This is a genomic window from Nocardia sp. NPDC058705 (assembly GCF_042749305.1).
GTDB lineage: Bacteria > Actinomycetota > Actinomycetes > Mycobacteriales > Mycobacteriaceae > Nocardia.
The window spans coordinates 114,173-161,291 of record NZ_JBHYRN010000013.1; the positions used below are offsets into that span (position 1 = coordinate 114,173).

At 64.9% G+C, this 47,119-nt stretch carries 47 protein-coding genes and 1 tRNA gene (1 of these 48 only partly in view); 21 read left to right on the plus strand and 27 right to left on the minus strand.

Annotated features, from left to right (window positions below):
- The 5 genes from ACFW6D_RS17260 to ACFW6D_RS17280 form a co-directional block, all read right to left on the minus strand.
- On the minus strand, positions 1 to 535 hold the 5' portion of the coding sequence (locus ACFW6D_RS17260; RefSeq protein ID WP_379329289.1) for an alpha/beta hydrolase. The gene continues 398 nt to the left of window position 1, outside the view; 535 of the gene's 933 nt are visible here — the first part of the coding sequence; the start codon lies at positions 533 to 535; the stop codon falls past the left edge of the window.
- A gap of 160 nt (positions 536 to 695) precedes the next feature.
- Positions 696 to 1,118, minus strand: coding sequence for an HIT family protein (locus tag ACFW6D_RS17265; protein WP_379239221.1), 423 nt, complete (start codon positions 1,116 to 1,118; stop codon positions 696 to 698).
- A 106-nt stretch (positions 1,119 to 1,224) separates the two neighbouring features.
- Positions 1,225 to 2,646, minus strand: a complete 1,422-nt coding sequence (gene purB / locus ACFW6D_RS17270) for an adenylosuccinate lyase (protein WP_379329205.1) — start codon at positions 2,644 to 2,646, stop codon at positions 1,225 to 1,227.
- 6 nt (positions 2,647 to 2,652) lie between these two features.
- Positions 2,653 to 3,306, minus strand: coding sequence for a TetR/AcrR family transcriptional regulator (locus ACFW6D_RS17275; protein WP_379239223.1), 654 nt, complete (start codon positions 3,304 to 3,306; stop codon positions 2,653 to 2,655).
- Positions 3,307 to 3,463: 157 nt separating this feature from the next.
- Entirely contained in the window at positions 3,464 to 4,627 is a 1,164-nt protein-coding gene (locus ACFW6D_RS17280; RefSeq protein ID WP_379329207.1) for a pyridoxal phosphate-dependent aminotransferase, read from the minus strand.
- A 127-nt stretch (positions 4,628 to 4,754) separates the two neighbouring features.
- Here ACFW6D_RS17280 and ACFW6D_RS17285 point away from each other — a divergent pair, with 127 nt between their 5' ends.
- On the plus strand, positions 4,755 to 5,867 hold the full coding sequence (locus ACFW6D_RS17285; protein WP_379329209.1) for a M23 family metallopeptidase: 1,113 nt from the start codon (positions 4,755 to 4,757) through the stop codon (positions 5,865 to 5,867).
- Between the two features lie 83 nt (positions 5,868 to 5,950).
- On the plus strand, positions 5,951 to 6,133 hold the full coding sequence (locus tag ACFW6D_RS17290; protein WP_379329211.1) for a YegP family protein: 183 nt from the start codon (positions 5,951 to 5,953) through the stop codon (positions 6,131 to 6,133).
- 112 nt (positions 6,134 to 6,245) lie between these two features.
- Here the strand turns inward: ACFW6D_RS17290 and purD are convergent, their stop codons facing one another.
- A complete protein-coding gene (gene purD, locus ACFW6D_RS17295) occupies positions 6,246 to 7,529 on the minus strand; it encodes a phosphoribosylamine--glycine ligase (RefSeq protein ID WP_379329213.1) in 1,284 nt (427 codons plus the stop codon).
- Between the two features lie 294 nt (positions 7,530 to 7,823).
- Between purD and ACFW6D_RS17300 the strand changes: the two genes are divergently transcribed.
- The 9 genes from ACFW6D_RS17300 to ACFW6D_RS17340 all read left to right on the plus strand — a co-directional run bounded on the left by ACFW6D_RS17300 (position 7,824) and on the right by ACFW6D_RS17340 (position 17,997).
- Positions 7,824 to 8,201, plus strand: coding sequence for a PH domain-containing protein (locus ACFW6D_RS17300; RefSeq protein WP_379239228.1), 378 nt, complete (start codon positions 7,824 to 7,826; stop codon positions 8,199 to 8,201).
- A gap of 14 nt (positions 8,202 to 8,215) precedes the next feature.
- Complete coding sequence (locus ACFW6D_RS17305) at positions 8,216 to 8,641, plus strand: HIT family protein (RefSeq protein ID WP_379329215.1); 426 nt, start codon at positions 8,216 to 8,218, stop codon at positions 8,639 to 8,641.
- Between the two features lie 80 nt (positions 8,642 to 8,721).
- A complete protein-coding gene (locus tag ACFW6D_RS17310; protein ID WP_379329217.1) occupies positions 8,722 to 9,243 on the plus strand; it encodes a DUF3558 domain-containing protein in 522 nt (173 codons plus the stop codon).
- A 27-nt stretch (positions 9,244 to 9,270) separates the two neighbouring features.
- Complete coding sequence (locus tag ACFW6D_RS17315) at positions 9,271 to 9,660, plus strand: hypothetical protein (protein ID WP_379329218.1); 390 nt, start codon at positions 9,271 to 9,273, stop codon at positions 9,658 to 9,660.
- A 15-nt stretch (positions 9,661 to 9,675) separates the two neighbouring features.
- Entirely contained in the window at positions 9,676 to 11,061 is a 1,386-nt protein-coding gene (locus ACFW6D_RS17320) for a hypothetical protein (protein WP_379329220.1), read from the plus strand.
- Positions 11,058 to 11,813: an ESX secretion-associated protein EspG gene (locus tag ACFW6D_RS17325; RefSeq protein WP_379329222.1), complete on the plus strand. Its 756-nt coding sequence runs from the start codon at positions 11,058 to 11,060 to the stop codon at positions 11,811 to 11,813. The genes ACFW6D_RS17320 and ACFW6D_RS17325 overlap by 4 nt, the downstream gene beginning before the upstream one ends.
- Before the next feature lie 399 nt (positions 11,814 to 12,212).
- Positions 12,213 to 16,727: an RHS repeat-associated core domain-containing protein gene (locus ACFW6D_RS17330; RefSeq protein WP_379329224.1), complete on the plus strand. Its 4,515-nt coding sequence runs from the start codon at positions 12,213 to 12,215 to the stop codon at positions 16,725 to 16,727.
- Between the two features lie 317 nt (positions 16,728 to 17,044).
- On the plus strand, positions 17,045 to 17,614 hold the full coding sequence (locus tag ACFW6D_RS17335) for a hypothetical protein (protein ID WP_379329226.1): 570 nt from the start codon (positions 17,045 to 17,047) through the stop codon (positions 17,612 to 17,614).
- 167 nt (positions 17,615 to 17,781) lie between these two features.
- Positions 17,782 to 17,997, plus strand: coding sequence for a DUF6959 family protein (locus tag ACFW6D_RS17340; protein ID WP_379329291.1), 216 nt, complete (start codon positions 17,782 to 17,784; stop codon positions 17,995 to 17,997).
- Between the two features lie 111 nt (positions 17,998 to 18,108).
- Here ACFW6D_RS17340 and ACFW6D_RS17345 read toward each other — a convergent pair whose 3' ends face one another.
- From ACFW6D_RS17345 to ACFW6D_RS17355, 3 genes are all read right to left on the minus strand, one after another.
- Entirely contained in the window at positions 18,109 to 18,876 is a 768-nt protein-coding gene (locus tag ACFW6D_RS17345; protein ID WP_379329228.1) for an SDR family NAD(P)-dependent oxidoreductase, read from the minus strand.
- Between the two features lie 69 nt (positions 18,877 to 18,945).
- Positions 18,946 to 19,152, minus strand: coding sequence for a hypothetical protein (locus ACFW6D_RS17350; protein WP_379329230.1), 207 nt, complete (start codon positions 19,150 to 19,152; stop codon positions 18,946 to 18,948).
- Positions 19,153 to 19,287: 135 nt separating this feature from the next.
- Complete coding sequence (locus tag ACFW6D_RS17355; RefSeq protein ID WP_379329232.1) at positions 19,288 to 19,827, minus strand: hypothetical protein; 540 nt, start codon at positions 19,825 to 19,827, stop codon at positions 19,288 to 19,290.
- Positions 19,828 to 20,051: 224 nt separating this feature from the next.
- On the opposite strand from ACFW6D_RS17355, the gene ACFW6D_RS17360 reads away from it, so the two are divergent.
- Positions 20,052 to 20,684, plus strand: a complete 633-nt coding sequence (locus ACFW6D_RS17360; protein WP_379329234.1) for a Uma2 family endonuclease — start codon at positions 20,052 to 20,054, stop codon at positions 20,682 to 20,684.
- A gap of 34 nt (positions 20,685 to 20,718) precedes the next feature.
- On the opposite strand, the gene ACFW6D_RS17365 is transcribed toward ACFW6D_RS17360, so the two are convergent.
- The 4 genes from ACFW6D_RS17365 to ACFW6D_RS17380 form a co-directional block, all read right to left on the minus strand.
- Positions 20,719 to 21,996, minus strand: a complete 1,278-nt coding sequence (locus ACFW6D_RS17365; protein ID WP_379329292.1) for an ATP-binding protein — start codon at positions 21,994 to 21,996, stop codon at positions 20,719 to 20,721.
- Between the two features lie 414 nt (positions 21,997 to 22,410).
- Positions 22,411 to 22,485 (minus strand) — tRNA-Thr (locus ACFW6D_RS17370).
- Positions 22,486 to 22,561: 76 nt separating this feature from the next.
- On the minus strand, positions 22,562 to 22,798 hold the full coding sequence (locus ACFW6D_RS17375; protein WP_379239233.1) for an MbtH family protein: 237 nt from the start codon (positions 22,796 to 22,798) through the stop codon (positions 22,562 to 22,564).
- A 129-nt stretch (positions 22,799 to 22,927) separates the two neighbouring features.
- The gene (locus tag ACFW6D_RS17380) at positions 22,928 to 23,761 is read right to left on the minus strand and encodes an alpha/beta fold hydrolase (protein ID WP_379239234.1); all 834 of its coding nucleotides are present in this window, start codon (positions 23,759 to 23,761) and stop codon (positions 22,928 to 22,930) included.
- Between the two features lie 176 nt (positions 23,762 to 23,937).
- Here ACFW6D_RS17380 and ACFW6D_RS17385 point away from each other — a divergent pair, with 176 nt between their 5' ends.
- The 4 genes from ACFW6D_RS17385 to ACFW6D_RS17400 all read left to right on the plus strand — a co-directional run bounded on the left by ACFW6D_RS17385 (position 23,938) and on the right by ACFW6D_RS17400 (position 28,053).
- Entirely contained in the window at positions 23,938 to 24,096 is a 159-nt protein-coding gene (locus ACFW6D_RS17385) for a hypothetical protein (protein WP_165610244.1), read from the plus strand.
- Positions 24,097 to 24,141: 45 nt separating this feature from the next.
- Entirely contained in the window at positions 24,142 to 25,668 is a 1,527-nt protein-coding gene (locus ACFW6D_RS17390; protein ID WP_379329294.1) for a trehalose-6-phosphate synthase, read from the plus strand.
- A 220-nt stretch (positions 25,669 to 25,888) separates the two neighbouring features.
- Positions 25,889 to 26,590: a response regulator transcription factor gene (locus tag ACFW6D_RS17395; protein ID WP_379329236.1), complete on the plus strand. Its 702-nt coding sequence runs from the start codon at positions 25,889 to 25,891 to the stop codon at positions 26,588 to 26,590.
- Positions 26,587 to 28,053, plus strand: a complete 1,467-nt coding sequence (locus tag ACFW6D_RS17400) for a sensor histidine kinase (RefSeq protein WP_379329238.1) — start codon at positions 26,587 to 26,589, stop codon at positions 28,051 to 28,053. Before ACFW6D_RS17395 ends, ACFW6D_RS17400 begins: the two co-directional genes overlap by 4 nt.
- Positions 28,054 to 28,142: 89 nt before the next feature.
- On the opposite strand, the gene ACFW6D_RS17405 is transcribed toward ACFW6D_RS17400, so the two are convergent.
- From ACFW6D_RS17405 to ACFW6D_RS17460, 12 genes are all read right to left on the minus strand, one after another.
- Positions 28,143 to 28,628, minus strand: a complete 486-nt coding sequence (locus ACFW6D_RS17405; protein ID WP_379329240.1) for a h domain protein — start codon at positions 28,626 to 28,628, stop codon at positions 28,143 to 28,145.
- On the minus strand, positions 28,625 to 29,428 hold the full coding sequence (locus ACFW6D_RS17410; protein ID WP_379329242.1) for a hypothetical protein: 804 nt from the start codon (positions 29,426 to 29,428) through the stop codon (positions 28,625 to 28,627). The genes ACFW6D_RS17405 and ACFW6D_RS17410 overlap by 4 nt, the downstream gene beginning before the upstream one ends.
- Positions 29,425 to 30,828, minus strand: a complete 1,404-nt coding sequence (locus ACFW6D_RS17415) for an MCE family protein (RefSeq protein ID WP_379329244.1) — start codon at positions 30,826 to 30,828, stop codon at positions 29,425 to 29,427. Before ACFW6D_RS17415 ends, ACFW6D_RS17410 begins: the two co-directional genes overlap by 4 nt.
- Positions 30,825 to 32,027: an MCE family protein gene (locus tag ACFW6D_RS17420; RefSeq protein WP_379329246.1), complete on the minus strand. Its 1,203-nt coding sequence runs from the start codon at positions 32,025 to 32,027 to the stop codon at positions 30,825 to 30,827. Before ACFW6D_RS17420 ends, ACFW6D_RS17415 begins: the two co-directional genes overlap by 4 nt.
- Entirely contained in the window at positions 32,024 to 33,286 is a 1,263-nt protein-coding gene (locus ACFW6D_RS17425) for an MCE family protein (RefSeq protein WP_379329248.1), read from the minus strand. Before ACFW6D_RS17425 ends, ACFW6D_RS17420 begins: the two co-directional genes overlap by 4 nt.
- Positions 33,283 to 34,350: an MCE family protein gene (locus ACFW6D_RS17430; protein ID WP_379329250.1), complete on the minus strand. Its 1,068-nt coding sequence runs from the start codon at positions 34,348 to 34,350 to the stop codon at positions 33,283 to 33,285. Before ACFW6D_RS17430 ends, ACFW6D_RS17425 begins: the two co-directional genes overlap by 4 nt.
- On the minus strand, positions 34,343 to 35,371 hold the full coding sequence (locus ACFW6D_RS17435; RefSeq protein WP_379329252.1) for an MCE family protein: 1,029 nt from the start codon (positions 35,369 to 35,371) through the stop codon (positions 34,343 to 34,345). The genes ACFW6D_RS17430 and ACFW6D_RS17435 overlap by 8 nt, the downstream gene beginning before the upstream one ends.
- The gene (locus tag ACFW6D_RS17440; protein WP_379329254.1) at positions 35,368 to 36,570 is read right to left on the minus strand and encodes an MCE family protein; all 1,203 of its coding nucleotides are present in this window, start codon (positions 36,568 to 36,570) and stop codon (positions 35,368 to 35,370) included. Before ACFW6D_RS17440 ends, ACFW6D_RS17435 begins: the two co-directional genes overlap by 4 nt.
- A 4-nt stretch (positions 36,571 to 36,574) precedes the next feature.
- Entirely contained in the window at positions 36,575 to 37,426 is an 852-nt protein-coding gene (locus ACFW6D_RS17445; protein WP_379329256.1) for an MlaE family ABC transporter permease, read from the minus strand.
- Positions 37,426 to 38,190, minus strand: coding sequence for an MlaE family ABC transporter permease (locus tag ACFW6D_RS17450; protein WP_379329258.1), 765 nt, complete (start codon positions 38,188 to 38,190; stop codon positions 37,426 to 37,428). The genes ACFW6D_RS17445 and ACFW6D_RS17450 overlap by 1 nt, the downstream gene beginning before the upstream one ends.
- A gap of 325 nt (positions 38,191 to 38,515) precedes the next feature.
- Complete coding sequence (locus tag ACFW6D_RS17455) at positions 38,516 to 39,418, minus strand: 3-oxoacyl-ACP reductase (protein WP_379329260.1); 903 nt, start codon at positions 39,416 to 39,418, stop codon at positions 38,516 to 38,518.
- 43 nt (positions 39,419 to 39,461) lie between these two features.
- Positions 39,462 to 39,650 (minus strand): ferredoxin, encoded by a 189-nt coding sequence (locus tag ACFW6D_RS17460; protein WP_379329261.1) that lies wholly within the window; start codon positions 39,648 to 39,650, stop codon positions 39,462 to 39,464.
- A 186-nt stretch (positions 39,651 to 39,836) separates the two neighbouring features.
- Here ACFW6D_RS17460 and ACFW6D_RS17465 point away from each other — a divergent pair, with 186 nt between their 5' ends.
- The 3 genes from ACFW6D_RS17465 to ACFW6D_RS17475 all read left to right on the plus strand — a co-directional run bounded on the left by ACFW6D_RS17465 (position 39,837) and on the right by ACFW6D_RS17475 (position 42,482).
- Positions 39,837 to 41,030, plus strand: coding sequence for an acyl-CoA dehydrogenase family protein (locus ACFW6D_RS17465; protein WP_379329263.1), 1,194 nt, complete (start codon positions 39,837 to 39,839; stop codon positions 41,028 to 41,030).
- Positions 41,031 to 41,046: 16 nt separating this feature from the next.
- Positions 41,047 to 42,279: an acyl-CoA dehydrogenase family protein gene (locus ACFW6D_RS17470; RefSeq protein WP_379329265.1), complete on the plus strand. Its 1,233-nt coding sequence runs from the start codon at positions 41,047 to 41,049 to the stop codon at positions 42,277 to 42,279.
- Between the two features lie 68 nt (positions 42,280 to 42,347).
- The gene (locus ACFW6D_RS17475; RefSeq protein WP_379329267.1) at positions 42,348 to 42,482 is read left to right on the plus strand and encodes a hypothetical protein; all 135 of its coding nucleotides are present in this window, start codon (positions 42,348 to 42,350) and stop codon (positions 42,480 to 42,482) included.
- On the opposite strand, the gene ACFW6D_RS17480 is transcribed toward ACFW6D_RS17475, so the two are convergent.
- Positions 42,483 to 43,154, minus strand: coding sequence for a TetR/AcrR family transcriptional regulator (locus ACFW6D_RS17480; protein WP_379329269.1), 672 nt, complete (start codon positions 43,152 to 43,154; stop codon positions 42,483 to 42,485). It lies immediately after the preceding gene.
- 99 nt (positions 43,155 to 43,253) lie between these two features.
- On the opposite strand from ACFW6D_RS17480, the gene ACFW6D_RS17485 reads away from it, so the two are divergent.
- Positions 43,254 to 44,432: an FAD-dependent monooxygenase gene (locus ACFW6D_RS17485; protein ID WP_379329271.1), complete on the plus strand. Its 1,179-nt coding sequence runs from the start codon at positions 43,254 to 43,256 to the stop codon at positions 44,430 to 44,432.
- A gap of 56 nt (positions 44,433 to 44,488) precedes the next feature.
- Here the strand turns inward: ACFW6D_RS17485 and ACFW6D_RS17490 are convergent, their stop codons facing one another.
- On the minus strand, positions 44,489 to 46,132 hold the full coding sequence (locus ACFW6D_RS17490) for an acyl-CoA synthetase (protein ID WP_379329273.1): 1,644 nt from the start codon (positions 46,130 to 46,132) through the stop codon (positions 44,489 to 44,491).
- Between the two features lie 79 nt (positions 46,133 to 46,211).
- Here ACFW6D_RS17490 and ACFW6D_RS17495 point away from each other — a divergent pair, with 79 nt between their 5' ends.
- Positions 46,212 to 46,994, plus strand: coding sequence for a crotonase/enoyl-CoA hydratase family protein (locus ACFW6D_RS17495; RefSeq protein ID WP_379329275.1), 783 nt, complete (start codon positions 46,212 to 46,214; stop codon positions 46,992 to 46,994).
- Positions 46,995 to 47,119: the final 125 nt, after the last annotated feature.

Genomic DNA, 47,119 nt, shown 5'->3' on the forward strand with positions numbered 1-47,119 from the left:
TGTCCGGGCACGCGCTGTAACCGGCGACCGCGCGGTACAGACCGGGGTGGCGGGCGGCCAGGATATAGGCCGCGTTGCCGCCCATCGACAGTCCGCCGATGCCGTTCACGCCGTTGCCGTTGAAGTGGCCGTCGATCAGGCCGGGCAGTTCCTGGGTGAGGAACGTTTCCCACTTGTACCGGCCGAAGCGCGGATCGTCGGCGATCCAGTCGGTGTAGTAGCTGGCCTGGCCGCCCATCGGCAGCACCACGTTGACGTTCTTGCCCCGGAAGAAGGCTTCGGCGTCGGTGGCGTTGGTCCAGGTGCTCTGGCCGATGCCGGGGTCGAGCCCGTCGAGCAGGTAGTACGTACCGCGCGAGCCACCGCCCGCGGGGTGCAGCACCTGTAGATCGATATTTCGGCCCATCGCGGGCGAGGTGACCGTGATCGCGGTCCGGTGGGGAGTCATCTCGTGCACCCCGATGATCGCGGCGGCCGACGCCGTCGCCGTGTGCACCACCGCCGGTCCTATCAACGCGAGAGCAATAGCCAGCACTGAAGCAGCAACACCTGTACGACGCACGATCTACCCTCCATAACCGCATGCCAATGACAGTCCAAGGTAACCCACAGGTGAACGAACTGGAAGCATTCGGCGTTTCGGGCGTTTCTTCAGCAAACTTGCCGGTTTGCAATGCCCGCTTCGCCCGGAAATATCAGCGGGTGAGCGCGCCCCGGATCGAACCGGCCAGATAATCGAGGTCAGCACGCGCGGGCGAGGTGGGCCGGGCGCGCAGGCCGAAGCCGTCGCCGGGCGTGCGCGGGATCACGTGCAGGTGCACATGGAACACTTCCTGCCCGGCCGTAACCCCGTCGGCGAGAAAGAAGTTCACCCCGTCGGCCGCTACTTCACTGCTGCGCAGCGCGGCCGCGATCTGCTGGCCGACCTGAAAGAGCTTGCCGCCCAAGGCGGGATCGAGATCGGCGAGGCTCGGCGCGGGAACTTTGGGCACCACGAGCACGTGCCCGGGCGTCACAGGACGAATGTCCATGAAGGCCAAGACGTCGTCGTCCTCGTAAACCTTCGAGGAGGGAGCGGCCCCGGCGATGATGTCGGCGAAAATCGTGTACGGATTCACCCACGTACGGTAACCCCGGCGAAATCGCGCAATTCGACGAGTTCTAGTCAGAAAACCGATCAGAACGACGCGAAGTGCGTGATTACGCCGGTTCACCCGAGCTGAACTACAGAATCGGCGACGGCGAATACCGCGCAGCCTCCGGATTCGCCTCGACCAGCTTCTGCACCTGCGCAACTACCTCAGACACCTGATCCGAAGCCGCACCGATGAACGCGGCCTTGTCGGCCAGCGCCGCATCCAGCCCCGCACGATCCAGGGGCATCCGCTCGTCGGCAGCGAGACGATCCAGCAGATCGGGTTCGCGCCCCTGCTCACGCATGGCCAGCGCCACCGCCACCGCGTGCTCCTTGATGACCTCGTGCGCGGTCTCCCGGCCGACACCGGCGCGCACCGCCGCCATCAGGATGCGGGTGGTCGCCAGGAACGGCAGGTACCGGTCGAGCTCACGCGAGACCACCGCCGGGTAGGCGCCGAACTCGGCGAGCACGGTCAGGAAGGTCTCCATCTGCCCGTCGATGGCGAAGAACGCGTCGGGCAGCGCGACGCGGCGCACCACCGAACAGAACACGTCGCCCTCGTTCCACTGCGCGCCCGCCAGCTCGGCGGCCATCGAGCCGTAGCCGCGCAGGATCACCTGCAGGCCGTTCACCCGCTCACAGGAGCGCGTGTTCATCTTGTGCGGCATCGCCGACGACCCGACCTGGCCCGGCTGGAAACCCTCGGTGACCAGCTCGTGCCCGGCCATCAGCCGAATCGTGTGCGCGAACGACGACGGGCCAGCGCCCAGCTGCACCAGCGCGGACAGCACATCGTGATCCAGCGAACGCGGGTACACCTGACCCACGCTGGTGAACACATTCGCGAAGCCCAGGTGCGTGGCCACCTGCTGCTCGAGGGCGGCGAGTTTGTTCGCGTCACCGTCGAGCAGGTCGAGCATGTCCTGGGCGGTGCCCATCGGGCCCTTGATCCCGCGCAGCGGATAGCGCTGGATCAGTTCTTGCACACGGGTGAGCGCGACCAGCATCTCGTCGGCGGCGGAGGCGAAGCGCTTGCCCAGCGTGGTGGCCTGCGCGGCGACATTGTGCGAGCGCCCGGCCATCACCAGCGTCTGGTACTCGGCGGCCCGCTCGGCCAGCCGCGCCGCGATGGCGATGCCGTGCTTGTAGACGTGTTCGAGGGACAGTCGGATCTGCAGCTGCTCGACGTTCTCGGTGAGGTCGCGGCTGGTCATGCCCTTGTGCACGTGTTCGTGCCCGGCGAGGGCGTTGAATTCCTCGATCCGCGCCTTCACGTCGTGGCGGGTGACCCGCTCACGTTCGGCGATCGAAGCCAGGTCCACCTGGTCGATGACGCGTTCGTAATCGTCGACAACCCCTGCGGGGACATCGATTCCGAGTTCGGCCTGCGCGCGCAGCACCTCCAGCCACAGCCTGCGCTCGAGCACGATCTTGTTCTCGGGCGACCAGAGCGCGACGAGCTCCGGGCTGGCGTATCGGGTGGCGAGGACATTCGGGACGAGGCTCACGAGACCTCAGTCTAATTGCCGCACCCGTTCGGCCTGGGAGGGCATCATGTTCGGGACCACGGGCGGGGCGACGATATCGATCATTTCGAGCAAACCGGCGCGGGCGGGGCGGCGCGGTTCGGGGTGACCTTCGATCAGCGCGGCGACCACCGCGCCGTCCACTACGGCCACCAGCCTGCGTAACTGCTCGGGGCGCACCACGCGGTCGCAGCGGCGCAGCACGTCGGCGAGCAGTTCCTCGAGCTGCGTGCGTAGTCGGAGCTGGACCTCACGTAACTCGGGATGCCTAGCCGACGCCACCGAGCGCTCGTAGCGGGCGATGAGCTGGCCGCGGGCGTCGAGGTCGCCGTCGTCGGGGCCGACGAGCACGTCGAGCACGAGTTCGACCGTCGCCTCGGTGCCGCGCCTGCGATGGCTGACCTCACCGACCCGGCGGCGCATCGCGTCGAGCTCGATCGCGCCGCTGAACTCGACGGCGCGGGCGATCAGGTCCTCCAATGATTCGAAGTAGTAGGTGGTCGACGCGAGTGGGAGATCGGCTCGCGAGGCCACCGAGCGATGGCGTACGGCGTCGAAGCCGCCCTCGAGCAAAAGTTCGGCCGCCGCCGCCACCAGAGCCTGACGACGTCGTTCGCCTTTCGGAGTCGTTGCGGTGGTCACCGTGCAACAGTGCCAGTCATCATCAGTTCAACCGTGCGCAATCGTCATCGGGGAAACACTGGGAATTCGGGATAACTGAGTTTTACCGTATCCCAGCACAGATGTGTTCGTACTACGCAAAGTTGTTGTCGCACATCACTGTTGACACGACACCGGATCACCCCTTCATGAACCGTCCCAGACGCTCCAGAGCTGCGGCGATGTCGTCTGTAGCGCCTGCGAAGGAGAAACGGACCGTGTGGTTTCCATTGACGGTGTCGAAATCGAGTCCGGGCGCCAACGCGACGCCGGTTTCGGCCAGAACCTCGGCGCACCAGGCGCGAGAATTGTCGGTCAAATGACCAATATCGGCGTAGGCGTAGAAGGCGCCGTCGGCGGGCGCGAGATCGGTGATTCCGAGCGCGGGCAAACCCTCCAGTAGCAGCGACCGGTTGCGCGCGTACCGGCGCACGTGCCCGTCCAGTTCATCCTTGGCTTCCGGTCCGAAAGCGTGCACGGCCGCGTACTGGGAGATGGCGGGCGGGCACACCGTCATATTCGATGCCAGCCGCTGCAGCGCCGGGCGCAGGTCGGCCGGGGCCAGCATCCAGCCGAGCCGCCAGCCCGTCATCGAGAAGTATTTCGACACCGAACCGATCACCACCGACTCGCGGGAGAACTCCCACGCCGAGGAGGTCGGCGTGCTCGCGCCCGTGTAGGTGATGCCGTGGTAGATCTCGTCGGAGATCAGCAGCGTGCCGTGCTTGTCGCACCAGCGGGCCAGCGCGGCGAGTTCGGTGGGGTCGATCATGGTGCCGGTCGGGTTGGCCGGGCTGGCCACCACCAGACCCTTCGGCGGCTCGGGCAGGGCCTCCAGCATCGCCACGGTCGGCTGGAATCTGGTCTGTGGGCCGCAGTCCAGTTCGACGACCTCGCAGCCGAGGGCGGACAGGGTGTTGCGGTAGGCGGGATAGCCGGGGCGCGCCACCACCACGGTGTCCCCCGCGTCGAAGGCGGCGAGGAAGATCAGCGTGAACGCACCCGACGACCCGGTCGTCACCACCACCTCGTCCGGGTGCACGTCGTAGCCGTAGGTCTCGCTGTGATGGCCCGCGATCGCCTCGCGCAGCGGCAGAATGCCGAATGTCTCGGTATAGCCCAGCAATTCGTGATCGATGGCCGCCCTGGTCGCCCGCAGCACCGGCGCGGGCGCCTGCGTCGACGGCTGCCCCGCGGCGAGCACTAGCACATCGCCGTGCGACCTGGCGCGTTCCGCGGCCGCTTTCCATACATCCATGACGTAGAAAGGGGCAATGGCCGACCGGCGCGATTCTCTGGACACCCGAGAGACGGTAGAGCACCCGATTGCGGGCGTTCACCGATATGGTCGGCACAATGGCTCCGACAGCGAATACGCAGCCACCGTCGCGACCCCTCAGGTCACGTCGGGGCCGGGGCGCGGGGGCGAGATGAAGCGGACAGGGACGGATGTGGGCGCCGACATTCGCGCGTCCGACAGTTACACGGAATCGGCAGCAGCCGACGGTGCCGAAGGAACAGACGCGACACGATCGAGCACCGGCGCCGAGCGTAAGGGCCGGGCTGTCAGTGTCAATGGCCGGATCCTGCAGGCGAATTGGCGTGAGCAGCTGCCGACGAAGGTCGCGGCACGCGATCGGATGGCCGAGTGGGCCACGCGGTATCCGCTGGTCGGCGAGATCGCCGGCGAGCTGCGCAGCGGTGAGGTGCGCAAGGTCTTCTGGCGGCGGCCCAAGGCGCAGGTCGAGGGAATGTGGGCACGCAGGCCCAGTCGCGAGCGGGTGCGCCAGGTGCTGGTCGAGCGGCGCGTGCTCATCGCCGGAATGCTGGCGGTCGCGGTGTTCGTGGCGGCCGACGGACAGTTCGGCGCAACTGTCGACGGGCCCCCGCTCGCACCGGGCGAAGCGCTGCACGTGGCCATCGCCTATCCCCCGCAACTGCTCCCCAACCCCCAATCGAGCACCCGCATGCTCAATGCCATCGACGCAGGTGAGAAGCGTCGCGAGGGGCACGTGGTCGCCGCGGCGGCCCGCGCCACCCTCGAACGCGCGAAGGCCGAGGCGGCGGCCGCGGCGTCGGGTGAATGGCAGGACTGGATGGGCCAGCGCGCGCCGGTGGTCCCCGGCGCGATGGTGCCCGGTTCGACCCCGTCCGTCGGCGGGTTCAGCCTGCCCGCGAAGGGCGCGTTCACCTCCGGTTTCGGCTCCCGCTGGGGCACCCTGCACCGCGGCATCGACATCGCGGGCCCCATCGGCAGCCCCATCTACGCCGTGGCCGACGGCACCGTGGTGGAAGCCGGACCGGCACAGGGCTTCGGCCTGTGGGTCCGCATCCGCCACGACGACGGCACCATCAGCATCTACGGCCACATGTACGACTTCTTCGTCTCCCAGGGCGAGCGCGTCCCCGCCGGAATGCAGATCGCGCGCATCGGCAACCGCGGCGATTCGACCGGCCCGCACCTACATTTCGAAATCGTGCAAAACGGCCAACATGTGGATCCGCAGGCCTGGTTGGCAGTGCACGGATTGCGTCTCGATTGACATCACGCCGAGACCGCAGACATTACGTCACAGTTATTGTGGAGCCTGTCGAGCGTTTCCCTCCTAATCAAAGCGAGGCAACCATGGCAGGCAAGTTCGAAGTATTCAAGGACAAGGCCGACAAGTTCCACTTCCACCTCAAGGCCGGTAACGGTGAAATCGTCCTCGAGAGTCAGGGTTACGAAAGCAAGGAAGGCGCCAAGAAGGGCATCGCCTCGATTCAGACGAATGCACCCGGCGCCGAAGTCATCGACCTCACCGTCTGAAAAATGTCGGCGCGGCCGCGGTCGTCAGCGGATGCGACGTTACCGTTGACGGTCGTCGGCGGTACGCCTGGGTGATCAGCGGTTTCGCACCGCTGATCACCGATCGCACGAATTATCCCGCGACGCTATTGCGTTCCGGCACAACAACTTCAGTCGCGCCGATATCGGTCCGGAAATGGCCGCCGGGGAGCTTGATCCCCACGAGCCGCGCATAAGCCCGCTCCCGCGCCTGCGCGAGATCCGCACCCACACCGACCACATTCAGCACGCGACCACCCGCCGACACCAGCGCCTTGTCCTCGCGCTGCCCCGTACCCGCATGCAGCACAAGGGTTTCGCCCTCGAGCGCACTGTCGTCGGCACCGGTGATCACGTCGCCGGTGCGCGGGCGGGCCGGGTAGTTCTCGGCGGCCAGCACCACGGTGATCGCGGAGCCGTCCTTCCAGCGCGGCGCGTCGACCTCGGCCAGCCGCCCGGTCGCGGTGGCGTGCAGGAGTTCGGCGAAGGGGCTGTCGAGCAGCGCCAGCACCGCCTGGGTCTCGGGGTCGCCGAAACGGCAATTGAATTCGACGACAGCGGGGCCGTTGGTGCCGATCGCCAGACCCGCGTACAGCAGACCCGAGAACGAGCTGCCACGCGCGACCAGCTCAGCGGCAACCGGCTTCACCACGTCTTCGACGATCTCGTTCAACGTCTCGTCCGGCAGCCACGGCAGCGGCGTGTAGGCGCCCATGCCACCGGTGTTGGGGCCCGCATCACCGTTGCCGACGCGCTTGTGGTCCTGCGCGGGCAGCAGCGGGATCACGGTCTCGCCGTCGACCAGGCAGAACAGCGACACCTCCGGGCCGTCGAGGAACGATTCCAGCAGCACCGGGTGGCCCTGTTCGAGCAGTTCGGCGGCGTGGTCGCGGGCCGCGTGCCGGTCGGCGGTCACGACCACGCCCTTGCCCGCGGCGAGCCCGTCGTCCTTGACCACCCAGGTCGGGCCGAAGCGGTCCAGCGCCGCGTCCAGCTCGGCCGGACTGTCGACGATCTCGCTGTGTGCGGTCCGCACACCCGCCGCCGCCATCACATCTTTGGCGAACGCCTTGGACCCTTCGATCCGCGCCGCGTCGGCCGACGGGCCGAACACCGGGAACCCGGCCGCGCGCACAACGTCGGCGACCCCGAGCACCAGCGGCACCTCGGGACCGATCACCACCAGGTCAGCGGCCACCTCCGCGGCCAGCGCGGCGACGTCCTCGGCGGAGCAGGGGTCGACCGGGCGTAACTCGGCGTGCTGGCCGATGCCGGGATTTCCCGGGGCAGCGATCACCGCCGTCACGGACGGATCCCGGCGCAGCGCCAGGACGAGGGCATGTTCACGGGCTCCGGAACCGATGACGAGTACGCGCACGGCCTTAGATTAGTCGCGCATTGCGCGCGCAATGCGCACGCCCCATTCCGATACACGGTTTCGCTATCCGGTACCGATCCACGCGGGGAGTGCTACCTCCGTGCCCGACCTACCCACCGAAACCGACCCTCTGAATCACCCATCCGAGATCCTCGTCGTGCCGACAGTGGCCGCGCCCGACCGATCGGTGATCCGTGCGGGTCCACCCGGCTCAACCCTCGCAACTCGGGTTCGATTGCGCCACAATGGAACCAGGTGCGGTACAGCGGCCGCCACCGAAACGGGGAGCACACCATGGGCCTGCTCGACGGGATGATGGGCAACGCCGGTCGCATAGACCCGGCCGCCGCCCAGCAGGAATACGCCAAACTCTTCGGTCAGGGCGAGCAGGTGTACGCCGCGTTCATCCTGGTCCGCGACGCCATGCTGTTCACCAACCGCCGCCTGATCATGGTCGACAAACAGGGCGTCACCGGCCGCAAGGTCAGCTACCACAGCATCCCCTACCGCTCGATCAGCCACTTCGCCGTCGAAACCGCGGGCACCTTCGACCTCGACGCCGAGCTCTACATCTGGATCGGCAGCGGCAACGACCCGGTCAAACAACGTTTCAACCGCCAGGTCGACATCTACGAGGTCCAGGGCATCCTGTCCCATTTCGTCTCGATCTGATTAGGCTCGCGCGTATGGCATCCGTCTTCAGCGCGATCATCGCAGGTCAGATCCCCGGCCGTTTCGTCTGGGAGGACGACGAGTTCGTCGCCTTCCTCACCATCGCCCCCGTCACCCAGGGCCACACCCTCGTCGTCCCGCGCGCGGAGATCGACCAGTGGCAAGACGTGGATCCCGCCGTGATGGCCCGGCTGATGGGCCTCGCCCAGAAGATCGGCCAGGCTGTCCGAGTCGCTTTCGACGCCCCCCGCGCAGGCCTCCTCATCGCGGGCCTCGAGGTCCCCCACCTGCACACCCACGTCTTCCCCGCCTACTCGATGGGCGACTTCGACATCTCCGGTGCCACCACCGACCCCACCCCCGAATCCCTCGACGAAGCCCAAACCAAGATCAAGGCAGCCCTGCGCGACCTCGGCTACGGAGCAGGCGTCCCCGCCTGATTTTCGTTTCGATGGAACCGAACCACCCCACCGCGCGTCTAAGAAGTCGAGCGGTTGTTGTGCGCGAAAGAGGAGAGAAGATGCGACTGGTTGGCTTGGCTGCCGGGGTGTGCGCTGTCATGGCGCTCGCCGGATGCTCTGAAGCGGTCGACGGGCAGCCCGAGGCCAGTGGGGCTCCGCTGACCAAGGAGCAGTTGTTCGACCCGTGCACGGTGCCGGACAGTGTGTTGCAGGCTGCGGGTCTGGACCCGGCGTCGAAGGACGACAACCCGTTCTCGGTCCCGAGAGCTGAGTGGAAAGGTTGCGCATGGAGGGGAGGAGGCCACTTCATCAGCCTTATGTCGACAACTCACACAATGCAAGAAGTTAGAGCGAACGACTACCTCCACGACTTCAAAGACATAACCGTTGGCGACCGACCTGCTGTGCAATACCTTCTCGGCACAAGAACTCCTGTAAATCAGTGCGCAATAGCATTCGACACGAGCAAAGGTCGAGTATCAATTACGGCAACAAAATTCATCGACGACACGTCATCGATTGATCCTTGCGAGCTGGCGAACACCGCCGCGCCAAATTTCTTGGAAATCCTGCCCAAGTAAACCCGAAAGAATACCGAGGAGTTACGGATGGCACCGAACGAGCTTGCCACGACATTTCAAGGCTTGGCCGGCCAGGCTGCGGCAGGTCAATTGATCATTGAATTCGACGCCGCCGAGCGCTGTGCAAAATGGTGTGACGCATATATTACCGACCTTCGAGGCCTGGCCTTGCGCACCCAGAGCATGGTCCTTGTGGATTCATTCGGCGATCTCAATTCCGCTACCACCCTCGGTAAGAAGTTCGCCGACCTGGCGGAAGGTGGACCCGGTACCGGCTCGTACGCCGATGCTGTAACCAAGCACATCGAGATCCTCACCGCAATGGCCGACATGTACCGCAAAGCCGGTGCCGCATACAAGAACTGCGACGAAGCCACGCAGGCGACCATCAAACAGCAGACAAACAAGCTCGACTAATTTCAGGGGGACAACATGTCGTTCGGGGACTTCCTTGCCGGAATATCCAACACGAGCACTTTCGCCAGCACGATCACCAATCGCGTTGGCTCGCTGATCGATACGGATATCGAGCCGACGCAATCCGAGTTGGATGCACAATCGGACGGCAACAAGGAGCGTCAGAAAATCTATGGAGACAACCAGGCGCTAGCCTCCGGCTTCTCCGGCGAATATGCCGCTCAGGTCTTTCCGACGGCGATGGAATCCTTCGAAAGCATGGACCACTCCCGCATCATGCAGTTCGTCGAGTCGATCGACATCACTCAGATGAGCACGAGCATTGATGGCTGGAATGCCCTCGCGGACAACACGAGAGACAAGGCAACGGCCTTCCGTGACAACATCCGCAATGAAATGCAGCGAGGGTGGGCGGGTAGCGCCGCGAGTTCGGCCCTGTCCAGCACCAACAGCTACCTCGCCGAAATCAACAAGGTCGAGCAGGCAGCGCGGTTGATCGGCAACAAGATGGCCGAGGCGCGTTCCGGCTTGCAGCAGGTAAAGTACTCGGTCCCCCACGAGTCCGACAACCAGAACAGCACCGTAGCGGGAAAAGTCGTCAACGTCCTCGCTGGCGCGATCGTCCCCGGGCTCGGTACCGCAACAAGCTTTGTCATGGACAGCGCTAGCGCAGGCCGCGCCGAGGCCGCCCAGACCGCCGCTCGCGAAGTCATGAACACCGTTTACAAGCCGGTTGCCGTCCAGTCCGACACCCAAGTTCCGAAGGTCCCCACCCCGGCGAATCCTCAGTCCAACAAGCCGAACGGCGACACGCCCGGCAACAAGCCGCAGGGCACAACCACCCAACCCGGAGGCAGCAACGGCGGCACCCCCGGCACCCCCGGCACCAACCCCGCCACAACCACCCCCGAAACCCCCACCACCGAAGACCCGGGCACCACCACCGACGACGACACCACGGGTGACGACACCGGCGACGACACCACCACCCCCTCCTCCACCCCAGAAACCCCCGCGGCAACCACCCCGGCCGGCACGACCCCAGCCTCGACCACCCCTGCCGGCACCACTCCGAGCGGCCTCGGCACAGGCGGCGGAGGTGGCGGAGCAGGAGCAGGAGCAGGAGCTGGTGCCGGCGCAGGTGCGGGCGTCCCGGGCGCAGCAGTCCCCGGCACCGCAGGTCAGAAGCAGCCCGCAGGCGCGGGAGCAGGCGGAGCGGCAGGCGCATCGTCGGGCCGCGCGGGCATGTCCGGCATGGGCGGAATGGGCGCGCCCGGCCGCGGCGGCGGCAAGGACGACGAGAACGAGCACCAGGCCCCCGACTACCTGCGTGGCGTCCACGAAGAACTGCTCGGCCCCGACCGCCTGCACGTCCCGCCGGTGATCGGCGGCGACGCATGACCGACACCTGGGAGCTGACCCCGTTCGAATTCTGGGTCGCCTGGGAAACGCTCGGCCGCGACCGCATGCCGTGGCCCCTCACCTTCACCACAGGTGTCGAGACCCAGGTCGAATTCGACCAGGAATGCCGTCGCGCCGCCGATTCGCTGATCGTGAAAATCGGCAACGACGAATCCCTCTACCACGCCTTACACGCCCTCGCGCACCCCGACATCCGCGTCGAACTCTTCGGCCACCGCTTCGACGGCCGCACCCGCATGGTCCGCGCGTGCGCCGCCACCGAAGCAAGCAACGGCGTAGTCGCCGCCCAACTCCCCGGCCCCGAATACGGCCAGGGCGGCGACATCGTGATCTCCCTTCGCCCCGCCCACGCCATCACCACCCGCCTGATCGCCATCCTCCCCAAAACCCCCGCGGGCACCACCAACGGCTTCAACGTCCACCGCGACGACTTCACCACCACCCCCGACCCCTACGCCCGCCACCGCACCCCCGCCGAACAAGCCCTCAAATTCCTCCAACGCCCCTTCACCGCCTACGCCGAATTCCGCGTAGCCACCGGCCCAGCCCTAGACGGCTGGCAAGAAGGCGGCACCACCGTCCAACTGGTCGACTACACCAACGACGGCCGCTACCTGATCCAAGAAGCCGAACGAATAGAAGCCACCCCCACCACCCCCGACCGCCTCAACACCCACCTCCAACACCTGATCGACCAAGCCAAGGCCACCACCCGCCAATCAGCCTGGTAACCAACAGAACACCCCCAACAGCCACCCGCCCGAAGGAATTCCGGTACAGCCCACACCGATCTGTACCGGTTTCCGTATGCCACGACAACGTTTCTCGATGGCACCCTTAGACGCACCGAAATACCCAACGGTTCCATCGATTTCACCACAAACCCCAACCCGTCCTGATCCGCTACGCTCGGCCATTGGCACTGCGTGCCGCAGGTCTGATCTATCAGCGTCGGCCCTGTTCGATCACGTTCGACACCGCAGGTCGAGGGCAGGGAGTGCCCGCTGACCCGGGGTGGATTCAAGCAAGAGGGGGGTCACCATGACCAGCGCAGGCGGAGAACTCACCACCTCTCCGGACAAATTCAAATCCCGCGCCGCCGCGCTCGAGACCCAACAATCCGATCTGTCGTGACCAACCCCCTGATCGCGGCCAAGGAAGACACCACCGACTGGTCCACCGGCATCAGCCTGGTCAGCTCCGTCACCGACCTCTCCGACGCGATCTCCGGTGGTTCCTGGATCGAAGTAGGTCTCGGAGTCGTCGGTTTGGCCGCCGAAGCCGTCTCCCTCGTTGTCGACCCCCTCGGCACCCTCGCCGGCTACGGCGTCGGCTGGCTCATCGAACACTGCCAACCATTGCAAGACGCTTTGGACTGGATCGCCGGTGATCCCGCCCAGATCGAGGCTTACGCCAAAACCTGGGACAACGTCGCCACCCGCATCAGCGAAGTCGCCACCGCCCAGAACAAAGCCGTCTCCACCGATGTGACGGACTGGACCGGCCTCACCGCCACCGCCTACAAAAACGCAGCGTCGAACACCACGAACTTGCTCACCGCGGCCAACACCGCCGCGACTGCCGCGGCGTCAGCGATCCGGATGGCGGGTGGGATCGTGGCCGCGGTCCGCGAAACCGTGCGCGACCTCGTCGCTCAAACCGTGGGTCGTCTCGCGGTCTGGGCGGCGGAGTTGGTGTTCTCAGTCGGTCTCGCGACCCCGCTGGTCGCGATCCAAGCCACCGCCTACATCGCGAAAACCGTTTCCACGATCTCGAAGTTGTTCTCCAAGCTGTCCAAAACGATGGACAAGCTGAAACCGTTGTTGAAGCAGCTGAAGTCCGCGTTCGGTGATATCGCGAAGGCGTTCAAGAAGACCCCGTCGAAGGCAGGCAAGAACGGCGACGACACCACCCCGTCCAGCACCAAAAAGCCTGACAGCAAGGACGACGACACCAACCCTTCCAGCACCAAACCCGACACCGATTCATCTGCTTCGACACCTGACAGCACCAAGACTCCCCGAGACCCCTCCGACACCAACTCGACTGCCCCGACCTCAGCTCGCAACGGCGATCCCGCCAACACCCAGGACAAGGTCGGAACATGCGGTGGTCGAGAACCAGTCGACATGTCCACCGGCGAGTACTACGTCCCCATCGTCGACCTGGAACTCCCTGGCGTGTTACCGATCGAGTTGTGGCGACGCCACCGCTCCAATTATCGGTCGGGACGCTGGCTCGGGCCGTCATGGTCGAGTTTTCTCGATCTGCGGGTCATAGCCACGCCCGAGGGACTGACCTTCGTCGGCGAAGACGGGATGCTGCTTGCCTACCCCGATTCCGAGGCCAACGCGCCGGTTCTGCCCGCGTTCGGCGAACACCCATGGCCGCTTACCGCAACCGTTGACGGCTATCAGATCCATGACCCGGTTCGCGAAATTACCTGGTACTTCGCGGCATTGGACCCCGAGACCCAAGCCCAAGGCGACTTTCCAATCGCAGGAATCGTCGACCGGCACAGCAACTGGATTCGATACCACTACGACACCAATCGCCACCCGACGCACCTGAGTTCCTCGAGCGGATACCACGTTTCGTTCACGACCTCCCACGACCGGGTTACCTCGATCCGCGTCGACGGAACCAGCGCCACCACCGGCGTTCCGTTATCTACCCTGATCTGCGAATTCGCTTACACCGATGGTGATCTGACCACCGCCACCAACAGTTTCGGCGGCCAGACCCACTACACCTACGATCGCGTACACCGCATGCGCACCTGGCGCGACCCCGACGGCACCCATTTCACCAACACCTACGACGACCAGGGTCGCATCGTTCGGCAAGTCGGCACCGACTCCATCCTCAATTCCACCTTCTCCTACGAGACACTGCCCAATCGCCACACCCGCACTCACGTCACCAATTCCCTTGGTGTGCAGTGGTATTACGAGTTCGATCCCGGCAAGCGCCTCGTCGCACAAACCGATGGCTCCGGCGCACTCACCCGTACCGACTACGCCGAACCCGTCTCCCGACACCCGTTCCGGATTATCGGCCCCGACCTGGCCACAACCTACTACTACCGCGACGACAACGACGACATCATCCGCGTCCACCGCCCCGATGACTCCTCGGTCTACCTCACCTATCACGCCCGCAACCGGCCTGCCACGATCACCGATCCCGACGGCGCTGTCCTGCGATATGGCTACGATGACGCGGGCAACCTCACCTCGATCACCGATCCTGACGGCATCTCACGGCGATTTACCTTTCACACCAACGGATCACCCGCCACGATCATCGAATCGGACGGAAGTACAACCACTTTCGATACCGATGCTGCCGGTCAGCCCATTCGCGTTGTCGATGCCACCGACCAGATCACCTCGATCACACGCGACCACCTCGGCCTGGTCTCGGCTGTCACCGACGCCAACGGCGACACAACGAGCTACACCTGGACGCCGAACGGTCGCCCACTCACCCGCGTGGACCCTGACGGTCACCAACAAACCTGGACCTACAGCAGCAACGGCGACCTACTCACCCACACCGACCGCGCCGACCAAGTCCAGCGCTACAGCTACGGCCCCTTTGCCATGCTCGCCTCCCACACCAGGGTGGACGGCTCGACCACCAGCTACACCTGGGACACTGAGCAACAACTACTCACCGTCACCAATCCGCTCGACCAGGTCTGGTCCTACGAATACGACCCCGCCGGACGCGTCAGCGCCGAGACCGATTACAACGACGCCCAGATCAACTACCTGTATGAACCGACGGGTCAAGTCGCCACCGTCACCCCAGCATCCGGTATGCCCCGTCACCATTCCTATGACCGGCTCGGCCGGTTGACCGAGATCCGCGCGGAGTCGGGCGAGGCACTCACCTACGCCTACACCTCGGCCGGACACCTCAACACCGCGACCACACGCAGCCCCAACGGGGGCGGACACGTACTGCGATACCGACGATCCACCGCCGGACGACTCCTCGCTGAGCAACTCGACGACCGTCCACCGACCCAGCTCGGCTATGACTACCACGGGCGCGCGGTCACCCGAGTCACGCCCACCGGGAAGACCACCCAGTGGAGGTACGGGCCGGGCAATCGCGTGAACGCGATCATCGCCGATGCCCACCACATCGACCTCGACCACGATGCGCTCGGTCGGGTCAACGGCTGGCAAGTCGGCGCTGTGACCCACACCCGCGTCTTCGACTCCGTCGGACACCTCACCAACAGCACACTCACAGCCACCCAGCCGCTCCGTCACGACGAATACTCTTGGCGCGCAGACGGATATATCACGGCACAAACAACAACAACTGGCCACCGCACCCGCACCCGGTCCTACGAACTCGACCCCATCGGCCGAATCACCGCGCTCACCACCAACGCGGCAACCCAACGATTCACCTACGACGCACTCAGCAACATCACCGACGTCACCCCCACCAACGACGCCCCCGCCGACCTCACGGCCGCGCCGCAACCCCCAGCCGACCCATCCCGCGAATACCATCGCAATCTCCTCCTCCGCCGCGGCCGCACCCGCTACCACTACGACTCCGACGGCCGCCTCACCCGCAAACACACCACCCGAATCTCCCGCAAACCCGCCATCACCCACTACCGCTACAACGCCTTCGACCAACTCACCGACGTCTACACCCCCGACGGCCAATGGTGGCGCTACACCTACGACGCCTTCGGCCGCCGCACCACCAAACAACTACTCAGCCGCGAACAAGCCGTCCTCGAACGCCACGAATTCACCTGGGACAAAACTGACCTCATCGAACAGACCACCCCCACCGAAACAACATCCTGGGACTACCTCCCCGACAGCCCCACCCCAGTCGCCCAGTCCATCCGCACCACCACCGACCACGCCTTCCACGTCATCGCCACCGACATCGCAGGCACCCCCACCGCCCTGATCAACCCCACCACAACAACCACATCCACCGCGGAAACCGACCTCTGGGGCAAAACCATCTGGCGCGGCGAGGCCACGACCGCCCTCCGCTTCCCGGGCCAACAACACGACCCCGAAACCGGCCTCCACTACAACCACCACCGATACTACGACCCGGAGACAGGTAGGTTTCTCAGTCAAGATCCTTTGGGCCTGGCCCCAGCTCCAAACCCCAACGCCTACCCGCACAACCCTCTTACGTGGGTCGACCCGCTTGGCCTCGCCGCGTGCGATGCACGGAACCAACCAGGCACAGCACATGGCGGAGAAGGCCTCTCACGGGTCCAAGATGGAGCGCAGTGGCTTCGTGGTAGCCATGGCAATGCCGGACTGGTGCCAGGGCAAGTTGCGGACGCGCTTCGTGGACGAACGTTCGACAATTTCAATCAGTTTCGTCAGGCATTCTGGCGCGAGGTGTCGAACCATCCCGAACTGGCTACCCAGTTCAGCACGCAGAACCGAGAATTGATGGCAAACGGCAACGCACCCTTTGCCGCAGACAGCCAGGCGGTAGGCAACGCCGGCAGGTACAATCTGCACCATATCAACCCAATCCACAATGGAGGCGGCGTTTATGATATAGACAACTTGGCTGTCGTCACACCGCTATTCCATGCACAAATCCTCGACCCGACTTTTCACTACAACAGATGAGGCAAGTGATGTCATCATTGAGCAGAGAGCAATTGATCGAGATAGTAGCGAACCTTTACGAAGGACGTGGAACCGAAGTCGAACAAGACGAATGGGCAAATACACTTCGCGAGTCAGTATCTGACCCCAGGATCATTGATTACATATTCTGGGATGATTCAAACCCGCCACTCACACCCGAACAGATCGTCGATAAGGCTCTCGCATACAAGCCTTTTGCACTGTAATGCGTGCGCTGTAGAGTTGGTCGACAAGGCCATGACTTGTCGAATCTATAACAAGGTGTTGGGCTGGCTTCGAGACTACGGATGGAACGTGTGAGCACTAATGAGATATTTGACTCCCATCGGCACGATTTTTACAATCTCGCCAGAACGGAAGGTCTCAATACTTCAAGAGGAGAGACTTTTGTTAAACAAATTGACGAGCCGCCACTTTGGTCGTTTGTAAGTCAACTCGATTTCTTGAATCAATATGATATTGCCACGAGGAATCGAGTTTTGATACACGCAGCTGTTACAATCTTTATGGAAATGCGGAGTGCGCATTCGAACCGATCTGGCAACTACCTTCGAATGATCTCCATAGACAACTGGTGGGAATGGACCCCGGATCTTGGAAAAGTGATTGAAAATGACGGATCCAAATGGCTGTTGCAGCCTAGGTTCTGGGTCGGAAATCTTGACGACCCAGCGGTAGCAAGATTTCGAGTTTTCGAGGGTAAGTCTACTCCTTCACAGTTCACACGCTCGGCCCTTCCGGCCGGACTGCAAGACAGCGTTTACGAGTGGTACAGCCCGACCTACAATAATGACGATCCCCTGCTGGTTGAGCATGTATACATCAACCCTCCAGGAAACCCTGATATAGGACTAATTGAAACCTAAGAGCATGTCGCACGCCAAGAAAGCGCATAACGACCATAATTCGCCCAGGGTCAGCTTATGCTCTGCCGAGCAAGCACTTCTTGATTGTGTTCGGCTGCAATTTTTCGGATCGAGGGAATTATGAAAATTTCAGCAGAAATGATTGAGACCGAAGGGATTACTCCCTGATCAGATGGTTTGGGCGGAATTTCCCTGGCATTCTAGTTCAGGGCGATACCCTGAGCATCCTCAACGATATCCTGTCCGAAGCTAGGGAGCTACTAGAAGCCTGGGATACGATGGAAACAAGATTTGCTCTCGATACCCTAGCTGAACGACTAGGAATAATACAATCATCGTACGAGACAATGATGGAGGAGGCCGGAATAAATCTTCCGTATTAGAACGTATTCAGCACCGCGTTTATGAAGCCTAGAGGGACAGGTAGTTGTGGTGCGCTATGTAGTGAACGATTATGACTGGAGCACAGAATCGTTCGCCGTTGGATCCGTGTATCAGTATTTCTCCATTGCCAAATGCGCCGTGTAGCCACCATCCACCAGCTGGTAGCTCCCGGTGATGAACACCGACGCATCACTCGCCAGGAACAGGACCAGGTTCGCGACCTCCTCGGGCGTGCCCAAACGTCCGATCGGGTGTTTGTCTGCCAGGAATTTCGTCGTCTCCGCATCGTCGGAGAGCAGCGGGGTGTGAATGAATCCCGGACCCACTGCATTCACTCGGACCCCTTGTGTCGCATATTCGAGCGCCGCATTCTGCGTCAACCCGACCACGCCGTGTTTGGCCGCCACATATGCCGAGGACCCCGGAAAACCGACGCTTCCCAGAATCGACGCCATGTTGATGATCGACCCGCCGCCGTTGCCGACCATGACCGGCAACTGAGCGCGCAAGGCGTAGAACACCGAGTCCAGGTTTACCGACATCACCTTGCGCCAGCTCGCGATCGAGTAGTCCCCGATCGGGTTGGATTCTCCGGTGATGCCGGCGTTGTTCACCGCGATTCCCAGCGGCGCGAGCTTCTGTGCTGCGGCAACGCTTCGCTCCACCGTTTCGGGGTCGGCGGCGTCACCGTCGAAAGCGACTCCGATTCCGCCGGCGCTCACGATCTCGTCGGCTACCTTTTCTGCCGCGTCCCCATTCAGATCGAACACCAGTACCGAGGCTCCGTTGGCCGCCAGCTCGATTGCCACCGCCCGCCCGATCCCCGAGCCTGCTCCGCTGACGATCGCAGATCGGCCACCCACGTCGTAAACAGCCATGCGCTAATCCCCTATCTCAACGTTACCGCGGATAGACAATGACGAGATCAATTGCAGTGGCACGTAATTTCACCGCCAGGCAGGCTCCCGTTTCGCATAATCGTCATAGGCATGACAAAGCCCGCCGCACACTTCCGCCGTCGTCTCGAGCAGCGCCTGCGCTTTCGGGTCGGAAACGGTGCCGATATTGGTGCGGGCCGCCTTGATCACTTCGGTCAGCAGCGAGCGCACGTGCGCGGCCTGTTCGGCGGGAGACCATTCATTCTGTTCGCTCAACGTCGTTCCCTTCGATCGGTTTCGATGGGCTACTCGGTGTTACGAAGATCGAGTTCTGGCCAGGATACGGGCGAGCCCCCGCCGAACAAACCGCGAAACGCACTTCATGACCATGTGGTCGCGGGCGTCGCGCTCCTAGAGGTAGAGCCCCGTCAGCGGCTGGAGAGACATATCGAGCGGAGCCGTGTAGGTGGCGGTGCCGCTGGTCAAACTATGGCCCGGCATAACCTGCATCCGTACCCACCCGGAATCGGGTTCGTAAGGCAGATCGACTTCGATCGGTCGGCCGCCGTTCTGATCGGCTTCCAGCCGCAGTGCCCATTGCAGTATTACTGGAGCAAAGGGCACGGAACCGGTCGACGAGGCTACGGCCAACGACGTCGAACAATACTGCGGCGCAGGCAGACCTGGAATAGTAGACCGAACTCCCATTGGCTGAATATATCCGACCACCCGGTGCGGCTGCTGGGGATCGCGGGCGACCCATACGCTGTAATCGACGAAGCAGTTCAGAGTTTCGCCGATAAGGTAGCTGTTGACCGGCCCCTGGGGTCCATACATGGGAACCAGCGCTGCCGCTTGCGCGGCCGAACCGGCTCCAACCGATATGCCGAGTAGCGCGGCAGCCGAGGTCGCCACGGACAGAACAGTTTTGGTGATCGTCGAGATCGACAAGATTTCCCCCTCCATCTGAAAATACGAACGCGCCGAACCTTACCTGACATCAGATTCAGGGCAAGACTTCATGTTTCGGGCACGTTCACGACAACAGAATTCAGTGAAACTCACCAGGTTTAACGTATGCCCCTCTGATCACCGAACAGGTGGTCGCTTCGTCTCGTCAGGCTTGCCTCTCGCTTCCGCCACCGCCGCGACAACCGGACAGCTAGCCTTGCAGAGTGACCGCAGACCTCGGCAGCACCGGTGAGCTCCCCGAAACGCTCACGTGGGAAGAATTCCTGGCGCTGCCCGATGCCATCGCACAGTGTGTGGAAGGGCTCGACCGCGGTCGCGTCATCTGGGCGCGCACCGGGCCTCGCCGAAACCAACGAGCGGCCGTGCGCCTGCGCAACGCGCTGGAGTCCGCCTGGTCGGTAGTGCGGGCAGAACGCAACGAATGCTTCGAAGCCGACGTCGAGCAGCCGATCTTCTTCACGGCCAAGGACGACTTCCTGAAGCCCGATTTCATCCTGTACAGCTGCCTGCCGGACCAGGATCAGGATGTCCCCGCGTCAGCGGTGGTCATCGCGGGTGAGATCTTGTCACCGTCGAATTCCGTCCAGGACATGAACCGAAAGACCACCCGCTACGCCGAGGCTGGAATCCCGTGGTACTGGGAGGTCGATGCCGGAGAACAGTCGGTGACAATCCGGATCAATGCCCTGCTGCCCGCGCCGGAGCGCCGCCCGGTCGGCGTCACGCCACTGCGGGCCTTCCACTACGAGCCGGTCGCGCAGTGGGTCGGCGACGGCGATTTCGCCTACCACCTCCCGTTCCCCTTCACTATCCCGGCGGAAAGCCTCGCTTACTAGGACCACCCGGGTCCTTATCGCAAGGTCAACGCACTCACGTAGACCACGCCGAGATCAGATCCGCCGGACCATACGCACCGTCGAGCCCTGAGCAGTCGATCCCGCTGCGCGAAACTGCGACAACGGGCACCGGATCGGGAGTGAGCGCGGCCCGATGTCGAAGCAGGGCGGCGAGGTCGTGCCGATCGAACGGCGAGTTCTCCAACCACTTGACCGATCCGACGAACAACAACTCCTTGGCGATCGGCGCACGGTCCGCACCGATGATGTCGATCTCCACATCGTTGGTGCGAGTCCAATAGCCCCCGATGGCCGGTGCGGCGGGAAGGTTCGCATCGGGCAGCAGCCGTGCCAGCGCCTCACGTACCAGAGGTTCGACAGCCCTCCCACGCCAACTCGTCCAGCTTTCGCGGATGCGACTCAGCGTCAGGTCACCGCGACCTCGCTCGATCTCCGCCATCGCCGGATCCAAGAACTTCAACCAGAAACGGAGATAGGGATCCGCGACCCGATAGCGGCGATCCTTCGAGGGGTGCAACGACACCGGCAATTCCGCCACGATCACACGTTTGTCGGCAAGGATCTCCAGCGATCGTTGAAGTGGGGTCGCACCGATCCCGCCTGCAGCACGGGCAATGTTGGCAAACGTCCGCTCCCCGCTCCCGATCGCCGACAGAACGGAGCGAGCCTGGACCGACTGCGGAAACTCCGCAGCGAGCGAACGCTCCGCCGATACCAATAAGGCTGACACCGGATCGCTGAGCGCGGCGTGAAGGAAGTCCCACATTCCGGCACCGTGCGTCCATTCCGTACAGATCAAGGGCAGTCCACCAGTAATCAAGGCCGCGTCGAAGGCCGCTGCCGGATCGAGGCCTAGCATCTGACCTACCTCAGCCGGGTTGAGCGGCCCGAGCACCATCTCTCGTCCGCGCTGGTGGAACGGGCGCCCATAGTTGTTGAGCGCCTCCATCATCGACAGGTCGGAGCCGATGAGAACCAACAACACTGGCTTCGTTTCCAGCACTCGGTCCCACGCGCGCTGAAGCATGCCTTCGAAGGCACCTTCCCCATCCATCAAGTAAGGCACTTCGTCCATGACAACCACGCTCGCCCGGTCGTCTGGCAACGTTGCCGCCAGCACATCGAACGCGGCATCCCAGCTGGCCGGACGGGCCGCGGACAGCAGGTTCGCCAGCGGAAGACTTGACGACTGCGCGTCCCGGCTGAGCCGCTCGAGGTCCGCCGTCGGCGAGGCACCCGTGGCGGCATAGAAGAGGAACGGCGCACCGGACTTCTCAGCGAACCGCTCCACCAATCGGGACTTACCGACCCGGCGGCGCCCTCGAAGCATCATGCACCGCCCAGGCCGCTCCCCGCCGATGCCAGCCGTCACCTTGCCCAGCTCACGGTTCAACGTCTCGAGCTCATGCCGCCTGCCCACGAATTCCGCCATGCCGCCGCCTTCCGAGTGTCAGCCGAATAGCACTAACTTCGGTGTTAGTAACATGAATGTTAGCAACATTGGTAGGCGTCGACCATCCCAGAACCGCAAGCAGTGCTCGACCTGGGAGTCAGGGCGACGACGATTGCCCCTCCGCAGAAAGTGTTTACAGCCCATGGGTAGCTGTTGACGTTTTCCTACGAACCGGAAGAGTGGGAAGCGATCTCCTCATGGATGAGGCCACACAAATAAGGCTCTGACCAGGGCCAGAGCCTTATTTCGAGATGGAGCCCCCTGTCAGGATTGAACTGACGACCTTCGCTTTACAAGAGCGGTGCTCTACCACTGAGCTAAGGAGGCGGGTACTGCGGCGACCATCATAGCCGCGAACGCCTACCGCGCGACACTGGATATGTCGCGCGGTAGGCGTGGGAGGTCAGGACTTGGCGCGGGCTGCGTCGTCGGCTGCCATCGCGTCACGCAGGCTCTTGGGCCGCATGTCGGTCCAGTTCTTCTCGACGTACTCGACGCACGCTGCCCGGCTTTCTTCGCCGAACACGACACGCCAGCCCGCCGGGACCTCCGCGAACGCGGGCCACAGGGAGTGCTGCTCTTCATCGTTGACCAGAACGAAGAAGCGGCCGTCCTCGTCGTCGAAGGGGTTGGTGCTCATTTCACCTCACTGGGAATACTGGCGCTGTGTACAGGGTCACTGCGCGGCCGCTAAGCCACGAGCGTTAGGTCGACACTAGCAAGGCATACGTTACCGGTAGGCAGTTACCCGATGCTGCACGGTCGAGGATCAGGCTGCGAAGAAGTCCAGCAGGATCTTGTTGACCGCCTCGGGGCGTTCGAGGTAGCCGTAGTGGCCCGTATCTGGGATCTCCTGGTAGCGGGCGCCGGGGATGGCCTCGGCGACTTCGCGGGACAGGTACGGCGGGATCATCCGGTCGTCGGCGAACCCAATTGCCAAGCAGGGCACCGTAATCGAACGATACGCGGCGACGCGATCGAACTCGTGGTCCATCGCGCGCTGGGCGCGGACGCCGGGTGACGGGGTGCCGACGGTGAACTCGAACAGGTCGAGCCAGTCGCGCGCGGCGTTGGTGTCGGCCATCGTCGCCGGCGACAGGTTCATCACCGCCGACAGTGCCGCCTCGAATTTCGCGGGCAGTTTCACCGCCGACGCGTCGAGGTCCTGCTCACCGGCCGACAGTGTCTTCTGGAACTGGTCGAGCCTGCCGTGGCCGGCCATGAACACGGCCTTGCGGACCAGATCGGGCCGGGCCAGCGCGAGCTCCTGCGCCACCCGCGCGCCCATCGACGTCCCGGCGACCAGCGCTGGCCCCTCGTCGAGGAACTCGATCAGCGCGGCGGTGTCGGCGACCAGTTCCTCGATCCGCATCCCGCCCGCGGCCTCGAACGACGGCGCGATCCCGCGATTGTCGAACACGCAGACCCGATAACCGGCCGCGACCAGCGCGGGAACCTGGTGCAGCTCCCAGACGCGACCGGGCGAACCTGTCCCCATGATCAATACCACCAGCGGACCACCGCCCTTGACGTCGGTGCCCTTGGTACGGTCGCCCTTGACCTGATAATTCAGTGCGATGCCGTTCACCGTGGCCAGTGGCATGAAGAAAACCTCTCTGCGGGGGTCGATCGAGTGCTACCTCCACGGTAACGGGACCGCCACGACACGGCACCGGGGCGGGGTGTTGCGCGTCGCTAGTTCATCGGCCGTGCGCCGGCGCCCGATAGTATTGATCACTCGCAGGTAGAGCGCAGGGAAACCGGAGGGACGAACCCATTATGGCCGCGAAGAGCACCGCCAACGACATCGCCGACGACGAACTCGAGCCGCTTGCCGACGAAACCGCCCGCCAGGCACAGAAGGTCGTCGCGGCACACGCCGAAGACGCCGACGAGTGCCGCATGCTGCTGTCCATGCTCGGCATCGCCCCCGCCTGAGAACAGCGCACCCCTGCGACGCATAAGGATGCGTGAGTGGACCAAATGATCGATCAACCGTCCAACGACCGTCCGTCCGAAGAACCTCTCGTACCCGACGGATCGGGTTCGGGATTCGTTGTCGTCGCCAACCGGCTGCCGGTCGACCTCGAGCGCCTGCCCGACGGCACCACCAGGTGGAAGCGCAGCCCCGGTGGGCTGGTGACCGCGCTAGAACCGGTGTTGCGCACCAACAAGGGCGCGTGGGTCGGCTGGTGTGGTGTGCCCGATGTCGAGGTCGAACCGATCATCGAGGACGGCCTCGAGCTGTATCCGGTGCCGCTGACGGCGAACGAGGTGGAGGACTACTACGAGGGGTTCTCCAACGGCACGCTCTGGCCGCTGTATCACGACGTGATCGTGCGCCCGGTGTACGACCGGGACTGGTGGGCCGCCTATGTCGAGGTCAACCGGCGTTTCGCCGAGGAGACCGCGAAGGTGGCCGCCGAGGGTGCGACGGTCTGGGTGCAGGACTACCAGCTGCAGCTGGTGCCCAAGATGCTGCGCATGCTTCGCCCCGATCTGACCATCGGTTTCTTCCTGCACATCCCGTTCCCGCCGGTCGAGCTGTTCATGCAGATGCCGTGGCGGACCGAGATCGTCGAGGGCCTGCTCGGCGCCGACCTGATCGGTTTCCACCTGCCCGGCGGCGCGCAGAACTTCCTCTACCTGGCCCGTCGGCTGGCCGGTCAGCCCACCTCGCGCGGCACGATCGGTGTGCGTTCGAAACTGGGGGTGGTGCAGGTCGGGTTCCGCACGGTGCGGGTCGGCGCGTTCCCCATCTCGATCGATTCCGCCGAACTCGACGAGTCCTCGCGTCGCCGTTCGGTGCGCGAGCGTGCCGCGCAGATACGCGCTGAGCTGGGCAATCCCAAGAACATCATGCTCGGCGTCGACCGCCTCGACTACACCAAAGGCATCGACATCCGGCTCAACGCGCTCCAGGAACTCCTCGAGGAGGGCCGCATCGATCCATCCGAGACGGTGATGGTGCAGCTGGCGACGCCGAGCCGCGAACGCGTGCAGAGCTACATCAAGATGCGCGGCGACATCGAACGCCAGGTGGGCCGGATCAACGGCGAATTCGCCCGCGTCGGCTACCCGGTCGTGCACTACCTGCACCGCCCGATCCCCCGCGACGAACTCATCGCCTTCTTCATCGCCGCCGACGCCATGCTGGTCACGCCCCTGCGCGACGGCATGAACCTGGTCGCGAAGGAGTACGTGGCCTGCCACAGCGACCTCAACGGTGCCCTGGTGCTGAGCGAGTTCACCGGGGCGGCGGCCGAGCTGCGCCAGTCCTACCTGTGCAACCCGCACGACCTGGACAGCGTGAAGGACGCGATCATCGGTGCCCTCGACGACGATCGCGACACCAAGCGTCGTCGCATGCGGTCGCTGCGCCGTCAGGTACTCACTCACGATGTCGAACGCTGGGCGCGCGCCTTCCTCGACGCGCTCTCGCAGGGCAATGTCGCCGGATCGGCGCTGATGAGCGAGGAGCAGCAGACCTACCCCGCCGACCAGCGCTGAGGCGAAGCTCAGCCGCGAGTCGGCACCACTGGGCACACAGCGACCTCACAGCGTGGGTCCAGCCACTTCCCAGCGGGAAGGCGGAGCATGGTGGCATGAACGGTCAGCGTCTGGAAGCGGCAGCGAAGCGTGACCACGCCGGACGCCCGAGCCCGCCCGATAAAGGCCGCATACAGGCAGCTCTGATAACCACGCGGGGTGCCCGAATGGGGCAGGGCGGATGAGTCCTGAAGCGCGGGTTCTCGTCGTCGACGATGAACCGACGATCGTCGAACTGCTGGCGGTGAGCTTGCGCTACCAGGGGTTCGAGGTGGCGACGGCGGCCGACGGGGCCGAGGCGTTGGATCGGGCGCGCACGTTTCGTCCGCAGGCGCTGATCGTCGACGTGATGATGCCCGGCATGGACGGCTTCGGCCTGCTGCGCCGGTTGCGCGCCGACGGGATCGACGCGCCGGTGCTGTTCCTGACCGCGCGCGACGAGGTGGACGACAAGATCACCGGGCTCACCCTCGGCGCCGACGACTACGTCACCAAGCCGTTCAGCCTGGAGGAGGTAGTGGCGCGGCTGCGGGTGATCCTGCGCCGCGCGGGCCACGCCGAACCGGCGAAGACGAGCACCCGGTTGCGTTTCGCCGACATCGAACTCGACGACGACACCCATGAGGTATGGAAGGCGGGCGAGCCGGTTGCGTTGTCCCCCACCGAGTTCACGCTGCTGCGCTATTTCATGGTGAACGCGGGGAGCGTGCTGAGCAAACCCCGGATCCTGGATCACGTGTGGCGCTACGACTTCGGCGGCGAGGTGGGGGTGGTGGAAACGTACGTGTCCTACCTGCGCAAGAAGGTCGACACCGGCGAGCAGCGATTGATCCACACGCTGCGTGGAGTCGGGTATGTGATGCGGGAGTCGGCGAGCCGATGAGCACATCGTTGCGCATCCGGCTCGCCGCGATTCCGTTGCGGGTGACGCTGGTGGTCGTCCTGGTCGCGCTGGCCGGATTCGGTTTGGTCGCTTCGGGTTTCGTGGTTACGACGGCGATGAAGAACTCGCTGCAGGACCGCACCGACCAGCAGTTGCACGACGCCGCGCTCGAATGGGAGCGGCGGATCAGCATGCCGGCGCCCCCACCTCCGCCTTCCCACGAGACGCGGCAGTTGCCCAGCCAGTACTTCCTGCGGGCCGAAAGTGCCGACGGCAAACAAACTTTGGGGTTCGACAATGTCTTCGGGACCAGCGCGTCCCCAGCGCTCCCGGATCCGCCGTCCCCGCAGCCCGTCACGGTGGGATCAGCAGGCGACGACGACGTGCAGTGGCGGGTTCTGACGCTGCAAACCCCCGAGGCGAAGGCGACGGTCGCGCTGCCACTGACCGAGAACATCGAGACGGTGCGCAATCTCGTCGTGCTGCAATTGATCGTCGGCGCGATCGTGTTGACCGCCCTGGCCATCGCCGCCTACTTCGTCGTCCGCAGCAGCCTGCGACCGCTGCGCCGAGTCGAGGTGACCGCCGCCGCGATCGCCGAGGGCCAGCTGCACCGTCGAGTTCCGGTGCGCGGCAACGATACCGAGGTCGACAGGCTCTCCCGTTCGCTCAACAGCATGCTGTCCCAGATCCAGCGCGCCTTCGCCGCCACCGAAGCCTCCGAAACCGCCGCGCGCGCATCCGAGGCGAAGATGCGCCGTTTCGTCGCCGATGCCAGCCACGAACTGCGAACCCCCCTCACCACCATCCGCGGCTTCGCCGAGCTCTACCGCCAGGGCGCGACCACCGACCCCGCGATGTTCATGAACCGCATCGAACACGAGGCCCAGCGCATGGGCCTGCTGGTGGAAGACCTGCTGATGCTGGCCCGCCTCGACGCCCAACGCCCCGTCGAACTGGGCCCGGTGGACCTGCTGGCCGTGGCGGGAGACGCCGTCCACAGTGCCCGCGCGGTCGAGGCCGCCGACGGGGGTCATCGCCCGATCACCCTCGACATCGCCGAAGGTACAGGCACTTTGGAGGTACTCGGCGACGAACCCCGCCTCCGCCAGATCCTCACCAACCTCCTCGACAACGCCCGCACCCACACCCCCGACGACACCTCGATCACCGTCCGCCTCACCCCCACACCCGACGAAGTCCACCTCGAGGTCATCGACACCGGCCCCGGCCTGGAACGCGCGGAAGCCGACCAGGTCTTCGCCCGCTTCTACCGCACCGACAGCTCCCGCACCCGCAGCAGCGGCGGCACCGGCCTCGGCCTGTCCATCGTGCAAGCCCTGGCAACCGCCCACCACGGCACCGTCGAAGTCACCAGCACCCCGGGCACCGGAACAACCTTCACCGTCCACCTCCCCCGCAACCCCCCGCCGCCCCGCCGCGCCAACGGGTTGGACGGTTGATCACCATGTAATGGTGCAAGCATCGCCCGAGCGGAAACTGCACCATGGCATGGTGATCGACTGTCCAGTTGCGTGGGCGCTCTGTGGGGTCAGATCGGGGTGACTTGGGCGACCAGCCAGCGGTTGTCGGACTTGTCGAGGGTGACTCGGACGCGGCTGCCCGAGGTGGTGCCCTGGGGGGAATCCTTGCTGGTGGTCAGCTGGTTCAGGTACAGCAAGACGACGGCGTGCTCCGGCTCCGCGGAGACCACACCCTCGGCCTGGGTGGTGGCCTTGACGGTGAGTTGCTTTTCCTTGGCCCCTGGTGCGATGGCCTGCTGGATCAGCTTCAGGTACTCGGCCCGGAACTCCTCGGTGAGATTGTCGGCAGCCCTTGGCAATTCGGTGTCGACGGTGGCCGGCTCATAGGTGAACATCGCGCTCACCGTGCGACTGGCGGTGCTCATCGCGTCGGTGCGTGCCTGCTCGGTCTTGTCCTGCTGCCAGAGTCGAAAACCACTGATACCCAGCACGATCGCCGCGATCAGACCGGCCGCCGCGAGGGCGCTGAAGACAATCTTGATTCTCGTGCTCATCCGACGAACTCCACTTTCGACACGGTCATCCCGGAATCGCCCTTCGACACGGTGACCCGGAATCGGTACTGCCGCGACTGCGGTTCAGCCGAACCCGTATTGCTCACCGTCTGCTTCGCGGCGACCAGCACCTTCGCCGAGTTCTCGTCGACGGACTCGATCCCCGACTCGACGACCTCGCCGCTGGAGACCACCTTCGCCTGCTTCACCACATCCATGAACGGATCGACGCGACCGTCGAACTCGGTCTTGAACTCCCCCGAGGCCACCGACAGGATCCGGTCGATGTCCTCCTTGGCGGAGTCGGCGCGGATGGTGGTCAGGTTGATGACCGCCTGACGTGCGGTCTGCGTGTACTGCGCGCGCAGGTCCTCTTCCTGACCGGCCGAGCGGGCGGCGAGCGCGGTGAAGGTGGCGCCGACGACCAGCGCCAACACCAGCACCGCGGCGGCCGCGAGCCCGATGATCTGACCGAGCCGCGTCAGCTTCGCATCTTCTTCGTCGAGGTCCGAATCGTCGTCGTCCTCGTCCACCACTTCGGCCTTCGTCAGCTCCACAACAGCCGTGTCGACATCAGCACCCTTCGTCAGCCCCACGACAGCCGTGTCGACATCGGCGCTCTTCGTCAGTCCGACGACAACCGTCTCATCCTCTTTCGCCGCCACCGCGGACTTCCCCAGCTCGACCGAGACAGCGGACGGTACCGTCACTGTCGGCTCGACGACCACCCCATCCCCCACCGGCGGACCCGCCGACCGTGCTGCCCGCCGACGCGGCCGACGATTGCTGTTCTCACTCATCGTTGCTGCTCCTCCAACATCGCCTGCCAGCTGGCCGGGACAGTCCCCGAGCCGTCGGCGGCGATATCACCTTGGCGGTACATGCGTCCGTCCGGACCCAGATAGCTACCGGTGGACGGATCGTAGGGGCGCGCGGCGGCGGGGGTGACTCCGCCGGTGGACGCGCCGGTGGGGGCCGAGGCCGGGGCTACCGGCTGCGGCGCGCCGAACGGCGGGTTGGTGCCCTGCGGCACGTACCCGGTTCGGCACAGTTCGGGAGTGGGCGCCCGGACACCGGGATACTCCATGCACGGGGTGTTGCGGATGCCGCGCACTTCGATCGGAGAATCCTGAGCCACCTTGCAGTACAACCCTTCCGGGGTATCGATCGGGGTGAAATCGCTCGGCTCACGCCACTGGTCCGCGGGCAGGAAGCCGGTCGTGCAGGCGGGCGGGTCATTGACAACGGTCATGAAGTCGACCATGACGCCGTACTGGGTGGGCCCGCGAATGATGGTTTTCAACGCCGCGATCAACGGCGGGAAGACAACCAGAAGCTGTTCGATACCAGCGTGATACGTCACCCCGACCTGTCCGAGACCGACTAGGTTGCTCATCAGCAGCGGCAGGGTCGGGCGCAAACTCTGGAACTGCTCGTTCACCTTCTGCATCGCGGAAGGACTGTGGTGCAACAGGTTTCGCAGCGATGGATCGTGCGCGCGCAGTTGATCGGTGACGATGGCGAGATCTGCTGTCCAGGAACGGATGTCGGCTTCGGTCTGGATCTGCGTGTCCAGCAGTGGGCCGATCTGATCGAGCAGCTTCTTCGTCGGCTCCACATCGGTCTCGGCCTGCTGCACCAGCAGGGCCGCCGAGTCGATGAACCGCTGAAGGTCGGGGCCCGCGCCGTTGAACGCCTTGAAGGCCTCGTCGATCACCTGACGCAGCCGCGTATCGGCGACGGTGGAGAGCAGCTTGTCGGTCTGATCGAGCAGCGACCCGACATCCTGGGGCAGCTTGGTGCGCTGCACCGGAATCACCGACCCGTCGCGCAGATCGCCTGAGCTGGAACCATTTTCGGGCACCAGGTCGACGTACTGCTCACCGATCGCCGACACGCTGCGCACCCAGGCGGTCGAGTCCGACGGCACCTTGTAATCGCTGTCGATCGACAGATCCGCTTCGACCCCCGCCGCGGTGAGCCGCACCGCCTCGACTTTGCCGATATTGGTGCCGCGATAGGAGACGTTGGCGGTCGGGTACAGCCCGCCCGTGGCGGCGAGTTGCACCGTCACGTTGTAGCGACCGATCCCGAGCATCGCGGGGATCTGCACATACATCCCGCCCATCACGACCAGACCGATCACGGTGAGTACCGCGAAGATCGCGAGCTGAACGTGGACGAACCTCGTGAGTTTCATCGTCCCGCCCCTTCCTGGCCTGGCAGCGGCACGGTGATTCCGGGGATGGCGGGCAGGCCGGGAATCGACGGCAGCCCGGGTAGCGAGGGCGCCGGTGCCTCCGGAAGTTTGGTCGGGTCACCCGCATCGGTCGCCGTCGAAGGCGCGAAACTACCGATCACGCCCTCCACGCCGCCGAAGCGCCCGCCCAGTGGGGTGCCGGTGAGCCAGTTGCTGTCGAGGCGCTTGCCGGTCATGTCGACGGTGATGAACAGATTGAGGTAGTCACCCTTGATCGCGTTGCCGATGTTCTTGATCGGGAACGGGAAGGTCGGCAGGATCCGCAGCGAGTCGATGAGATTGGTGCCGGTGTTGGCCAGGGTTTCCAGCACCGGGCCGAGGCTGGCCAGGTTCGCCTTCAGGTCGGCGCCGCTGGTCTGGATGACCCGCTCGGTGACATCACCGAGCTCGCCGAGCGCGGTGACTGCCCTGGTGATGTTGGCGGTGCGGTCGGCGAGCGCGGTCAGCGCGGGGTGGATCTCCTCGATCGCGCGGGCCAGCACGTCCTGCTGGTCGGCGAGGTTGCCCGCGAGCCGGTCCAGGCCGTTCATCGCGGCGATGATGTCGCCGGTCTGCTTGTCCAGGCCGGTGGTGAGGGTGTTGAGCTGGGGCAGCAGGTCGGCGATTTCGGCCTCGCGTCCGTTGAGCGCCGCGTTCATCTCCCTGGTGATGGTCTCGAGCTGGGCGATACCACCACCGTTGAGCACGACCGACAGCGAGGACAGCACCTGCTCGGTGGTCGGATACGCCCCGGCCCGCTCGAGCGGGATCACGTCGTTGTCGCGCAGCTGCCCCTGGGCGGCTGTGGTGGTCGGTGCGGACAGTTCGATGTGATTGCTACCGAGCAGGCTGGTCTGGCCGATCTTGGCGATCGCGTTGGCGGGCAGCTTCACCTCGGGATTCAGCGACACCGTGACCAGCGCGTGCCAGCCCTCGACATCGATCCCGGTGACATTGCCGACCTCGACGTCATCCACTCGCACCGGCGAATTGCGCGTCAGCGTAGTGACATTCGGCATTTGAATCCGCACCGTGTACGAACCCGGCGCAGTGCCTTCGGAGCCCGGCATGGGTAGCGAGTTCAGTCCGTCCCATTGACAGCCGGTCGCGCCGAGCGTCACCGCGACGCCCACCGCCAGCCCGGAGAATATCCGCTTCACCGCTGTCCTCCTGGAACCGTAAGCCCGGCAAGACCATTCGGCACAGTGATCGGAGCCACCACAGGCGGCGCATCCGGTTCTGCCTGCCCGGCCAAGCTCGGCGGGCTGTAGGTCAACTGGTCGGGGAAGGCCGTCACACTACTGGCCGGGTTGAGCATGATCGGCGCGTAGTTCATCGCCAGCGAACTGATCACCGGGGCAAGGAATTCCGCGCACAGGTCCGCCGACCGGTCCGAGTCGTTGTGTTCGAGCGCCCGGATGGAACCGCAGAGGAAGCTCAGCGGGTTGGCCGTATTGTTCAGCGACACAGCGCCGGTGAGCGAACCCTGGGCGGGCTTGTAGATCTGGTAGAAGTTCACCAGCGCGGTCGGCGCGGAATGCAGCACCCGTTCGATTTCCGGCCGCTTGTCGACCAGGGTCTGGGTGACGTCGGCAAGCTTCTCGACACCGACGGTGAGTTCGGCGCCGCTGCCATCGAGGAAGCGTTTCACATCCGCGAGCGCTACATCCAGGCTGTCGAGGCCCGCACCGAGTTCCTCCGAAGCACCGGCGAGTACCGAGGCCACCGAGGCCAACCGGCCGCCGAACTGCACGATCTGCTCGTTGCTCGCCGAGAGCACCTCGACGAACTTCTGTAGGTTGCGGATGGTGCCGAACAGGTCGGTTCGCCCGTCGGACAACGTATTCAGCGTCGCCGACAGTTCGCGCAAGGTGTCACGGAACTTCTGGCCGTTGCCGTCGAGGTTGTTCGCGGCGGTGTCGACGAAGCGGCCGAAGGACCCCTGCGGGTCGTCGCCGACCGGGCCGAGAGCCGTTGCGAGGTTGGACAATTCGGCTTTGATGTCGTCCCACTCCACCGGCACGGCGGTGCGCTCGATCGGGATCTGCGCGCCGTCGGCCAGTTTCGGGCCACCGGTGTAGGCGGGCGCGAGCTGGATGAACCGGGCAGACACGAGCGAGGGGGCGATCAGCACAGCACGCGCGTCGGCGGGCAGGTCGACGCCGCGATCGACGGTCATCCGCACCTGCACCCGACCCTCACCGGGCTCGATCGCATCGATCGTGCCGATCCGCACACCGAGCATCCGCACCTCGTCACCCGCGTAGAGACCGGTGGTCGAGGCGAAAGCGGCGGTGACCTTGGTCTTGCCGATGCCGAGGCCGGTATAGATCCCGACCGCGACCAGCGCGGCGATCACCACCGCGGCGACAGCCATGATCCAGCGCGGCACGCCACGCACTTTCGAGGCAAGGTTCATCGCGGCGGATCTTCCTCGGAAGGCACGATGGCCGGCGGCGCCGGATGCGTGAAGACGTCGATCAGGTCCTGCGGCAGGTGCTCGGGCCAGACCAGCGCGTCCACCAGCAGTCGCAGCTCGGTGCTCGTCGCGTTCACCACGTAGGCGTTGAACCACGGGCCGTTGCCGACCTGCTCGCCCAGCGCCGAGGCGTAGGGGCCGAGGTTCTCGAGCGCGCTCGACAGGTTCTCCTTGTTGCGCTGCAACAGGGCGAGGACCGAATTGAGCCGGTCCAGCGTCGGTTTCAGCTGCGCCTCGTTGTCGGCGACCAGCCCGGACAGCTGTTTGGCGACCGAGTCGACGTAGACGATCAGCTGGTTGATCGCGGCGCGCCGGTTGTCGAGTTCGCCGAGCAGATTGTTGCCGTCCAGCAACAGGGCGTTGAGCTGCGAACTCCGGTCGGCCAGAATCTTGGTGACGTTCTGCGCCCGGCCGAGCAGATCGGTCAGCGCCTGGTCACGGGTATTGATGCTGCGCGAGAGCGCGGTGACACCGTCGAGGGCGTTGCGCAGCGGGCCCGGTGTGTCGGCGAAGGCGACCGAGAGCGTGTCCAGGGTCTGATCGACCTGGTCCATGTCCAGGTCGCGCACGGTCGCGCCGAGGTCGGACAGCGCCTCGTTGAGCGAGTACGGCGAGGTGGTCCGGTCGAGCGGGATGGTGTCGGAGGTACGCAGCGCGCCCTGTCCGGTCGGCACCACGTCAAGGGACTTGCGGCCGAGCACCGTGTTGGTCTTGATCGCGGCAGATGTCTTCTCGCCCAGCACAATCGACTCGTCGAGAGTGAACTTCACCAGCACCTTGGGACCGTCGAGCGACACCTGGTCCACCTCGCCGGAGCGCACACCCGCGACGTGCACCGGGTCGCCCGGCACCAGCCCACCCGCGTCGACGAAATGCGCGGTGAAGGTCGCGCCGGAGCGGATGAACGGCAGCTTGGTGTACTGCAGCGTGGCAAGGGAGATCGTCACCACCAGCACGATCCCGACGATGCCGATGGTGGCGGCCGAGGACTTCTTCTCACTCATTGGGCGTACACCTTCCGGTCGCCTGCAGGCCCGGCATCTTGACTTCCATCGGCTGGCCGTTCGGGCCGTCGATCAGGAAGTTGGTGCCACAGATGTAGAGCTGCAGGAACGAGCCGTAGGCGCCGATCCGGACGAGCTGCTTGTAGGTTTCGGGCAGCTTGCCGAGCACCCATTCGATGTCGTCGGAGCCGTTGTCGAGGTTGGTGGCGAGCCTGCCGGTCTGCTCGATGGTGTTGCGCAGATCGGGGCGCGCGGTGGTGAGCAGATCGTTGAGTTCCTGTGTGGCACCGGCGATTCGCGGCAGTGCGGCGCCGATCGGATCGCGTTCGGCGGCCAATCCGCTGACCAGGCGTTGCAATTCGTCGATCGTGGTGGTGAATTGTTCGTCGCGATCGTCGATGGTGGCCAGCACCGTGTTCAGGTTGTCGATCACGCTGCCGATCAGGGCGTCCCGATCGGCCAGGGTCTTGGCGAAACTGCCACCACTGTTGAGCAGTGAGACCAGTGTGCCGCCCTGGCCCTGGAAGATCTGCAGCAGCGCCGAGGTCAGGTCGTTGACCTGTCCCGGATCGAGGCCACGCAGCAGCGGCTTGAAACCACCGAGGAGCAGGTCGAGATCCAGCGCGGGCGAGGTCTGCTCCTTGCCGATGGTGGAGCCCTCGGGTAGCTCGCGCGCCGAGCCGGGGCCTTCCTTCAGCTCCAGATACCGGTCGCCGACCAGGTTTTCGTACTTGATCGCCAGGCGGGTGCTCGAAAGCACGGAGTACTTGGTGTCCACGTCGAATTCGACATGCGCGAGATCGTCGTCGCCGACTTTCACCGAGGTCACCGAGCCGACCGGCACACCCGCGATCCGCACCTTCGACCCCGGCAGCATGCCAGAGGAGTTGGTGAACACCGCCTTGTAGCCGTTCTCACTGGAGAACCGTGCCTGACTGAGCACGATCGCCAGGCCCGCGAATACCAGCGTCATCACCACGGTGAAGATCGCGAGTTTGACCGTCGTCGCCGTGTTCTTCACCGTGTCACTCCCGGCAGCCCTTCCAGCAAGAGCTGGAAAACCTTTGGTGCGCTGTTCAATTCGGGCGAACCGGTGCGCGGCGTGTACGGCGCGCCCTGATTGGTATCGGTCACCACGTAGTTCGCGTGGCTGTCGGGCACTCGGTCGAGGATGCCTTCGCAGTGCGGTCCGCCGGTGGCGTTCACCTTGGGTAGGTCGTCGGGATAGGTGTAAGGCTTGTCGCCGAACATGAAGTTCGTGTTCATGCCGACACCGGGCAGGCGACCGCCGAACATCTCCTCGGCCACCGGCATCAACGGGCCGAGGCCGTCGATGATGCAGGTCAGTGCGGGCGCGTACTCGAACAACAGGCTCGTCGTCGGCCGCAGCAGATCCAACGCGGTGACGAGCTGGGTTTCGTTCTCCCGCAACACCGCCCCGGTCGTGTCGGACAACCCGATCACATTCACCAACACCTCATCGAGCTGAGCTTGCAACTCCGACAGCGTCTTCGAGGTGACCGTCGCGTTGTCCACCGTGCGCAACAGCGCACCGGAGGCATCGGCGTAGATGTCGGTCACCTGAGCCGTCTTGTCCAGATCCTGTTGCAGCGTAGGCAGATACGGATTGATCTCGCGCAGGTAGTTGTCCGAGCGGACCAGCAGCTCGCCGAACTTGTCGCCGCGCCCCTGCAGCGCGGTACCGAGCGCGGTCAACGTGGCGTTGAGCTTCTCCGGTTCCACCTGGGCGAGCACATCGGACAGATGCTGGAACAGCGTGTTGAACTCCACCGTCACCGCACTCGCCGCGACCGTGCTGCCGGGCTTCAGCGAACTCGACGAAGGCTTCTCCGGCACAACGAAATTCACATACTTGGCGCCGAACACCGTGGTCGAACGGATATCGACACCCGCGTTCGACGGCACCAGCTTCAGCTGTTCGGGGTCGACCTCGAGCAGTAGCTGCGCACTGTCATCACGCCAGTTGATCTCCGCGACCCGGCCGATCTCGACGCCACGCACCTTCACCTTGGCGTCGCGGTCGAGCACCAGGCCCGAACGCGGCGCGTCGACCAGCACCTTCGCGGTGGCGGTGAACGCGCCTTGGAACATCGCGAACGCGAAGGCCACCAGCCCGACGAGCAAGCCGACCATCGTGAGCGCGGCGAGCTTGCGCCCGAGTCCGCCCTGTAAGGCGGTGACGATCCGTGCAGTGTTCATCACGCTATCCCGAGAGGTGGAAGTTGCCGGAGGTGCCGTAGATGGCCAGCGAGATCAGCAGTGTCACCGTGACCACCGCGATCAGCGACGACCGCACCGCGTTACCGACCGCGACGCCGACGCCGACCGGGCCGCCCGCGGCGTGGAAGCCGTAATAGGTGTGGATCAGCATCACCGCCAGCGCCATCACGATCGCCTGCGCGAACGACCAGAGGATGTCGCTCGGAATGAGGAACGTCGAGAAGTAGTGGTCGTAGACGCCGCCGGACTGCCCGTAGATCACCACGGTCGCGAAGCGGCTGGCGATGAACGAGGCGATCACGGCGAGTGCGTAGAGCGGCACGATCGCGATCATGCCCGCCAGCACCCTGGTCCCGACGAGGAACGGGATCGGCCGGATCGCCATCGACTCCAGCGCGTCGATCTCCTCGGCCACCCGCATCGCGCCCAGCTGGGCGGTCGCGCCCGCGCCGATCGTGGCCGCGAGGCCGATGCCGGAGATCACCGGCGCCGCGATGCGCACATTGATCAGCGCGGCGAAGAAACCGGTAAGCGCCTCGACACCGATATTGCCGAGCGAGCTGTAGCCCTGCACCGCGATGGTGCCGCCCGCCATAAGCGTCAAGAAGCCGACGATCACCACGGTGCCGCCGATCACGGCCAACGCGCCACTGCCCATGCTGATCTCGGCGATGAGCCGGATGGTTTCGGTGCGGTAGTGCACCAGTGCGCGCGGCACCGAGCCGAGGGCCTTGACGTAGAAGATCGCCTGATTGCCAAGGGAGTCGGTCGATTTCGACACGCGTTCGAAACGGCGGACCGTGCGCGGGAACTTGCTGCGAACGATGAACGCCATCACCGCACCGTGAATTTCAGGCCGATCGCGGTGACAACCACATTCACCACGAACAGCGCCATGAATGCGAAAACCACCGTTTGGTTCACCGCGTCACCGACGCTCTTGGGTCCACCTTTGACACCGAGTCCGAGATAACAGGCGACCATTCCGGCGATCAGCCCGAACAAACCCGCCTTGACTTCGGAGATGATCAGTTCGGGCAGATTCGTCAGCAGCGGAATGCCGTTGACGAACGCGCCGGGGTTCACGCCCTGCAGGAAGACCGAGAACACGAAGCCGCCGACGATGCCGATGGTGCACACCAGGCTGTTGAGCATCAGCGCGACGAACATCGAAGCGAGCACCCGCGGCACGACCAGCCGACTGACGGGGTCGATGCCGAGGACTTTCATCGCGTCGATCTCTTCGCGAATCGTGCGTGCGCCCAGGTCGGCGCAGATCGCGGTGGCGCCCGCGCCCGCCACGATCAGCACCGTGACGATCGGGCCCACCTGGGTGACGGCGCCGAACGCGGCCGCCGCTCCGCTGAGGTCGGCGGCGCCGATCTCGCGCAGCAGGATGTTGAGGGTGAAGACCACCAGCACCGTGAAGGGGATGGCCACCAGCAGCGTCGGCACGATCGAGACGCGGGCCACGAACCAGGACTGGTCGACGAATTCGCGCCATTGGAACGGCCTGCGGACGGCGGCGCGCGCCACTTCCGCGCCGAGTTCGAAGAATCCGCCGACCGCCCGCAACGGGACAGCAAGGAGGTTGTTCATTGCGAATCCTCCTCAATCGACGGGCGGACCGATGTGTCCGCGTACCCGTACTTCACCGCCACCCCGATCTGAAGACTGCCCAAAGACTAGAACACGTTCCCGGTAATGTCTGCCATTTCGAGCGAGTTGGACCAGGACTTTTTCTCGTAAATCGCCGTCAAAACTGAAACGGATGCTTATCGGTTCCGTTTGCCTTCCTGTGAGCCGCCACACACTCCGACGCTCATGTCTACCAACACCTGGACCGGTGATCAACACGACAGTGGAGGCGGATTCAGCGTCGGACGCGGTGGGCCAACATCGGGCAAACCGTTCAGTAGCCGCCTCAGCCCAGATCGCGCAGGGCGCGGGCCGAGAAGGTGTGATCGGCGGGACGCTCTGCGAAATAGCCACCGAGGGTGGCGGCGAGGTCGGCCTCGGACCATTCGGCGCCGTCAGCGTCGAAGCGCTGCTCGACCGTCGGGGCCGCCATCAGTGCCACCATCGGTCCGTAGACGACGAAAACCTGACCGTTGACTGCGTCGGCGGCGGGCGAGGCAAGGTAGGCGACGAGCTTGGCGACATGTTCGGGTGCCAGCGGGTCGACCACGTCGTCGGGCGCCTGTTCGAAGACCGCCTCGGTCATCGCGGTCCTCGCCCGGGGGCAGATCGCGTTGGCGCGCACGCCGTACCTGGACAGCACGCGCGACGCGGTCAGCGTGAGCGCGGTGATGCCAGCCTTGGCCGCACCGTAGTTCGCCTGACCTTCCGGCCCGAGCAGGCCCGCCTCCGAGGAGGTGTTGACCAGCCTGCCGTACACCGGCGCGCCCGCCGCCTTCGACGCCGCGCGCCAGTAGGCGGCCGCGTTGCGGGTGAGCAGGAAGTGTCCGCGCAGGTGCACCGCGATCACCGCGTCCCAGTCCTCGTCGGACATGTTGAACAGCATGCGATCTCGCGTGATGCCCGCGTTGTTGACGACGATGTCGAGGCCGCCGAGGGATTCCTGCGCGGTCGCGACGAGCGCGTCGGCAGTGGCCCGTTCGGCGATCGAGCCGCCGACGAATTCGGCCTTGCCGCCGAGTTCGCGGATCGCGGCGATGGTCTCGGCGGCCGCGTCCTCGGTGAGGTCGTTGACGACCACCGCCGCGCCCGCCGACGCCAGCGCGAGGGCTTCGGCCCTACCGAGCCCGGCGCCCGCGCCGGTCACGACGGCGACACGGCCCTCCAATGAAATCTGCGTCACACTCATTCGGCCGACTCTAGAACGTGTTCCACCATCCGACAAGAGGCGATCACGCCAACCTCAGCGCGGCCTTGGGGCACTGCGCCACGGCTTCCTCGGCGTCGGCGAGGCGATCGGGCTCGACATCACCCTTGGCGACGGTCAATTGATCGTCGTCATCGAGTTCAAACATGTCAGGGGCGATTCCGACACAGACGCCGTTCGCTTCGCACCGGTCGAAATCGACGATGATCTTCATGAGAACTTCCTTCCACACGGTCTTGGCGACACTAACCCAGACAGCCGCGTGCGCGGAGCGGAACGGACGCCGAATCACGCTCAATACTGGAACATGTTCCAGTTCGTATGCAATGATCGGTTTCGGCGGGGCTCACCCCCTGCGCCCCGCCACCCGACTTGTCAGCTCGACACCGAGGTAGGAAGCATGCGCGTCGCGTATACGCCGCAGCAGGAAGAATTGCGCGCCGAGCTGCGCGAATATTTCGCGAAGCTGATGACGCCCGAGCGGCGCGCGGCACTGAGCATGCAGACCGGTGAATACGGTGCGGGCAATGTCTACCGCGAGGTCGTGCGCGAGATGGGCCGCGACGGCTGGCTCACGCTGAGCTGGCCCAAGGAGTACGGCGGCCAGGACCGCACCACGATGGATCAGCTGATCTTCGTCGAGGAAGCCGCCATCGCGGGTGCGCCGGTGCCCTTCCTGACGCTGAACTCCGTGGCGCCGACCATCATGCAGTACGGCACCGAGGAGCAGAAGAAGTTCTTCCTGCCGCGCATCGCCGCCGGTGAACTGCATTTCGCCATCGGCTATTCCGAGCCAGGCGCGGGCACCGACCTTGCGGCACTTCGTACTTCGGCGGTGCGCGATGGCGATGACTACGTGATCAACGGTCAGAAGATGTGGACCAGCCTCATCGCCTACGCCGACTACATCTGGCTGGCGGTGCGCACGGATCCGAATGCCAAGAAGCACAAGGGCATCACGATGCTCATCGTGCCGACCGACGCCGAGGGGTTCTCCTGGACGCCGGTGCACACGATGGCCGGGCCCGACACGAGTGCCACCTACTACCAGGACGTGCGGGTGCCCGTCTCGTCGATGGTCGGGCCGGAGAACGGCGGGTGGTCACTGATCACCAACCAGCTCAATCATGAGCGGGTCGCGCTGACGTCTGCCGGGCCGTTGTCGCTGGCGGTGGGGCAGACCGTGGAGTGGGCTCGTTCGGCTACTGGCCCCGATGGTGTGCGGGTGATCGACCAGGAATGGGTGCGGCTGAATCTGGCTCGTGTGCACGCGAAGGTCGAGTACCTCAAGCTCCTGAACTGGGAGATCGCCAGCCGCGCCGATCAGGGCGGTGAGGCCGCGCCGAAACCGTGGGACGCCTCCGCCTGCAAGGTCTACGGCACCGAACTCGCCACCGAGGCCTACCGCCTGCTGATGGAAGTCGTCGGCCCGCACGCCTACCTGCGCCAGGACTCCCCCGGCGCCGTCCTGCTCGGCCGACTCGAGCGAATGCACCGCGCCGCACTGATTCTCACCTTCGGCGGCGGCACCAACGAGGTGCAGCGCGACATCATCGCCATGACCGCCCTGCGCCAGCCCGCCTCCGCCCGCTGAAAGCCGGTATCTCCCCATGGATTTCACCCCCACCGAAGCCCAGACCGACCTCGCCACCCTGACCGGAGAGATCTGCGCCAAACTCGTCACCGCCGATCGCCTGCGCGAACTCGATGTTCCCGGACGCTTCGACGAGCAGCTCTGCAAGGCCCTCGCCGACACCGGCGTGCTCGCGGCGGGCCTGCCAGAAGCATTGGGCGGCAACGATTTCGGCATGCTCGAGCAGACGGCTGTGCTGCGCGAACTCGGCCGTGTCGTCGCCGCGGTGCCCTACCTGTGGTCAGTCGTCCTCGGCGCTGGTGCGCTGGCGAAGTTCGGCGACGCCTCACAGCAGCAGCTGGCAGCGCGAGCAGGCGCGGGCGAGATCGTGCTCACCGCCGCACTCGCCGAGGAACTACGCGCTGCCACCGATGCCCCGGGCATCCTCGCCACAGCCGCTACCGAGGCCGACACTGCGGACACATCTTTCGACATCGGCGTCGGCGACTCGATCGACAGCTCCGCCGCATTCGCCGATCCCATCACGACTGTCGGCGCCCCCACCGTCGCTGATGCGGAGGGCAGGGGCGGTACCGGCTGGCCCTGGACGCTGACCGGAAGGGCGACCACCGTCCCTCAAGCGGACCGCGCCATGCGAATCCTGGTGCCAGCCAACATTTCCGGCCGTACAGCGGTATTCCTGGTCGACCCGACCCACACCTCGGTCACCCGCACCGCACAGCAGGTAGTCGACCTCTCCCCTGAATTCCTCGTCGAATTCACCGACACCCCAGCCGAATTGGTCGGCACCATCGAAACCGGCGCCGGTATCCTCACCTGGCTACGCGAACACGCCTGGCTCGGCCTCGCCGCCCTCCAACTCGGCACCCTCGAACGAGCCCTGGAACTCACCGCCGAACACACCCGCACCCGCGAACAATTCGGCAAACCCCTCGGCTCCTTCCAAGCAGTAGCCCAACGCCTCGCCGACGCCTACATAGAAATCGGCGGCCTCCGCCTGACAGTCACCCAGGCAGCCTGGCGACTCTCGGAAAACCTCCCCGCCGCCGAGTCCATCCACATCGCCAAATTCTGGGCCGCCGAAGCAGGCCACAAGGTCGCCCACACCGCCGTCCACATCCACGGCGGCCTCGGCATCGACCGAGACCACATCACCCACAACTACTTCACCGCCGCCAAACACCACGAATACGCCCTCGGCGGCGCCACCCCCCACCTCCTCGCCCTCGGCGCGGAACTGGCGCGCTAGCCCTCGACCCCAGATAGACCCGTGCGAACCACTTCGCACGGGCCTATCTGCGTCGGTACGGTCCAGCTATGACCGATGCGACATCGCCCGCGCACAGCGAACGACCCACTGAACCCCGAGTCGCCGAGGTTCAGGTGATCGCGTTGTCGAAAGCGTTCGCCGCACGCCACCGCGAGTTACTGAACCGTCTCGGCAAGGAATGACTACTCACCCTCGGCAGCAGTCGCGCGGTCAGCGAGCCGCCGATTCAGCTCGCCGCTGACGTCCAGCACTATGGCAGCCGCTTCATCGAACAGTTCCGCGCGGTCGCCCGAGGTCAGATACGTCTGCAGGATGGGGGCGATGTCGGTGACGATCTGCCGCGGCGTGAGCGACACCACCGGGGGCAGTCGCAGGATGTAGCGGCACAGGGCCAGGCCGAGCAGCTGGGTGACGATGAGGCCGGCGCGGCGGGGGGCGTCGGCGGGGGTGCCGAAGCGCAGGACCGCGGGCAGCACCTGGTCGGCGAAGATTTCCCGGAAGCGGGTGGCGACGGCTTCGTCGGTGATCGAGGAGCGGAGCAGGATCAGCAGGACGGTGTTGTCGCCTTCCTCCCAGATGCTCAGGAAGCGGCGAATCAGCAGCTCGCCCATGGTGTTCGGGTCCGCGGCACTGAGGTCGGGGAGGTCCAGGTCGATCTGGGCGGCGGCGGCGAAGAGCCCGTCCTTGCTGCCGAAGTAGCGCATCACCATCGAGGGGTCGATCCCGGCGTCGGCGGCGATCGCGCGGATGGTGGCCTTGGCGTAGCCGTCGGCGGCGAAGCGGGCGCGGGCGGCTTCGAGGATGGCGGCCTTCGTCGCGTCGGAGCGACGGGTGGGAGTCTCCTGGTCAGGCATGTCAACGATTGTAGGCCAACAGCTGTTGACTTTCACGCGCAGTCGGGTTTACCGTTATGCCTACAAGCGTTGGCAAACAAGCGTTGACCAGGAGTCGAAATGGCCGCCATCTCACTGCCCGAAGCCACTTCCGTCGTTATCGTCGGGGCGGGGCCCGCCGGCCTCACCGCCGCGATCGTGCTCGCCGAAGCCGGGGTCGATCACGTGCTCATCGACCGACTCGGCGAGGGCGCCAACACCTCTCGGGCCGCGGTGGTGCACGCCAGGACGCTCGAGGTGCTCGATGGGCTCGGCATCGCGGGCGAACTCGTCGAGCGTGGGATCAAGGTGCCCACCTTCAAGCTGCACGATGGGGCGAAGACGTTGGCCACCATCGAATTCGGCGATCTGCCCACCGCGTTTCCGTACACGCTGATGGTGCCGCAGGATGTGACCGAACAGGTGCTTCTCGACCGGCTGCACGAGCTGGGCGGGACGGTGCACCGACCGCTGACAGTCACCCGCGTCACGGACGAAAACGGCAGCGTCACTGTCGAATACGCGGATGCGAACGAGCAACTCGGCACGATCAAGGCGGATTACGTGATCGGCGCCGACGGCATGCACAGCGTCGTTCGCGAGCAGGCGGACATCGGCTTCACCGGCGATACCTATCCGGCGTCCTTCATCCTCGCCGACGTCCGTATGAGCTGGCCGACCCCGCGCACGGAAGTGTCGCTGCACCTGTCCCCTGAAGGCGTCACCGTGGTCGCGCCCCTTCCTGATACGGCGAACAACCGCTACCGTGTCGTCGCCACCGTGGACGAAGCCCCGGAGCACCCCACCCTCGACGACATCCAAACCCTGCTGAACGCCCGAGGCCCCGCGGGCGAGATCCGCGTGGACGAGGTCCTCTGGAGCTCCCGCTTCCGCGTCCACCACCGCGTAGCCGACCACTACCGCGCGGGCCGCGTCTTCCTCGCGGGCGACGCCGCCCACGTCCACAGCCCGGCAGGCGGCCAGGGCATGAACACCGGCATCCAGGACGCCGCTCTGCTCGCCACCCTCCTGGCGAAAGTCGCGGCGGGCGAGCCGGATTCAGTCCTCGACACCTACGAAACCGTTCGCAGACCGATCGCGCTCGAGGTCGTAGCGTTCACCGACCGCATGACGAAAATGGCCACCCTCCAGTCCGCGCCGGTCCGCACCGCCCGCAATACCGCGATGCGCGTGCTCACCCGAATCCCCCTGGTACGCACCAAGTTGGCCTACCAACTGTCCGAACTCGGCAACCGCTGACACTCGTCACCCCGCTCGGCGACGCTGCCGGACGGGGTGACGAGTAGATCGTGGGACTAGGCCGAACCCGCTTCGGCATGTTCGTCGGCGGGTCGCGCTTCGGTCTGCGACTTCGCCCACCGGTAGTCCGGTTTTCCGGCGGGGGAACGCTTGATCTCGTCGACGAACCACAGGCTGCGTGGCTGCTTGTAGGACGCGATCTCGCCGGCGAGGACGGGCTTCAAATCGGCCAGGGTCGGTCGGTTTTCGCCGCGGCACTGGACGACCGCGCAGACCCGCTGGCCCCACCGCTCGTCGTCGACACCGACTACCAGCGCGTCGAAAACATCCGGGTGAGCCTTGAGGGCACCCTCGACTTCCTCGGGGTAGATCTTCTCGCCGCCGCTGTTGATGCTCACCGAACCGCGGCCGAGCATCGTGACCGAGCCGTCCTCCTCGACGCGCGCGTAGTCGCCGGGGATCGCGAAGCGAACCCCGTTGAACTCCTTGAACGTCGCGGCCGACTTGACCTCGTCCTTGTAGTAGCCGAGCGGGATGTGTCCGCTGCGCGCCAGCAGGCCGACTTCGCCGGAACCCGGCTTCACCGGATTGCCTTCCTCGTCGAGCACCTGGGTGGCCGCGTCGATCTTCACCCGGGGGCCGCCGGTGTGGGTGGCACCCTTGGCGACCAGGGAGAGTCCGCCGAAACCGGTCTCCGAGGAGCCGATGGAGTCGGAGATCATCCGGTTGGGCAGTACCTCGAGGAACTTGTCCTTGAGCGAGGGCGAGAACAGCGCCGCGCTGCTGGCGAGGACATACAGGGTCGAAAGGTCGTAGGGCTCACCGGTTTCCGGGTTGCCTTCGGCCAGCGCGTCGAGCATCGGCCGCGCCATCGCGTCGCCGGTGATGAAGATCAGGTTGATGCCGTGTTTGTCGACGGCCTGCCACACACCGTGCCCGCTGAACTCGGGGATCATCACCGCCTTGCCGCCGCCGAACAGGCTGTGGAAGGTGGCCCACTGTGAGCCGCCGTGGATCATCGGCGGGATCGGGAAGCGCACCATCTGCGGGTTGGCAGCGCCGATCTTGGCCAGCTCCCATTCGTCCTTGGTGTATTCGCCGGTGACGAAGTTGATGCCGGCGCCGAGCACCCGCCAGACGTCCTCGTGGCGCCACATCACGCCCTTGGGCAGGCCGGTGGTGCCGCCGGTGTAGAGCATGTAGATGTCGTCGGGCGAGCGTTCCTCGAAGTCGCGTTCGCCCGACGAATCGGCCAGCGCCGCTTCGTATTCGACCGAGTAGTCGGGGGTGTCCGCGGAGGTGCCGTCGTCGACGACGATCACCGTCTTCAGCCCGGGCACCTTGTCCCGAACCGCCGCCACCTTGTCGGTGTAGCGGCGCTCATGGATCAGCGCCACCATGTCGGAGTTGTCGAAGATGTGCAGTAACTCGTTCTCGACATAGCGGAAATTGACATTGATCATCACCGCCCGCGCCTTGAAGACGGCCACCATCGCTTCGACGGCCTCGACGGTGTTGCGGGAATAGATTCCGACTTTGTCGCCGGGACGCACACCCTGTTCCAGCAGGTAGTGGGCCAGCTTGTTGGCCCGCTCCTCCAGTTCGGCGTAGGTCGACTCTCGATGTTCGCCGACCAGCACGATCCGGTCGGGCATCAAGTCGACGGCATGTTCGACGAGATCGGCTATGTTGTAGCTCACAGAGTCAAAAATAGAACGTGTTACTGTTTCTGACAAGGTTTTCGGCGAATGCGACCGAACGTTGTGAGGAGATTTTCAGATGGCCCACTGTCTGGTCGAGAAGCGTGACCACGTTCTCATCGTCACCATGAACCGCCCCGAGGCGCGCAACGCCCTGTCCGGGGAGATGATGGCGATCATGCGCGACGCCTGGGACCAGGTCGACAGCGATCCCGACATCCGCGTCGCGATCCTCACCGGCGCGGGCGGCGCGTTCTGCGCGGGCGCCGACCTCAAGGCGATGACCACCCAGCACCCCGGCGATTCCTTCTCCGGCGGCGGCTGGGACCTGTCCCGCATCGACGCCCTGCTCAAAGGCCGCAGACTCACCAAGCCCCTGATCGCCGCGGTAGAAGGCCCCGCCATCGCGGGCGGCACCGAAATCCTGCAGGGCACCGACATCCGGGTAGCGGGCGAGAGCGCCAAATTCGGTGTCTCCGAACCCCGTTGGGGCCTGTTCCCCCTCGGCGGCTCAGCCGTCCGCCTGACCCGTCAGATCCCCTACACCGTAGCCGTGGATCTCCTGCTGACCGGCCGTCACATCAAGGCCCCCGAAGCCAAGGAAATCGGCCTCATCGGCCATGTGGTCCCCGACGGCACCGCCCTGGACAAGGCCCTCGAACTCGCGAACATGATCGCCGCAAACGGCCCCCTAGCCATCCAAGCCATCCTGAAAACCATCCGCGACACCGAGGGCATGCACGAAAACGACGCCTTCAAGGTAGACGCAGAACTCGGCGCCGCGGTCTTCAAGTCCGCCGACGCAAAAGAAGGCCCCAAAGCCTTCGCAGAAAAGCGCAAACCCACCTTCACCGGCACCTGATCCCGCCCTAACCGCACGCCCACCCCCCACGGCCACCCCCACGCCCGACCCCTAGGGAGGGCCGCCGCGCAGCGGCGTAGCGGCCCGGCCGCGAGTTAGCCGCCGTTGCGTCCGAGGCGAAGCCT

Excerpts from the sequence above, each read along its gene's own strand:
- ACFW6D_RS17285 (WP_379329209.1), top strand. The coding sequence starts at position 4,755 with ATGAAGCGGACAGGGACGGATGTGGGCGCCGACATTCGCGCGTCCGAC.
- ACFW6D_RS17290 (WP_379329211.1), top strand. The coding sequence starts at position 5,951 with ATGGCAGGCAAGTTCGAAGTATTCAAGGACAAGGCCGACAAGTTCCAC.
- ACFW6D_RS17300 (WP_379239228.1), top strand. The coding sequence starts at position 7,824 with ATGGGCCTGCTCGACGGGATGATGGGCAACGCCGGTCGCATAGACCCG.
- ACFW6D_RS17305 (WP_379329215.1), top strand. The coding sequence starts at position 8,216 with ATGGCATCCGTCTTCAGCGCGATCATCGCAGGTCAGATCCCCGGCCGT.
- ACFW6D_RS17310 (WP_379329217.1), top strand. The coding sequence starts at position 8,722 with ATGCGACTGGTTGGCTTGGCTGCCGGGGTGTGCGCTGTCATGGCGCTC.
- ACFW6D_RS17315 (WP_379329218.1), top strand. The coding sequence starts at position 9,271 with ATGGCACCGAACGAGCTTGCCACGACATTTCAAGGCTTGGCCGGCCAG.
- ACFW6D_RS17320 (WP_379329220.1), top strand. The coding sequence starts at position 9,676 with ATGTCGTTCGGGGACTTCCTTGCCGGAATATCCAACACGAGCACTTTC.
- ACFW6D_RS17325 (WP_379329222.1), top strand. The coding sequence starts at position 11,058 with ATGACCGACACCTGGGAGCTGACCCCGTTCGAATTCTGGGTCGCCTGG.
- ACFW6D_RS17345 (WP_379329228.1), bottom strand. The coding sequence starts at position 18,876 with ATGGCTGTTTACGACGTGGGTGGCCGATCTGCGATCGTCAGCGGAGCA.
- ACFW6D_RS17375 (WP_379239233.1), bottom strand. The coding sequence starts at position 22,798 with ATGAGCACCAACCCCTTCGACGACGAGGACGGCCGCTTCTTCGTTCTG.
- ACFW6D_RS17380 (WP_379239234.1), bottom strand. The coding sequence starts at position 23,761 with ATGCCACTGGCCACGGTGAACGGCATCGCACTGAATTATCAGGTCAAG.
- ACFW6D_RS17385 (WP_165610244.1), top strand. The coding sequence starts at position 23,938 with ATGGCCGCGAAGAGCACCGCCAACGACATCGCCGACGACGAACTCGAG.
- ACFW6D_RS17390 (WP_379329294.1), top strand. The coding sequence starts at position 24,142 with ATGATCGATCAACCGTCCAACGACCGTCCGTCCGAAGAACCTCTCGTA.
- ACFW6D_RS17395 (WP_379329236.1), top strand. The coding sequence starts at position 25,889 with ATGAGTCCTGAAGCGCGGGTTCTCGTCGTCGACGATGAACCGACGATC.
- ACFW6D_RS17400 (WP_379329238.1), top strand. The coding sequence starts at position 26,587 with ATGAGCACATCGTTGCGCATCCGGCTCGCCGCGATTCCGTTGCGGGTG.
- ACFW6D_RS17405 (WP_379329240.1), bottom strand. The coding sequence starts at position 28,628 with ATGAGCACGAGAATCAAGATTGTCTTCAGCGCCCTCGCGGCGGCCGGT.
- ACFW6D_RS17410 (WP_379329242.1), bottom strand. The coding sequence starts at position 29,428 with ATGAGTGAGAACAGCAATCGTCGGCCGCGTCGGCGGGCAGCACGGTCG.
- ACFW6D_RS17415 (WP_379329244.1), bottom strand. The coding sequence starts at position 30,828 with ATGAAACTCACGAGGTTCGTCCACGTTCAGCTCGCGATCTTCGCGGTA.
- ACFW6D_RS17425 (WP_379329248.1), bottom strand. The coding sequence starts at position 33,286 with ATGAACCTTGCCTCGAAAGTGCGTGGCGTGCCGCGCTGGATCATGGCT.
- ACFW6D_RS17430 (WP_379329250.1), bottom strand. The coding sequence starts at position 34,350 with ATGAGTGAGAAGAAGTCCTCGGCCGCCACCATCGGCATCGTCGGGATC.
- ACFW6D_RS17440 (WP_379329254.1), bottom strand. The coding sequence starts at position 36,570 with ATGAACACTGCACGGATCGTCACCGCCTTACAGGGCGGACTCGGGCGC.
- ACFW6D_RS17445 (WP_379329256.1), bottom strand. The coding sequence starts at position 37,426 with ATGGCGTTCATCGTTCGCAGCAAGTTCCCGCGCACGGTCCGCCGTTTC.
- ACFW6D_RS17450 (WP_379329258.1), bottom strand. The coding sequence starts at position 38,190 with ATGAACAACCTCCTTGCTGTCCCGTTGCGGGCGGTCGGCGGATTCTTC.
- ACFW6D_RS17455 (WP_379329260.1), bottom strand. The coding sequence starts at position 39,418 with ATGAGTGTGACGCAGATTTCATTGGAGGGCCGTGTCGCCGTCGTGACC.
- ACFW6D_RS17460 (WP_379329261.1), bottom strand. The coding sequence starts at position 39,650 with ATGAAGATCATCGTCGATTTCGACCGGTGCGAAGCGAACGGCGTCTGT.
- ACFW6D_RS17465 (WP_379329263.1), top strand. The coding sequence starts at position 39,837 with ATGCGCGTCGCGTATACGCCGCAGCAGGAAGAATTGCGCGCCGAGCTG.
- ACFW6D_RS17470 (WP_379329265.1), top strand. The coding sequence starts at position 41,047 with ATGGATTTCACCCCCACCGAAGCCCAGACCGACCTCGCCACCCTGACC.
- ACFW6D_RS17475 (WP_379329267.1), top strand. The coding sequence starts at position 42,348 with ATGACCGATGCGACATCGCCCGCGCACAGCGAACGACCCACTGAACCC.
- ACFW6D_RS17480 (WP_379329269.1), bottom strand. The coding sequence starts at position 43,154 with ATGCCTGACCAGGAGACTCCCACCCGTCGCTCCGACGCGACGAAGGCC.
- ACFW6D_RS17485 (WP_379329271.1), top strand. The coding sequence starts at position 43,254 with ATGGCCGCCATCTCACTGCCCGAAGCCACTTCCGTCGTTATCGTCGGG.
- ACFW6D_RS17495 (WP_379329275.1), top strand. The coding sequence starts at position 46,212 with ATGGCCCACTGTCTGGTCGAGAAGCGTGACCACGTTCTCATCGTCACC.